Below are 57,671 nucleotides of genomic sequence, written 5' to 3'. Positions count from 1 at the left end.
CCTGATCAGCGCATCCGCCGTCGGTTTTGCAGCGCCTGCGCTTTTCAGGGCGGCCGTGTTGCCGGCGCTGGCGCAGGCGCAGGCGCCTGCCGGAACAGCCATCGTGCGCGCGGCGATTTTCCCGACGATCGGCTTTTCGCGCGTCGGCAATGGCGATGAATGGTTCCTCGCGCCTGAAGTGCCGGGCCTGATGAACGAGCCTGCGGGCGGATTCAAGCAGGGACCGAGCCGCATCAAGAAGCAGGTCCAGCGCTTTCGCGTGTACGGCTATGACGATCAGGGACGCGTCGTGCGCGAGCTCGGCGAGGCTGACGGCCTGCGATGGACCGTGCATGTGGCGAACAGCAAGGCGGCCTGGTACGGCTATTCGAACGCAATGGACGGCGGCGACAATGCGCCGGGCATTCCCGGCGCGTTGCGCAATGCCGCCATCGAGCCGGCCCACCGCGAAGAAATGCTGGTGATCGACGCCGGTCCCGTCCGGATCGACGGTGCTTCGAAGAACGCCGACGGCCGTGACGCGGCCTATCGCATGGCGGGTAAGTTCTGGAAGACGATGCCGGTGACGCTCGGTCATCTGCGCACCGACGAGGCCGGGCGGCTCTTGGTTTTTCCTGCCGACGGCATCTCCAATTCTGCCCTGCCGCAGAATCCGGTGCGCGACTTCACCAACAATGACGGGTGGCATGACGACTGGTGTGACGGCTGGGTGAAGGCCAGCGTCCGCCTCGGCGGCACGGACATGGCCTGCGAGCCGGCCTGGGTGGTCTGCTGCGGTCCGAAATTCGCGCCGCAGATCGAGCCGATCGTCAGCCTCTACGACGCGGCACGGGAAGCGATGATCGCGTCCGGACACATGAAGCCACTGTCCGCTGCGGTGTCGTTCCGCCGGGACGTGCTTCCGATCCTGCGGCGCGCCGGCATGATGCAATGGATCGTACAGGCATCCTATCTCAGCAACGCCTGGACCGATCTCGACGACCTGTCCGATCCCGCCGTCTTCCAGACGCTTGCGGACCCCGCGGAGAAAGCGCGTCCCGCGCGCGAAAAGGTTCTGGCCGCCTTCCGCAAGCCCGGCGGCGAAGACCGGCGCTCCGACGCGCTGCCTCCGATGCTCGGGGATGGCGTCAACTTCCCGGGAAGCCCGACCGGCTGGCTCACGCTGACGCCGACCCAGTACCAGATCCTGATCCGCTGGGCCAAAGGCGAGTTCACCGACGACCTCAACGACCCGGCCGCCAACGCGGTCGAGAAGCTCGACGACATGCCATTGTCGCTCCGGCCGGAGGCGCTCACGCGTGCGGCATTGGATGCCTGCTCGGGTGGTGCATTCCATCCGGGCGTCGAGATCACATGGCCGATCCGCCATGCCGCGCTGTATCGGTCCACGACGGAAACACCGCTCCCCTTCCGCATCGCGATCTCGACGCGGAAGAGCCTCGTGCAGGATGTCGGATTGCAGCTCAACCCGCAGAATGTCTTCGCCGGTCATCCCGATCGGAAGAACGATGGCGCACCGGTCGGGCCGCAGGCGCCGGGCGATCTCACGCGATGGATGGGCGTTCCCTGGCAGGGCGATGCATTCAGCTGCCAGTCCGTGCTGACGGCCGACGGTTTCCCGACACCGGTGTGGTGGCCTGCGCTGCTTCCGGTCGACGTCCTGCCGGAAGGTTTCTACAAGCAGATGATGCGCGCGGACCTCTCGGCGGAAGAGCGGCTGCGCTTCTATCACGCGCGGGTTGCCTGGTCGCGCGGTGCGGCCGGCATCGGCCTGCATGTCGAGGCCAGCTACACCGACGGATTGCGGCGAATGATCGCGCTATGGACGCAAATGGGCGTCGTCGTGCGCCGCGTCGGACCGAAGGACGTCCCGGGCATTCCCAAGGACGTCTTCGTCGAAGTGCAGCGCGGCACACTGGATCTTTCCGCGATCAAAGACCGCACCTAGGCGCGCATGCACCAGGTCGCGATCCTGGGCGCGAGAATGGCAGGGATGGCCTGTGCCCGCACCCTGCTCAGGCGGGGATGCCGTCCGCTTCTCATTGCGCCCGGTCATGACGTCGCCAATCGCGGCGAAACGCTTTCATTTCGCGCCTCTCCCCATCTCGAGAGTCTCGGCTGGCTTGGCTTGCTCGACGCGGAGACTGCGATCGCCTGTCAGGGGCGCTATTCGGTGTGGGGTAGCGCCATATTGCGGCGGAATGCGTTTCACCAGGAGGGAGCGTCGGGCTGGCATATCGACCGGCAGCGGTTAGAGACCCGCATGGCCCGGACGCTCGACGCCGACGGCCTCGCGCGGCAATGCGCCGAGGCCCGACGGCTCTCGCGGGCACCGGACCACGTCGTTGTCGATCTTGCCGATGGCTCCTCGATCGAAGCCGAGTTCGTGATCGATTGCTCCGGCCGCGCCTCGGTCACATCCGGGGGCGAAGCGCCGCTTCGCCGTCTGGACAAGCTCGTGGCCTGCTATGGCATTTTCGAGCTCGAGCAAGATGTCGAAGCCGTGCCGGCGACGCTTGTCGAGGCTGTGGCGGCGGGATGGTGGTACATGTCCATGCTGCCAGGTGGCCGCATCCTGCTCTGCTTCTTTACGGATTCGGACTTGCTCCCGGCGGGCCTGCGCAAGGACATGACCTTGTGGGCCGACATGGTTTCGCACACTCATGCGATCTCGGCACGCGTGACGAGCCTGGGGATCGACGTGGCTGCGTGCGCGCAGCTCAAGTTCGCGCCGGCGAGCACCACCACCATGTCAGGGATGATCGACCATCGCATTGTCCGGGCGGGCGATGCCGCGACTGCGCTCGATCCGCTGGGAGCGAATGGCCTTGCTATCGCGCTGTGGAGCGGCATTCAGGCTGCCGAGAGTGTGGCCGGTGCGCTGGCGGGGGACACAACGGCATCCCGGCGCTACGAGCGACAGTTTCTGGAGGGGATCGCATCCTACCTGGCCACGCAGCGCGCAATGTATGCATCCGAACGTCGCTTTCCCGACGCGCCCTTCTGGCAGCGACGCAACGACATTTCGCTTGAGACCATCTCGTCTGACCTCGAGGCGTAACCAACGGCACGCTCCAAGCCGCCTGTCGGTCAAAACAAAAATGGCCCGCTTGGAAAGCGGGCCATTTTCACATCGGAACCGGCAAAGTCCGAACTTGGTTGCGGGGAGGCGCAACCACCGATACCGACATTCGGTTCGAGTTGCGATTTGATCCCTGCGTCACGAACGCAGTGAGCATCTTCTAAGTTATTGATCTTTCTTGATGTAGTAGCCGTATCCGTCCCGTTTTGTTCACGGTCGTTTCACCCAATTCGTTGCGAGTTCGTTGCGGCTCTCTTCAGGAGAACAGGACCGGGGACCGATGGTTCGAAACCGTCGTCACCTGCCTCAACGACCTTCCGTGCTGCTCGTCCACGGCCGTGTCGATCCTCGGATCCGCATCCAGATCTACGTCAGGCGGTATTTTTGCCTGTAGACGTCGAGGAAGTCGCGATCGCAGCAGATGCAGCGGCCGCTCGTATCCTTGGCGCGCGGGTCGCCCAGGAACGGCGCAAGCGGTCGCAGCAGATTAATCCGTGTCGTCGTGGTCGAGGCAGGCGGCATGCCGGCCGCGTGCTTGACCAGATCGGCCGCAAGCATGATCCCCGCGAGCGCCGACTGAAACACCATGGGTACGACGGCCGTGCCCGCGTGGCTGCCGCCGGTCAGGCCGACCATCAGGCCGCCGCAGATGGCGTTCCGGTAGAAGGTCTGTACCGGCTGGCCGACGAACATCTGGAGCGCTTCGAAGGGGACGTCGAACGCGTTGGCGACGCGCCGGACGAAGGGCTCGGTCACCGGCTGATGCGTCTGCAACAGTGTCCGGATTTCCTGGTGGGCATCGGGAATCCTTAGTTCCTCCGCCACCCGTTCGTGCTCGTTCTTCACCGCGCCGGTCGGCAAGTAGAGGCAGGCGAGGCATGCGTCATCGTCCACGAACGAATGCCGGGAGACGCCCAGATCGACGTCCTGGGTCCATGCGTTCACGATCCATTTGGGCAGCGAGGCTTGGAGCGCAATGCGATCCTCGGCCGTGTCGAGCGCCACCGCGACCCGCTCGAAAGCGCGCTTGCGGCGACCGTCGACATAGTCGCTCCATCGCTGCGGGTGCGATCTCACCTTGAGCGCTTCCTGCCCGAACAGCGCGCGGGCGAGCCGGACCTTCCGGCGACCGACATCGTGCTGCGTGGCCATGACGTAGCGCTGAAGGTTCGGAAGGTCGGCGTTCTCGTGATCGACGAGATGAAGGACGCCGGCGAGACCTGGAAGGCGCGACAATGCCCAGACGGCGCCGTTGCCGATTGCGCCCAGGCCCACGAGATAGGCGTCTCCCACGTCGCAGATATCCGGCAGCGCCGATGCGGCCGTGGATCCCTGAAGGTAGGTCGATAACGACAGGTCGATCTCGTCGTCGAGATCGCCGCGGGGAAGCTGATCGGCGAAGATCCTTCTGAAGACGTTGGCGGCGCCGAAACATGCGGCTGCGCCGGCGCCGAATGGATTCTTCGTCGATCCGGACCGCACTGGCCCCTTCCGCGACAGCAGCGCGCGCCACCCATCGGAGCCGATGTAGATGGCGTCGAGTCCGGCGGCCACTTCTGTGTTGCCGACGGCGACGACGATGTCGGCGTCGGCAAGTTCGTCTTGCAGCTCGATGCGGTCGTTGATGCTGAGGGCCAACCCCCGGAGCCGGGTCGCGTGTTCGGCGGCGGCGGACCCGACCGGATGGATGACCAGCACCGGATAGAGCCGGGCAAGGAGCCGGACCGACAAGTCGAGAGTGGCGCGGTTTTCTGGCGACTTGACGGCGGCCTCGTCGAAGGACAGCGCTACGAGGTGCGCCGACAGTCGGTCCTTGAAATCTTCCAGCCGGAAGTTCGCGAGGACCAACGAGGCGGCCGTGGCGCTCCGGTCGAAGAAGTTGGCAAAGGCCATGGCTACTCCACGATCGTGATCATGCGGGCAGCCTGCGACGCGGAAATACCGCGCCAGGCGCCGGTAGCATCCAGCCGGTACGAGGCTAGGCGGTCGATCGCGAACGGGCCCGTCGCGAAGTCGGGCATCACCAGCGAGAAGCAGCCCACCGTCGTCGCGACGGCGTATCGGTCGTCGGTGCCGGAGTGGTAGGCCCGGCCCGGATGGCTGTGGATCTGTGCGATCAGCGAGAGCTTCTTGCGGTAGAGCCAGACGTTCAGCCGATGCAGCTCCTGGGCCTCGGTGATGACGCAGACACCGTCCTCGGTGCGGATGTGTTTCTGGGCCGGGATGACTGCCTCCTCCACGATGAACATATCGCCGGTCTGCCGGCCGGCCCACAGGCCTAGACCTTCGAAGCCGTCGCGTCCGACCTTGCGCATGTGGGCGTGGACGGCGTTGGCGCAGTTCCGCGGCACCCGGACCGAACGGACGTCGGAGAGCCGCGTCATTCCCGGAACGCCTGCGGATTCGCTCCCAGGGCGAGCGTGGTCGCCTGCACCTGGATTTGAAACATCGAGAGCGGCTCCACGCCGTAGGTCCAGATCTTGTCGAGGATGAAGGCCAAGGAGCCTTCGCCAGAAGCTCGGTGCAAAAGCCATGAATCACCGGTGTGGGCGGGGTTCTCGTGATATTCGCGGATGCCCGGCAGACAGATGAAGGGATGATCGTCGAGACCGTTGGCCTGCACGATGTTGGCGACCGGAACGGTTCCTTGCTGGAGCATTGCCGCGAACATTTCGGGCGGCATGCTCTGACGCCGCAGCATGGAGAAGTTGAGGTTGCGCGCGACCAACGGCTCGCGGGTGAAGGGGTCCACGAAGCGGACCGACAAGGGCCGCAGGTCGTAGTCGGTGAAGTCGATCACGACGGCCGCGACGATCGGGAAGGGGCGCAGTTTCGGAACCGCGAAGGCGACGCAGATGTCGGGAAAGTCGGCATCGAGAAGGAGCCAGCCCCGCTTGCGGTAGGCGGTCTCCATCTCCCGGTATGAAGCGATCTCGCGGTCGAACTTGGCGCGCGAGACCGCCGGATCAACGACCTGCGGCGCCACCAGCAGCTCCCGCCTTCAGGCTGAGGAAGAGTGTGACCTCCTTGCCGAAGTGATAGTGAGCGACGCGCTTGTCGGGGTCGAGAACCGTGCCGGCCTCGTTCTTGATTTCCCAATTCTCGGGCGGCTGGGCCAGGTTCTGGGTCTCGGTCAGGGCGCGCTGACGGACGTCGGAGAGCTGTTCCTGCTGGGTAGCCTCGATCGTGACCGGCTGGCCGTTGACCACCATCGTGATCTTCACAACCTCGCCGTGTTGATCGTGGTCGCCGCCATGGTCGTGACCATCGTCGTGCCCGTGGTCGCCGTTACCGAGTTCCCGCTCGAGTGCCTTCGCCTCACGTTCCAGCCGCTGGGCATCCTTATTTCCGTGATCGTGCATGGTCGACTCCGTTTCCGCGGGCGCTCCGGAATCGGCACCCGAACTAGGCCAAAAGCCTAGCGTGATTCCGGCTAAAGATTTACATAAGAAACTTTAAATTTCGTTAATGTTTGTATTGGACACAAATTTGTTTGTGCAATTGACGTGCCAATCGAATTGCGTTTCTATCACGCCATGACTGATTTGGAGATTTACAGGATCGTTGGCGCCGGCTTGGCGGCGAGGCGGAAGAAACTCCGGCTCAAGCAGTCGGAGGTCGCCGATCAGATCGGTCTCACCCGAGCTTCGCTGGCGAACATCGAGCGAGGACGCCAGAAGATCATGCTTCACCAGGTTTATCGGTTGGCCACGGCCTTAAAGGCGGAGTCGATTACCGACCTGGTCCCTGGCGCTTTTTCGTTCGAGCAGGCCAGTGGTCCGCTCATGATCGAGGGCAGCGACGTTAGTGAGGCGCAGCGGGCGCAGATCGAGCAATACGTAAGACGGACGGGCGGGGGCCGCAGATGAACGAACTGGAAGAGGCGAGAGAGCAGGCACGTGCTCTGGTCAACAAGCTCGGATTGCGGACGCCGCCAGTCCCGGTGGAGAAGCTCGCGAAGGGTTTGGGAGCGCGCGTGGAATACACGCCATTCGACGACGAATTGTCGGGAATGGCGTTCATCCGGGACGGCAAGCCGGTCATCGGGGTCAATTCCAACCATCACCCTAACCGACAGCGCTTCACGATCGCGCACGAATTGGCGCACGTGGTACTGCATCGATCGAAGCTCGAGGCAACGGTGCTGATCGATAAGGGCAGAAATTTCCTCCCGCGCGATTCCGTCTCCGCAGAAGGCTGCGATCCCCTCGAAATGCAGGCCAACGCGTTCGCTTCCGAACTTCTCATGCCTGAGCGGCTCGTCCGACAGGTGCTGACGGAATCGTCCCGCGACATCCAGGATGACGACTACCTGATTAGCATAGCAAATCGGTTCCGCGTCAGTCTCGCCGCTCTACAGTTCAGGCTCGGAAGGCTGTAGGCGACGTCCATCGTGGCTTTCATCCTGTACGATGTCGAAACGTCGGGGTTGAACAAGCGCTTCGACCAGATACTCCAGTTCGCCGCCGTCAGAACCGACGCTGATCTCAATGAGACCCATCGGTTCGAGACGAAGTCGCGTTTGATGCCCCACGTCATTCCGTCGCCGCAAGCGTTGCTCGTCACCGGTCATACGCTCGCCGACGCCGAGAGCCGTTCAAGGCAGTCGCACTACTCGATGGTGTGCGAGGTCGCCAATGCGCTCGCATCGTGGTGCCCCGCGACGTTCCTCGGATACAATTCCATTCGCTTCGACGAGGAATTCCTGCGGCAGGCGTTCTATCATTGCCTGCATCCAATCTTCCTGACCAATACGAACGGCAATGCCCGTGCGGATGTCCTCAACCTAATGAGGGCTGCAACGACGTTGTATCCTTCCGTGGTGAATGCCGGCCTTGACTCCGATGGGCGTCCTACTCATCGTCTCGGTGCGGTCGCTGCGGCGAACGGCATCGTGTCGCACAAAGTCCACGACGCTGCGGCCGATGTCGATGCCATGCTCGGGCTATGCAAACTGGTACGCGCCGGCGCGCCCGATCTCTGGTCGACGTTCCTGCGCTTCTCGTCGAAGGCGGCAGTCGTAGACTTCGTCAGGAACGAGGACGTATTCGCATATTTCGACTACTTCGGGCGCCCGCAGGTAATCCATTTCCTGACGAGGGTCGGCATTAGCCCGCGCGACGCCAATGCGCATTATTGCCTCGACCTCGCCAGCGACATCGACGCCTTGCGCAAGCTCGACGACGGCGAACTCGCCGCTCGCATGACAGTGGAACCTCGGCCCATCCGGCGGCTGAAGGTCAACGCCTCGCCACTACTATACCCGTTGTGGGACATCGATGCCGGCCGCTTTCACGATCTGACGGAAGACGAGTGTGCGCGACGAGCATCTTCGGTTCGTGCCGATCCCGAATTCATGGACGCGCTCACCCGTGCGGCCGCGTCCCTCGAGCCGACCTATGCACCCTCGGATCATGTCGAGGAGCAGATCTACGGCGGTGCCTTCTTTTCCGACGCCGATGCCGAGTTGTGCCGGCAATTCCACGGCCTCCCTTGGGAGGCGAGGTCGGACCTGGTCCATCGTCTTGAGGATGTGCGTCTGAAGCGCCTGGGGCGCCGGCTGATCTACTTCGAGAGCCCGCATCTGCTCGACGAGGCGCAGCGACGCGTGATTGAGGACGATATCGCCGCACGGCGACGCGGAGACGGGAAGTACGCCTCTCCGCCCTGGATGACCATTGCCGCTGCTCTGTCCGAGCTCGAGTCGATCGAAGCAGAGGTGACCGACGCGTTCAAGAAGCCGTTTTACGACCTTCGATAGACCGAGGCTCGCCGGAGGCCTGCTCCCGTGCCGGGGCGAGCGCCCGCTCCGTCCGCGGCGCGATCTGAAGGTCGCGCAGCCCGGTTACAGCGATTCTCTAAAGGTCCGAATCGGGCCGATTTAGCAAATCGCTAAAGTGTTCCACTGGAAAGCGAAAATTTACTGGTTGACTATGGGGCACCGGAATCTATTTTAAGGGCAGGTTTAGCCTACGAGGTCACCGCGTGTGGTCGCCCTTCCGCCCGAGCAGAAATGCTTGGGCGTTTGTGTTTTAGGGCCTGCGTTTGACGCTCTCGAAACAGTAGTACTTTGTTGCGAGCATCGGCCACTCTTCTGACTCCATTCCGCACTCGATCAGTTTCCCGTCTTCCATCAATCGCTGGAACGGTCGATTGCTCGCGTGATACCCGCCGATGGAGATCGGCCAAAGGAACAGATCGGCGAATTGCGCCATCGGAGATGACTTTTTCTTCGGCTTCAGTTCGTAAAGCGTTTCCCTGAACTGCTCAGCCGTCAGGGGCGCATATTTGTCCGACGTATCGACCGCGAACGGAGGCCCCTTCGTTCGCAAGTCGTCATAGTATCCTCTTATCAACGCGTCTTCCGGCTTGTTGCACCGTTCGGGCGACACGCGAAGGCGATACCCAATCGAGCGGGCGTATTTTGCCGCGCGCTCGACGGCGATGTTGAAGGCGCTCTTGCAGAGCATCCATCGTTGACCCGCATACTTCTCGGCGTATCGTGCGTTGTAGCCTGGGCGGTCTATCACGCACGCGAGGCCCGTGACGGGCGCGCCTCTCATCAGTTGATAGAGATCCTCGAAGAACTTGTCCTGGCTCGGTTTGCTCAACTCCATGAGCCACAAGAAATTGCCCGTGCGGCCACGAATTTCCACCGAATGAATTGCATCGGCAATATTCCACTTGTCGCAAAAAGCCTTGTGTAAGGCGCGCGCCGCTTCCTCATCTTCCTGTTTCACCAGCACGCCGCCCAGGGCAAACCAATCGTACCCGTGCGCAGCCCGCTTCCCGGGATCGTGGTCGGGATGCCTAGTGCCAGAGTCATCGAGATAGAAATTTACGACATTGGGCATGTGCGACTTGCAGATGAGTGAATGGGGAGCGTGGACAGCGGTATTACTCGTTTCTGTTTTCGCATCAAGCACGGCGGTGGTGTCGCCTCAATGCCCCGACACGCTGCATCGTCATGGCGCGGTTCGGGCACAAGCGTGTGAATACTCCCGGGTCGGAGAGCGCATCATCGCCAAGCTTGACCACGTGACCGGATAGACGCACGCGCATTCTACTACCGACGGCGCGCCGTCTCGCGTCGAAAGCCGAACGAGCGCCCTCGGTATTCATCGCTCAACGGAATAAGACCAAGGACGCTAGGCTTCGGCATCGGCTGCGTTGGCGGGTGGTGGTTCATATCATCAGACTTCGGGGCGCGTTTTGATTACCGGTGGGGACACGTTCACCGCCTCGCTTCATGACGACGCCTTCTCCGGTCGTCTTGTCGGCGTACACGAAGCGGATCCCGTAGTCCCTCTCGAGCTTGTCCCTGATCGCCGCGATGACGTCGATCCGCCGCGGATTCGTCGGAATCGTCTCCTCCGTCTTGAGCCGGATGATCGTACGTCGCATGACCCGACGAGCGTTGCGAGTTCTGCTTGGTCGAGGTTGAGAAGATCGCGCGGGGCCCGTATCCTCCGCGCTGTCGGTTCATGTGACGGGTCGGGCGGGCCGTAAGGCAAGCTGACACGACTTACGATGCCGCGGCGGCGGGTAAGGTGAACATCGTGACGATCGCAGCACCTTGCGGTGGTGAAAGCGATCGGTGGCGCGCTAGAAAACACGCATCGATCTGGCATCAGTTCTTTGGCACGCCTCGTCGTTGAGATCCAGAAGTTCGACCAAGCACCTCTACGGTTGCGCTCTCGCTCTTTCGGGCGTTCTTATCTTCCTGATCTCGCCCCTTGGACATTTCCTCTGTGCCCTTACAAATCGTACCCGCCCCGTCTGCGCATAGACAGTAAGCGCGTACGGTCATCGTATTGACCTTATCCATCCTTTCGATGAGCTGGTTGCCAATCGCTCGGCATGCTTCGGGGCTACGCGTTTCTATCTGACTCGTACTTTGGAGGGTCCAGTTCATTTTTGTTTCCAACTCAGCCTTGGGGATGCCTTTGGGATCCATCGGCGGCTGCCCAACGAAGTACAGAATCAAAAGGGTAGTCTGTAGTGAATCCGCGACGTCCATAGTGAGCCCCTTATTGACCAACCGCCCTGATATTCTGCAATTGTTGCCGAATTTGCTGGAGAGAGACCTGTTGGTCTTCTAAAATTGAAATCGCTGACGTTACCTGACGCGCCTGATTTCGTTTGAACCCGTCCCCTCCTGCTGGCAGGGTCACGAGATCATACTTTGCCACAACGGCCGGCTTTTTCGTAAAGACGATGCTCAATGTCTCATCGAGTTGGTAATATCCTCCAAGAGTGAGGAAGTCGGTCCCTGGCGGAAATGTGTAGGTGTAACTGGCGGCGCCATTGAATTTAACGACGACTTGGGCCGTGAACTTTGGATTGTCGATGGCTGAGCCAGCCAGCGCGGTGGCTTGGACAGAACGATAAAGCCATTCTTTGATCGCAAGATTCTTCGTCAGTGCATGATAGGAGATGGTTTCTCGCTCGCAGGGTAGCGCACTATCTAGAATGAGCTTTTCAGAATCGAAATTGAAATCAACGCTTCCTGTATGGTTTCCCCTCATATCCAGGGTGACGCCGTTTCCGGTCCCAAAGACCCAGTTCGAAAAGCGTGTGGTCGCGGTTGCTGGTACCTTCCGAGTTAAACCGGCTCCAGGAACGATATCCGCTTCCGACTTTGGATTCAGCGTGACCGCAATCTTCCAGTTTCGTGCATTGAACAATTCATGGGGCACCTCTCGGTCAAGTGTCCCGAGCGCATCCTGAAGTTCGCAGGCCGAATGAAGCATGATCTCCCGCATTGGAAGTGCCCAATCCGGTGCAATGTCGGGCATGATGGCGCATCCGCCAAGCCCGCATGTAAGCGTAAGCGCAATCCGCTGAACTATTGACACTTTCAGTCCCCCACCTTTAGTACCCAGCGCGACACCCCTCGAAGATTGCTTCCTAAGTGCGACCTCGAATTCGATGCGGCATCTAATTTCTACTGCAGGCCATCCGTCGCCATACGTTCCTGCCGCAACGTGACGTATCCGGCCCACCAACCTCGCCAGCGATCCATAGCGGGTCCGCTCTCCAGACGGTACGCAAAGACAGCAGAACGACCGCCGCTATCAATGTTGCACGAAATGTCATGGGCATTGTTCGCGCTCTCGGCCTTAGGCGTACAAGCGACGATTTTGTAGCTAGGCTCCGCCTGAAAGCGGGACTGATAGTTGCGAGAATGCGATGCAAACGTTACTGGATGATCGTCTTTGGTCTCCGACACCGTAAAGCTTCGATCAAGTTTCGGAGGTCCCAAAGGCGCTTTCGGAGATCCTCCATCATTGATCGTTATTTGAGTGCTCGCATCGACAACCAGATCCTCCGGAGACACGCGCCAGCACCGCTTGTCCTCCGGAATTTTATCTATCTGCTGAAACAATGGGCTCGCGATCAGCTCCGAAGCAGGGATGAAGAAGTTCACGCCGTTCACTTTGCGAGTCTCTCCTCCGAACGTCCACTCGACGATGCCGCCGGCAGCGATGCCCAATAGGAAGCCGTGATCTTCGAACACAGGCCCCCCGCTGTTGCCAGGGTTCATCACCGTGTCAGTCTGCCAGCGGATTTCCTTGGGAGGGGCGCCGTGGTTGCTGATCAGACCACCAGATAGGCTGAGATCCTGGTTGAGCGGAAAGCCAAGCACGAGCACCGTTGTACCCATCGGAGCTTGCGATGGCTTCACCAGAATGGGCATCGGACAACGGGTCCCACCAGCGTCCGAGACAGGCGCGGTCAGTTGCAGCAGCGCAAGATCTCGCTGGGAATCTCGTGCCAAGAGAGTGGCCGATTTCGGATTGTTCAAGCGCGACTTAAGACGAACGAAGATATCCAATCGCTTGTAATTGTTGGCGTCTGGTATGACATGATTGTTCGTAATGATCAGCGTTTCGCCAATCAAAAGACCGGACCCTGCTCCAACATCTTGAGTGTCGTTGTAGAGAGTCCCGATCGTCTCCACATGGGCGACGCGAGCATCGTATTTCCCGGCAACCTTGACCGCAGCCTCGTCAGCGTGAGGGCTAACGGGAAGGCCTAGCGCAATCAGAAGCGCTAACTCGGTGGCCCATAGAAGGTTTGAACCGCCTCGATATCGAGAGCGCTTAGCTTTCCGTCGCCATTCCATATTGGGTTACAATAATTCATGATTGATTGTGGATCGTACTTCGTAACATTGTAATCGCCCGTCGTTCCTTGAGCGTCTTTTCGACATTCGCTCGGGGCATCGGCACGATTTTGCTCATGCGCAAAGCCCAAGGCATGTCCAAATTCATGGGCCGCGACGGCGTATACACAGAACTCACGGGTCTTCTGACAACTTTTGCTCCAAGTCTCAAAAGTAAAATTGAGGACCATGCCGTCGGGGCGTTTGTCGAGAAATCGGCCCAACGCTTTAGTGTGAGGCCCTTCGTCCGAAATACGGATATGGATGCCGGGCGTGTCTTGCGCGCATTTTCCCCAACCTTCAAATTTTATTTTGGAGTACCGTTGCCACGTGTCCTCCACAGCAGATCTTACAATCGACCGGTAAGGTGCGTCGTCACTTTCTAGATTTTCCCAGCAAACCTGAATATTCAGTTGCTCCCACTTCGACGCTTTAAGAACATTGCCGAATGCCTCCTCCTTGCTCATGCCTGTCGGAAGAGCGACTTGAGCAAAAGTAGTGGACGGTCGGATCAGCACTGTTCCGCCCGTCACAAGGACGAGCAGTGCGAAGATAAAAACTCGACTCATCGAACAGATCCCACGGCTCAAATACATCGCCGCACCAGCTACAATAGATCAACTATAAGTTGGCATAGAACGCAAACGCCGGCAAGCGCGCTCTTACCGCTTGGCAACCGCTTCCTAGGCGTGCCCCTGTCGTCCGATGAACTCGGCGACGCGATGATCCGGCCGTCGCTATTCGAGCGCCAGCGTGCTGTCGACCATCATGATGGCGACGGGACCAGTTTCGTGGCGCAATTCTTTAGTTTCGTCATCGCCGTCGCGACCATTTTAGTCTGCGGGAAGCGACCGGCGCCGCATCACGTGAGTGCCAGAGTACCAAAGTCGCGAAGTCTCTGGGGGACCATCTGACCTTGCCCCGAAGTTTTATCCAGTCCTGAGTTCGCTCCGGCTGGTGGATTTGCCCGATTGGGCGGTGGTCAAGACGGGAGCTGGTGCGGAGCCATCGGCATAGCGCAGCGCCAGATCCCGTCGCGGGTTGCAGGTGAAGGCGAACTCCGATGGTGTTTTCCATCCGAGTTGCGAGTGAGGTCGCGTATCGTTGTAGTCGGCCCGCCAATGTCGAGTTCGACCCGGGCCTGGGCCAGCGAAGTGAAGAGCGTCTCGTTCAGCAATTCGTCTCGGAGACGGCCATTGAAGCTTTCGATGACGGCATTCTGCGTCGGCTTGCCGGGCGGGATGTAATGCCAGGCGACGCGGCTCTGGTCGGCCCATGTCAGGATGGCGTTGCTGGTCAGTTCGGTCCCGTTGTCGCTGACCACCATTTTGGGCTTGCCGCGCTCGATGATCAGCCGGTCCAGTTCCCGAGCCACCCGGGAGCCAGACAGCGAGGTGTCGGCCACCAACGCCAGGCACTCGCGCGTGCACTCGTCAACCACGGTCAGGATGCGGAAGCGGCGGCCATCGGTAAGCTGATCCGAGACGAAGTCGAGCGACCAGCGGTCATTCGGCACTATCGGCACCACCATCGGCGCCCTGGTCCCGAGCGCCCGCTTGCGGCCACCACGGCGACGGTCTCTTCCCGATAGAGCCGGAACAGCTTCTTGTGGTTGACCAGATAGCCCTCCCGCTTGAGCAGAACATGCAGGCGCCGATAGCCGAAGCGACGGCGCACCTCGGCGATCGCTCTTATGCGTTGGCGTAGAGCAGCGTCATCCGCCCGGGTTGTCCGATATCTGTTGACAGCCGATGGCTTTACACCCCCGTCGTTCGCTCATCCCGTAGGCGTCCACGAGATGGGCGACAGCTTTCCGCTTCCCCGCGGGCGTCACCACTTCTTTCCCAGGAGGTCCTTCAACGCCGCATTGTCCAGCATGGCGTCGGCCAAAAGCCGTTTCAGCTGCGTGTTCTCGTCCTCCAGCGTCCTCAGCCGCTTGGCCTCCGAGACCTCCATCCCGCCAAACTTGGCTTTCCATTTGTAGATGCTGGCATCACTGACGCCGTGCTTCCGGCACAGATCGGCAACCGACACGCCAGCCTCGTGCTCCTTCAAAATCCCGATGATCTGCTTCTGTATTCGGTCTGCTTCTGTCAATCCCTTAAAAGCGCGTGCCGCGGGTACCTTGCTTCTGTTCGTGGTCGGCAAAGCCGCCACACGATGGGATTCGGTTGAATGGTCGGTTCAAGCTCTTCGGCGTAGTCACCCGGCCTGGAGGGCGGAAGCCACGACAGATCATACGAACTCGACCATCCCCACGCCCCGCGACGGCCGTCTCTTGGGATGGCGATGGCGTCCTTACGCCGCCGCCGTCCATCGGAATTCGGTTCCATCAACCCACATTCGGTGAAGGACGACAGCCATCTTTCTGGCCAGCGCGACCTTCGCACGCTTGCTTCCTTGCCGGTGGGCAACACGCACCGCCCAAGCCTTCATCGGAGACCATCGGGTTGATGGCCTGAGAACGACGTTGGCAGCTTCGAACAGGGCCGTGCGCGTCTCTCCATCTCCGACTTTTGTGATCCGTCCTACCCGATCAACCTCGCCAGATTGGTACCGCCGGGGCGTCAACCCGAGATAGGCGCCCACGGATTGGGAATGCAGGAATCGCCTGGGATCGTCTACAGTGGAGCGGAAGGTCAACGCAGAGACCGGGCCGATCCCCGGCATCGTCATCAAGAGCCGACAAGCCGGGTCACTGCGCACGACCTTCAGAACCAGACGATGCAGTCGGGCGTACTCCCGCATCAGCGCATCGCGTCCGGCAAGCAGCGGATTCATGATCGCCTCCAGCATGGCGTCGTTGCCGACCAACTCACGAACTCGCGTCGCGAACAGAGTCCGCGAGACGATTCCGACTTTGAGACCGAGCGGACGCAGAAGTCCGCGGATGACTTGCTCCGCGGCAGCGATGGAGCGAATGATATGCTTGCGAGCGGCCGCCAGCGTCCGCGCCCTTTGGCTGCCGATGCTCTTGACGTGAACGGGCTTAAACCAACCCGTTCTCACCACCTGCGCGATCCCACGGGCGTCGTTCCGATCGGTCTTCACTGGCATGGCCGAAAGTGCCGCCTTGACCTGGCGGGCTTCCAAACTGACGGCCGGCAGCCCCAGTTCGATTAGATTTGCGGTCAGCCATTCTGACGTCGGTCCTGCCTCCAGGCCCACCCATTCAACTTGACCAGCCCCTGGTTCGAGATACTGCACAATCGATGGCGCGTCCGCGAACGTCGTTCCCTCCCGGATGAGCTTTCCGGTCTCGTCCACCGCACATACCGCAACGGAATTCAGCGAAACATCGAGGCCGACGTAGATCATGACTTTTCTCCTTCGGATGGAGTTGGTCCATGATCGTCAGTCAAAACGTGCCGCGCGGCAAATAGGTCAGGCGATCGGGACCGAATACCCCATCTCTTCCGTAAAGCGGCTGCGCTTCATGCTCTGGTCCTCATATGGGCCAGAGCGAACTTCAATCTGGATTAAGTCCAGGGGGCAAGGTCAGCGGGTATTCCCCGCTCCCTGGAGAAGGTGGCGACCGAGGAGGACATTCGCTGGCGGATTGCGCAAAGCGAATTCGGGCCAAACGTGTGTCGATGGATTTAGCAAGCCTTATACACACACGAGTGGCGCTCGCCCAGAACGGCTCGATGAGCGCCAGTCAATGTTGTCGCAAGCTTGCCGCCACATCTCCGTAGCGAGCGGTAAGTAGCGCTTCACCGGGCTTGCCGACAATGGATCTTATACTGACCTCGACCGTCGATCGCTGGCGACGCTTAGCGGGATCCGGTTCATACAAGGAGGATTGCAGGAACAGAAGCCGCTTATCGCCAGATAACATCTGATCGCGGACGTGCTGGTCGCGCAGGTAGACGGTGGTAACGCGTGTAAAGAGCGTCAGAGGCGCCCCGAAATCTGGACTGAAGTAAAACGCCACAGACCGCTTTGGGACGTTGAGTGTCACCAAGCTGGCGTCTTCGGCATCGCCCATGAGCACACTTGCGCAGCCGACAAGCGTCCTCAATGCTCCGGGGAGTTCCTCGGTCTGTCGAGCGTCCAGGTGGTAGCGCCCGTCACCCCAGCTATGGATCAGACCTGCCTCGATCGCCGAATTGCATGCCTCTTCTACGGTCCCGTCCGCTCCCAGCGAGAACAGAAACCGTCGGGCCTCAGATTGTGCAGCGCCAAAGCTTCCGAAGAAGTGTCGGACGTCCCGCCGTAGCGTAAGGGGCAATGTGTTGAAGGCGCGAGAGCCCGAAAACGCACCTAGCGCAAGATGAACGAGCAGATCATCTCTTCGCCGGCGCGCGCCGCTCTCAAGTTGGGCTTCGTCGAAGAAGGAGCGGCACAACACCATTGCCCGTGCAATTGAGACGTTTGAGCGAGCGAGATTGTCGGCGACCTCCGCAAGTTCATCCGTTTCCGGGGCTCGCCCAAGTTCGACTGCTTTCACCCAGAGCTGTTCGAGAACCGGCTTGAGACGTTCGGATAGCGGTTCGTGCGGCCGAACTGCTGGGCGCACCACTGTAGAGGTTGCGGTCAACAAATTGTTCGGGACCGGACGGCTGCGCCGTCGGAATAGAAACTCCTGTTCGGCGTCCGGATCGCGAAAAACGAGGACGATTCCGGGGGCGACCGCAACGGGCTCGGTGTCTATCGTGTGCCTCACGAAACTCCGCAGCTCGTGAGAGCTGAAGTATTTCTGGAACGTGCCGCGTGACGTTAGGTACCCATCGGCAAACGGCTTTAGCCCCTCAACAGAGTAGTGTCCCTCGACCATGACGGCGACGGCCATAACCCTTTGGCAGAGCGACCACGCATCCTGGAGAACCCGCACGCGCTCATCGACATTTTCGATGACATTGAGGACAAATCCCAAATTGACCAGGTCAGCGGGGCGCTTTGCTCCCTCGGGACGAAAATGCGGATCCCACCCAACAGCCGATATGCCGACCTCGCTCAACACCCGTATGTCGTCTCCCTGACCGCATCCGTAGTCGAACACGTTGGGGTATTGATCGATGAATCCGTGCCGCGCCAGCAACTGCATTGGTGAAGAAAGACGGTTTCGCGGTATGGCAGTCTTGTGGCGGTTCACTCGAACGGCGGGCCTAGGTTCCGGATCAACCGTCTGCTTCGGGACAATTTGATGATTACGGATAACAATTCCGGCACCCTCAAGACGCTGCTGCCAGGCCTTTCGGAGCCCGATTTTGTGGCTGTCGGCGAACATGTCAAGCGCGTCCAGCGCAGCAGTTAGAGCAGCGAATTTAGCTCTTCGCGGATCTTCCGTCGGAAGCAGGAGCTCCTTCCGATGCAAGATCGGGGGATTTGGTGATGCCGAGAAGTCCCGCACCTTACTGTCGCGGCTCTCAAGATCGACCAACAGGGAGCGCCTCAACGCCGGAAAATGCTCGTTGTCGAAATCGTCATATTCGAGCAGCGCTATCTTGCCAGGCTCGATCCGGACGACGTTCCAGGGGAGGTCACGAGCGATCGCAGTGGCCTTTGTCACAGCCCTTCGATCGGCCGCGGAGAGCTCAGAGAGGGCTTCTCGATGGACATAGAGCGCGTCCCGTACACGTTTCCCAACTCGCGATCCGCGCTCGACCATTGCCTTCTTCCGAGCTACTCCGCCGCGAAGGCCCTTATGGGCGCGACGTATCCGCGGTTGCGCCACCCGTCCCTGATCGCGGCCGCGAACTCCTCCGTACCGGATTGCGACAAGAACGGCACCTGAACGTACATGTTCTCGTTCAGGCCTTGCAGCTTCGCAATCATGTGGCCATGGCCGAGCAGCCGTTCAGCGCCTTTCTCGTTCATGGCGATCTCGGAAGTTTTTTGGTCGTCTAAGCGGAGGATCAGTCGGTTCCCGAGAGCGTTTCTGAGTTGCATGCTCATAACGGTGACGTCCGGGCGCTGAGCCATGAGGACCAGATGAATCCCTGCAGCGCGCCCCATGTTGCCGAGACGGGCGGCGGTTGTCGTTACATTGTTTCGGTAATTGTCATCCATCATCCAATCGGAAATCTCGTCGTGGAAGACGAAAAGGCGTGGCATCCGTTCGGACGGCTCTGCCACTCTGTTGTATTCGACGACGTTGCGGCACTTCTTGGCCGTGATCCGCCGGTAACGATCTTCCATTTCGGAAACGAGTGAGTCGAAAACGCGCGAGGCTGCGTCCATGTCGACGATGATCTGTTCCTGAAGGTGAGGGAGGGTCTCGGCCCACATGTAGTCCGCCCCCTGCTTGGGATCGATCAAGTAGAACTTGCATGATGTGGGTGAATCGAAGGCGCAGAGATCAAGGATCAGGTTTGCGGCTAGAATCCCCTTTCCGCTCCCGGTCGAACCGGCAATCAAGGTGTGCGGAGCCACCTGAGGCTGACCGTTGAACGGGCCGGTTACCGGCATGTATAGCATCTCGCCGTCGTCCTCCTTCTCGCCGAGCAGAAAGGCGAGATTGGACTCCGGCGCTGTGGACGACAGCGTCCGGCGGAGCCACGCATCAGCCAGATGCAGGATGGTGCGGCTCGGGCGGCGGAAGGCGATCAGGATCGAACCGAGCTCGGCCGTGATCCGGATGATGTCGAGTCCGTGGATCGTCTTCAGGTTGGTTCGTTGCTTCTCTAGCTTGTCAATCGTGAGCGATTTGCTCCCCTTGATCCGCAGCAAACCGGCGTTCGGAGTCAGCCACTGCTTCTGGACTTCAACTGTGGCACCTTCTGCCTGAAGCGACTGGCGAAAGCTGATCACCTGCTGGTCGAGCCACTCCTTGGCCCGGGCGTCCTGGCCGGATGAGTGCGTGGCGAGTCGCAGGGCGAGAGTCTCCACTTCCGGCAACCAACCTGTCCGACCGGATGAAACGGTCTCCGGCGTCGCGCCGTAGGCGGGCTCGGCCGGGATATCGGCCGGCACGGCCTCGAGCAAAGTAGGTGTGCGATCTGCCGCTGCCTCCGCCCGCTCGGCCGGCTGAGCTGGACTTTGGAGGATGGCTCCGTCCCGCTCGTCGGCGCGGCGCTGCAGGGCTGGCCCCCCCGGAGCAGCATCGGTTTCGGGAGTGCGCATCTCCTCGGTCATGGGTGACGCCAATGTCGCCTGCGACGATGTTGGGTGGCCGATCGCCGGCGATGCGGCGGTATTGTCGAGGTTGAGTAGCATGCCCGTGATCTGAGGCTTTCCGAAAAGCCATTGGAGCAAGGGACGTCGCTCTGCGGCAGGTTTGTCTTCGTCGATATCGATGCGGACCTCGGGGGTGATCAGCCCTTCATCGTGCTGGAAGACCATCGAATGGCCGCACAGCTCGATCCTGAGCCCAGAAGGATTGCGCACCTCCTCGATCCAGCGCTCGTACGGAAAGCCGGCGACGTGTTCGAAAGGCGTGAAGTGCTCCACGAGCATGTCGGCCAGGCGATGCCGCCAGATTTCGGGGCTCATGACCTCGTCGATGTCGACGAACTTGGTTCGCAAGCTGTCGTAAGTGCTCGCGAGCTGCCGTTTCGATTTCAACATCGCGCCGCCGAATGCGGGCGATCCGACGTACTTGGACTCGATAACCACCATTCTCACGAAACGCTGGCCTGCCTTCGACGTGAAGCTGACTGCGAGAATGTCGGACCGCTCGTTATTCAAGTCGAGCCAACGGGCTACCTCGTCGATGAAGAACCAGCAGATCTTGCACTCGTCCTGGTTAAGCAGAAGCTCGACCTGTCGTCGCGCCAGGACCAAGCCGATTAATTCGAGGGCCGAGTTCGGAATCTGGACTGCGCGCATGACGATTTCGCCGGACAGATCGGCGGATTCCCGCTGGATCAAGCGTCCAATCGCCATCCGGTCGGCTTCGTCCTTTCCCGGGAGAACGGGTTGGAGATGATCCTGAAGGAGCTTCGCGATCTCGTCGACGCCCACTGTTGTCGAAACGATCACGTTGTGGTCCGATCCCGGCGAGGTGAAGTAGCGGATGATACGCCGTTCCTGGGTTTCGCTTTGCTGCAGGAGTCGTCGGTCGGCGATCCGGTCGAAGGTAACCACCCAATCCGCCACCTGGTGGGCCTTGTTGAGCAAGCCCTTCACGTCCGGAGAGGCAATGTTGATCTCCTGAAGGGGCAGCCAATGACCGCGGGCGTCGTCGCTCTTGAGTAGATCGTGCACACGATCGACATAGGCCTGTGCGGCAGGAGGAACGCTGGGCGACGTCAAATAGACGCACGAAGAGACGTCTCCCAGGAGGAATGGCTTCCGTCGGCCCACATCCGTTGGGATATGCTCGTTCCAGGCGGGCGGATTGGCGTGCTCCTGTTCTGGACTGTGCCTCCAAGCGACACGTGCGAGCCGGGAAATCGTGTCCTGCAGGAGCACCAAGTCGTGTGGCTTGACGTCGATAACCCGTCCACCGCCCGCAAGCGGGCTCGAGGAAAGGAATCCGACACGGAGTCGGGACAGATAGGTCCGTGTCGCCTCGGTCGTGAGAGCCCCTGCGAGCTCCCTGCCGATACGTTCATTTTGCTCCCGGTAGATCCGACGGAGTCTATCGGGATCGTCATGCATGATCGTCAATTCGCAGCGGAAATCATGCTCGGTCGCGACTTTCTGTCCCAGAGCATCGGCGAGCAGGGACGGAAGCTCCGCAGAATCCGCGTTGTAGATCGCCGTGCTGAAGTGGTCCTTCTCGTGGGGGCGGAGTTCGAGGTAGCGCTCGCTCACCTCCTCGAAAGCCTTCACGGCGTCTTCAGCAGTATCGTCGAGCAGTGCTGGGGCGGCGCCGGCGACCGGAGATTGAAGCAGCCCGTAGTCCCCGACCTTCTCGACTTCGATGCCAAGCGATGGCTCGCTTCCGCTCTCGTCGTCGATGAAGCAGATGTCGGGATAGTAGGTTTGGGCGAATCCCGACACCCGGCGCTCAACGAAATCGGACATGCCGTTTCGGACTCGATCTGAGATAATGGTGCCGATCGCATTGCCGCATTGGCTGGCTTTCGCCGCCATCTCCGCCAACCGGAGAGGATGCCATGGAGTGATGATTACGGACGGCATGTCGGCAGTGATCCGGGCCGTCGCGATCCGGAGGATCGGCTTCCAGAGTTCAGTGCGACACTTGGGGGCGCGTGCCTTCGCTGCCAGGATCTCGAGCAATTCGCCGTAAACATCGGCCTGGTGCAGGAGTGAGGGAGATGACAGCCCGCTGCCGTAGGCGAAGTTCTTCAAGGCCGATCTGTAGGTATCGGCGAATTGGGCCCACGCACCCGCGATTTCGTCGGCATCGGCCGGCGAAAGGATGGTGACATCCTTGAGCTTCGAGATTGCGGCCTCCACGCTCTTGTCGATCCTCGTGTCTTCTCGATCCGGGTCAAACAGAGTGCCGTCTCCGCTCCGAAAGGAGCCGACGATGGTGCTACGGTTTCGCAGGTCGGCCACTTTCCGCCCGGTCTTGCCGCGCGCAGCCGATGCACGCGCCTCCATGATGAACACTTCGCCGTCGCGGGACGGAACGTGCGCAGCCAAATCGGCGGCGAAGGCGGTCACGATCGACTGGACCGGTGGCATCCAAATCAGCTTTCCGGCCGGAGCCCTGCTCAAGACCGATTTGGCGACCGCCCCGTCTCCTGCAATCTGATTGCGTTCGACCAGAAAGCCCTCGAATTGAAATTCGATATGAACTTTGGAAGTGGACGTCACCTCCTCGAGGTCCTTGTCGTCCCACTGAAGACGAGGATCCCAACATCGCCCGAAGTCGAGCGCCACGCGATGGCCGAGCGCATCTTGCAGCCCCCGATATCGGTCTCTGAGGTAGCGGCATAAGCTGGTGTTTTGCGTCTCGGTCCAAAAGCTCTTCTTCTCTCCGTGCGTCAGTCTCACGTGCAGGACGGGATCAGCGAACTCATGGTCCGCACCTTCGATCGCGACCCGTTCGGCCAGCCTAAGGAGCCCCGAGAGTAGATCTTCGTCTTCGATCTCCTTTCGGAAGATGAGGCGCTGCCATCGCTTGAGCAGCGAGGCCTTATCTTTTATACGGTCCCGGTGCCGGGCAAAAAAGTCGCGCACCTCGTCGGTGATCGCGGCCTTGGATGTTTCGGATTTGAGCGGGGCGATCAGCTCCTTCTCGGCGTCTGTAAGTTCGCCTGGGTACTCGTCGTCGAAAAAGGCGAGTGTCTCTTCGCCGAGCTTGGAGGGTGTTGGCTTTGACCTCCGCTCCGCGAAGAACGGTTCCAGCTGCTCCCAAGGGAAGCTTGCTACGGCCTCCTTGGCTTGGGACCATGCGTCCGCCCTGATGGTGCGGTCCTCAACCAGCCGGCGCACCGCTTCTCGAACGCGCTGCGCTTCGGCATCGTCAGGCCTTGCGGCAGCATCCTCTTCGATGCGCTTGAGGACATTATCGCGGCCGACGTTCTTTCCGTCGGGCGTCTGCAGGTCCAGGTACGGCCGAAACTCCGTCCGCGCGCGAGTGAAATACCTGCGTGCATCCAGGGGGCTGGCCGCGATGCTCTTGGACTTTCCGTCCAAAGGCGGGGCCACGAGCTGCAGAACGTGCATGCACTGGCGGACCGCGTCGGCGATCGGGAGTCCGGCCTTGCCAGCGTGGAGGTTGACCACATCGCTAACGAAGGTGCCCACCATGGTGGCCGAATTCGCGACTTCGGATTCCAATAAGCCTTTGATGACGTGACAGAGTTGAGAGAGGATCTCGGCACTCGGGTTCGCGGTGTAGGAGTGCAGGGCGACAGAGGCCCAGTTGCTCGCTTCCGACGCAGCGAGCAAGACGGGTTCGCCAACTACGGTTACGTGCCCAAGGCTCTGCTCAACGCTGGTCAATTCGTCCAGCGGGATGGAAATAATCGTTGCGTCGAAGCCAGGTGGCCGTCTGTTGCGGTGGGCGACGGCGTTCGCACGCGCGGCGCCGTTCACTGCGATTTCGTAAGTCGGATGTCTCTCCTTCAGGAGAGATCCTATCGCTGCCGTTTGCTCGTCCGGGAAGCCCACTAAAGCCAGGAGGGATCGCACCCCCTGGCCGCTACCGGAGACGATGTCTACCACTCTCTGGGCCGCGACTTGGGCGACCAGCGAGCATGCGTCAAGCTGCGACATTGGCGTGCTCCGTCGTGTAAGGGTTTACAACGAAGGCGATGGCGTCGGACTTTCGCTCGAGTAGACCGAGCATGCGGAGTCGCTCTTCAAGTCGCGTTTGGTTTCGCTCGAGATCCTGGACGGGGGCCGGAACGCTGCCGTACGCGAGTGGGTCCAACGCCTCGTGGCGGCCGATTACGATACGATAGCGATCGAATAGGAGCCGCATAAATCTGTGAAATTCCATTGGCGACGTCACGTTCGCGAGCACGAGAGCTTCCAGGAATTGGTCGTTCGGGCCGTACCAAGTACCGACACCGCGGCGGGCCGTTAGAAGCCCGATGCGGCTCCCGTAGGCTGGAAGGATCGCCCCAATTGACGAGAGGGCGGAGTTGACCGCGCTCTGGCGGGCTGCAGACAATTGGACGTGGATTTCGTCGAGTCCGCCCTTGTATCCGAGCTTCTCTAGTATCAGTTCCTGCGCTGCGCCCATTGGGAGCTTCTTCGTGCTAAGGGACTGCCATTCGTCTAACGCCTCGAAATCCGCAAAGAATTGCTCAACGGCTCGGTCCGGCAGCTGCCGGTGGGCGAGAAAGTGCTCTTTCGAGCGGCGCACGATGTGCGGACTGCTGGTTCCAACGATATCCAGAAGAAACGGTGAATGTGCCGCCTCCCCCGCTACATCCACCGCCCGTTGGAGCATGTATCTGATCAGATGAAAGCCAAGGAGGCGCATCGCGGCCTCGAGGCAGATTGAGAGATGAAGACTGTTCATCCCGAGAACCTGCGTCAGGTCGCGGGCGAGATCTTCGTAGACCTGCATCCTCGCCATAGGCAGGTAGCCGATGCAGCGGCAGGTCGCACGGCCGCCGTCCTGCACGGTGCCGTCTTCGGTAGCGAGGTGGGAGGCGGTCCGATTCAGGACATCGTTGCTGCGGAAGAATCGACGCTCGATGATTGCTCCAAGGGTGTCCCGCATTGCCGACCGGTTCACCATCAGCCAAACGAGTTCGCCGGTCCGGCGCATGAAGCGACGGTCGTATTGGAGCTGCCCGTCCTTGCCCAATTCACCATCGGCGAACAGCATCGCCGGACCCAACGGAAGGAGATGACGTGACGTCATGCGACCGCGGCGGCCGGAATCCACTTCGGCGCCGCGCAAAAGCTCGACCGCCGTAGCGAATTTCTCAAATTCGGGACCAATGGCGTGCCGCACCCGATCAACGTAGCCGTCCGGGATGTAATGGGCGATGTCCCCCTTGGTCTTCTGCAGCCAAGAGGCCCACATGGCGCTATCGTCGGCCATGGGGCCGCGGTCCTTTCGAATTCGATCGATCTCCTCGTCGCGAAAGACCAGATGCCGCAGCAGCATATTCGCGCGGATTTCGTAGGGGAATTCCTCGTGGATCGGGTCGACCGCGCGCGTGGCCGGGCATGCGTCGAAGATTGGGTTTGGGAGCGCGGAGGAGAACCTCCTGTGCTTGTCCGCGCAAATCTGGATGAATTCGACCAACGTGAACCAGGGGAGCTGCTCCTGGTGAAGCGCCAGTCCCCAAATAGCGTATTCGGGCCAATTCTTAACGCTTTTCAGGTCGAGCCCCTGTGGGAGCTTGAGCGCTTCGCGGCTGAGCAGGACTTTGTCCTTGTCGCGTACTGGCATCGATTTATTTCCCGATCTCTAGAATGTGCTCGTGGAGGCGACCAGAGTTGTCTAGGTCGACCATTCGGATCACGGTCGTCTCCTGGTCTTCCTCATCATACAAGGCGGACGCCAGCCTCACGGCGAAGTGGCGGATTTCTTGGTGGCATTGCCTGGAGAAGCTGGAGGGCAATGAACCGCTCGAGACGCGCTTCAGGTACTCGAACAGCAGGGGGGTGATGATCAACCGCGGTAGCTCACTCGAGCTCCCCTTCTCGAGCACGGCGAGCGCTGGACAGTATCGGTTTGCATCGTGCTGGAGTTGGACGCGCGCCCAGCTACTTGGCACAACGCCCAGCGGTTCGCCCATCGCGAGTCGTCCGCCGTTTCCTTCTGCGCGTCCGACCACGCCTGTGACCCAGAGTTTTTCGCCATCACTAGCCATCAGTCCGGTGAGCGTCCTGTTTATGCCTAAGACGATCTGCCTCAACGCGTCGCCGGACGCTTGCCCAGCCTTCAATGCGGCACACAGTTGCTCGTACTCGCCGGCATGGCGGAAGACGGTAAGTCTCCAGGGCGATAGGCCGCTGCCGGGCGAACCTTGGTCGCCGAGCTTGAAGAACAACCTGCGCCGCTGGGCCTGAAGCGCGGCCCGAAGTTCGTCTGCCTCGCGCCCGTTGTTTCGGTCCGAGCCACGCTTCGCATAGTGATCGAGAGGGCCATCGAAGATCCGATCGCCGTAGATTCTGTCATTCTCGAATAGCGAAATCCTCACCGGATTGCTCTCGTCCCGAGCCAGGAGAAGCGCGTCGATTTCGTTGTCGGTTTCCGCCCCGATCCCGAGCGAGGAGACCAACGCGAAGAATGGATTCTTCCGCCGTTTCTCGGGGTCGTGAATGTTGGCGCCGCACGCGTTGTCGTAGGGATTGGTGTACTTGTAGAGCGGCGTCTTGGCCTTCAGGATCACGGCGCAGCTAAGCAGGGGCCGCGATGGCTTCTGAGAGAAGCCGAGCAGCATGTTAACGATGAGCATCAGCAAGTAGCGGATCGGTATGTGCTGATCGTTAGCGGCGGCAAGTCGAACGAGCGTCTTGATGCGCGCACGAAACGCCGTGCTTCCGTTGGCTCCAACCAGGAGAGATCGGTTGTACCTGATTGGGCAGGGGTTGGTCGTGTCCACGGCGCGCGGGCAACTGGCACAGCCGTTCTCCCAATCGGGATGGTCGAGTACTGCATCGAGCAACGCGTCCAGGGCCTCTTCTCCCAGGGTACGGCTCAGGTTGAACATCGAAAACGCGAAGGTCGGCCCAGGGTGTTCCCTCCCAGATCGCATCATCTCGATCATCTCGCGATAGATCTCGAGGCACAGTGCTGCGGTTTCGGTCCCGTCGGATGCGGCCGCCGCGAAGGAATCGAGAAGTTGCCCGTCGTTGGCGGCCATGAGAAACACGGTCTCGGGCTGTGCAGATCGGATTGCTGCTGCTGCAGCGCGCACCTGCGCCAACTTCATCTCGGCCGGCAATGCGCTAACGTCGCGGATTATCCTGAGCCTGCGGCCGGATGGCAGATCCCATTCAATGATGCCCTCACGGTCCGCAGCCTCGCCCCATGCGGCTGTAGCAGCCGCGCTGTTCTCCACCAGGTCGACGAAGAACTTGCGCAGATGGAACGTCTTCCCGTCTCCGGCGGTGCCAGTGAGTATGACGGTACGCGGGTCGGCGCCTAGGAGGGCATCCCTGATGTCTTGCAGACGCGGAGGTGCGATTTCGATCGGTCGACTGACGCCGAACTCTTCGATCAGCACGGGAGCGTGCTCGTCGACAAGTGCGTCCGTTGCCGCGCTCGGGCCGTATTGTGAGAGGAAGTCGACGAAACGGGACATGGCGGCCTCAGAGGTGACAAATCGCGCAGCCGGCGTCGTCGGCTTTGGGCTTCACCGCACGCCGGGGCAGTGCTTCGAGCTCTACCAGAGAGCGGCCGTCGACCCAGGTGTAACCGCGGCTGCTGCTCGTTTTCTCGTACCCCTTCGCCCTTTCGAAAAGCTCGGGATGTCGTTCCTTGAGGCCCTGCCACTCGCCAATCTGTTGATAGAAACAGAAATAGCAGCCCGATCGGCTGCGCCATTCGTAGTAGCCCGGGGCGCCGAGCCCGCTGTCGTCTAGCAGACGTTGGACATCCGCGAGGCGCAGCCCATGATCCTTGAATGGGTACACAGGCACGATGTTGGGCTGTTCTGAAAGAAGCACCGGCCTTCCATTGCCCGTGTACCCCGCACGGTCCTCGTCCGACCGTATCGCGATGTATGAGTACGCTGGATCCGAGCCGATGAATTGCTCATAGGGATGGATTTTCAACATGCGGGTGCACCAGCGCGATCGGGCGCTGGGCAGGAAGCCGGCGAAATGTTCGTACAGCATCACGTCGAACGCGGTCCGTCCTGGCTTCGTCTTTAGCTGAAGCAGTTCAAGAGCCGAGATCCGCCGAATCTCTCTACCAAGGACGTGCTCAAGGCGAGCCAGGTATTCGTAGGTCTCCGGCAATTCGGCGCCCGTGTCGCAAAAGGCAAATTCGAAGTTCGCCTGCGGGTATTTCTGCGACAGATAGACTGCCAACGCGGTAGAGTCCTTGCCGCCCGATAGCGGCACGATGTGTCGGCGGGAGCTGTCCGAGATCGCATCGTCAAAACGTGCTGGCGAAATGTTCACGTGCGTGCTCCGAAGTTTGCGACCTGACGCGCTTCTCGATGAATCATCCGTGCGAGCATTCTTTCCAGTTCGACGATCCGATTCTTCACAATCGGTGCCAGGCGCCCGTCGGGGAGCTCGGATGCCAAGGCGGCATCTTCGATCCTGGCACGGCATTCTCTAACCAGCATGGCGAACTGCCCGGCCGTCGAGTCTTGCCATTGTTCGACTCCTCTTTGCAGGAGGATAGAGCTAACCGCCCGCGCAAGGCTTTGGGGGGTGTAGCGCCCATTCGTGGTATCGCGGGCGGTCCGCAGGATGGCTCGGTCGGTCATCCGGAGATCATCACGCCGGACCAAGGCATCGACGTCAAAACACGAGACCCAGTTCTGGAGAGACGATACTGCGTCCTCTGCGGCGCCGACTCGGAACGTTGAACCGATGATCCGCACTGCCTCACCCACATATCCTTCCAGAACGGCATCAAGCTCGTTCCGGATGCGCTCTACTGCCTGCGCCACTCCGTCTAGCCCGCCGTTCTGACTGTACAGGGCGGGCAAAGTGCTCAGAAAGAGACAGCCAGGGTCCTGTTCTTGGAGAATTTCGCGCAGAAATCGCTGCGTATCTGGTGAAAGTCGCGTGGACTGACGAGCGCCGTCCGGAAGTGTGGCCTGCCACTGAATGAAGGAATCGTAGGCGAACCGTAGCGCCTCGTCATCGTCCGAAGGGCGTTGGTGCGCGAGAACGTACGCAAGCTCGGACAGGTAGAGCACAGTCTCTCGAGAGGAATCGTGAACCTCGATTGTATGTCGGTCGGGCTCGACGAACATCTTGCTCGACTCGAACCCCAATATGTCGCGGACATAGACACCCTCCGTCCTTAGAGATACGACCTTGGCAAAAGCGCGGTAGCCGGCCATGACGAGGATGGGAATGACGCCCAACGGCAGACCGATCGGCGGGGACGCCAGCTGAGACACGATATCGGAGAGCGGTCGCGGGCCAGCGCTCGGCGTCGTGAAGAAGCGTTCGACGAGAGACCATGCACCGCGGAGACCACGATCTTTGATTTCATTCGGCGCCGCGAACCCCCAGCGGCCATCGGAAAGCCGGTGCAGTCCAGTGCGTTCCAGCACCGTGCGATATACCGATGCTTCGACCGACCCGTCCTGCTCCAGGTAGCCGAAGCGAGGCTGAGAAAGGCGCTCCATGGATCGCATGAGAATTCGTACGCGCGCCGTGCTCATCTGCCGAGATATCCGCTGCCTCATCAGCTGATCGTTGTTGATGCGGGGGCTATCTGGGTACCAGACGTCCAGCAGGTCTGAAGCGGCTACAGAAGCAGGACAGTCGGCCGTGACGTCGAGCCGGCGGCCGCCGTGGTGCCAGTTGGCATCTCCTCCCCGTTCGCTTGTAAGCCGATGAAGAATCGAGGCAAGCTGCCGACGCGCAAGGGCCAGCAATTCGTCCAACTCCTGGCGAACGAGCGGATCTTGGAAGACGAACGCCTCGTCCTGCCGGAGGGCCTCAAGCGAGGCCAGCTCAAGTGCCGCCTCGAACACTGCAAGCGGCTTGCGCGGATAAACTATGACCTGGCGATGCGCGAACGGCGATGTTTTTGCCAATCGCTCGGATTCTGCGATCCCTTCGGGGTTGTCGGCAATCACGAACAGGACCGATCCCCAGCTCTGCCAGTCCGGCTCCTTTATAGCTTCGGCAAGCCTCGCAGGCAGGACGTAGGACCCGGAGAGGTAGCGGGCCATGCCGAATTTGGTGTTGTGCCGCGGGGCCCGAAGTACCGGAGCCGGATGGCGGGCGTTCAGGAAGTCCAACAGATTGAATTGGTCCGCGCGCCGGGCACATTCGTCGGCCACGCGTGCTGGGATATCGACATCGATGCCGTGCCAAATCGATACATCGTCGTTGGTCTGTCTGTAGATCAGCAGCTTACGACCGAGGAGCGCCTTCATGGCCGACCTCACTGCGTCCACTGGGACGCCGCGCGATGCTACTGCGGTGATCAAGGCTTCCTTGGTCAGCTTGCGCCGCTCGCCACTCGCCCCGAGTTGAAAAAGGCACGTCGCCGCGAGCAGTTCGCGTTCGAGTTCGTTTTCGGCTTTTGCTCGCGCGCTTTCTGTTTCTAGCCAGCGCCGCTGCGCCCCGCCGGGTCCGACGTCCGCCCGCATCGACTCCGAGAAGTAGCGATAGACTTCTTCGACCCCTACAGGGGCCGACATATCCGCCGCATGCAGGAAAGAGAAGATGCTACGCTCGTTTTGTCCAATTCTGGCCACGACTTGCGGCAGCACCTGTAACGCACCGGCGCTCAATGGATGTGCCAGCTTGAGGAGGTCCGCGAGCTCGGGGCCGGGGCGCAGCCCGTCGAACCAGCCCGTCTGCGAGGCGACCATGGACACGGCCTTCGCGATCGATCCGGAAGCAGCGGTATTCCGCGGGCGCCGCTGCGCTGCGGCGGAAGCAACCAGGGAGTACAGTTCCTTGCTGTCTTCGACGAACCTGAGCTGGCGAAAACGCCCTTCGACCTTCCGCCATTCGTTGCGTGACGTTTGGTTCAGCCTGCCGGCGTAGGCCAGTAGATTCTGATGCAGCAGGACCGTGAGGCTGGCAGCAGGATTCTGCGCGCGGGAGATCCATTCGGCAAGGCGCTGAACCTGATTAAGGTCGCGCGTGCGCCCCTCGGCCGCGAGCCCTTCCAGATGACGTCCGAATTCGTCCCAGATAATCGCAACGTGATCTACCCGCAGTTCATCGGCGATCCAGCTGAGGAGTTTGTCGAGGTCCTTGATGCGCCTCGGAGCGCCGCTGGAGCTTGCGATTGCGTCGACTAGATCCGGCACATAGCCGGCCAGATTTACGACCAATCCCTTGGCGCGGGAGTTCAGACGCGCCCGCGCTTTAGTATGGAGCGCGGGCGCGACGGCTTTGAGCCTGGATAGAACAGGCTGCACCGCTTCTCGGGCGCGCGCATCGTTGCGCACGATCAACGCGCCAATTCCGGCCGCAAGCGACTTGCCGCTTCCGTAGGCGGCAATGACGATCGAGGCGTCGTTCCCCAACACGGCATCGACAACGGTCACGGATCGCTTGGTGGGATGATAGTGGCTGAGCCGCTGCGGATGATCGAGGTCCGCCCTCAGATTAACGGCGCGGTACAGATTTGGCGAGCTCATGCGGAGACTCCAATCCGGTCGTAGTGACGAGCAAGCCAATACTCAGGCGGTTTATGGGCTGCGCGTAGCCGTCTTTCGGCTCCGAGTCGTTCGAAGGTCACTCCATTTCGGGCGTAGGCTCGCGCGGCTTCTATCGACGCTGCATCAAGGGGCTCGGCGTGCATGTTCAGGATGCGCCCCGGACCGTATCGCCAGGTCGCGAGTTCGTTGACGCTGACGGCCTCCAGTCCTGCGGCTTGCCCCAGCTTGGAAGCGAACGCCAACAAGACCTCGATAGGAATTCCGTCTTGCGGCGACAGCTTTTCGAAGCGGCCCGTGTCATGATGATGCACGACCAACCCGAGGCTCAATAAGGGGCACAGCGTGCCGTCTTCCGGGTCCTGCAGCTTTCCGTACTCGTCAGCGTAGCTTGCGAGAGCGCATGAGACGTCGCGGTGAGCCATTTCAGTGCTGGGTGGCTTAGTGGCTCGGTCACGTAGGTGCCGCTGGTAGGCGTCTACGCACTCCGTCCGATCGAAACTCCGCTGCTGAAAGTTGTTGAAGAACCACCCGAAGACGGAACCAGGTCTCGTGGCGAGCGCCATGTGGACAAACCACCATGAGGCGGGGAATTCGAAGTAAGGGTCTCGCTCGGCGATCACGGCGCCAATCGGCGAGACCGACAACTGACGCGATCGGCCCTGAGGAGTGACCGATGCGACTCCAGACGCCTCCAGCCAGTAAGACAGTGACTTCACCATCTTGCTTCCGAGTCCAAGCGCATCGGCCGTTTCGAGGTCGGCTTGAAACCCGCCGCCGTTTTGCTGAATGCGCGCCAGCCCTTTGCTCAGCCAGCCATGACGGATCGCGAACGTCTCGTGACGTCCGTACTCAAAACGCTGCAGCGAAGAAGCATTCGCCGACTTCATTGACCTATCCTTCTGACGACGGAAATCACGATGTCGGCCGCCTCTCGCGCGTCCTCGTCGGTGTTCAAGACAGAGAACGAGAAGCGCAGGCTGGAAAAGGCGTCGCGTTCACTCAGGCCCATTGCCCGAAGGACGCGAGATGGCACAGGGCGTCCGCTCGAGCACGCGGATCCTTGTGATGCCATCACACCGGCGGCATCCAGATGCGCCAGAAGTTGCATGCCGTCCATTGAGTTGAACTGTAAATAGGAAGTGTTGGAAACGCGGGCGGCCTCACCACCGATTACGCGGACCCTTACACTGCTGCCGTCGCTGACGATGGCCTCGAAGCTGTCCCGGAGCCGGCGCATGTGATCCTGGGCTTCGTCGAACGTTTCTGTTCGGATGCGGGCCGCCACGCCCAGGCCGACCAGACCGGGCACGTTAACCGTCCCCGAACGCAAACCACGCTCCTGACCCCCGCCGAGTATCAGGGGTCGCAGATCTATCCGGTCGTCAACCACCAGTGCTCCCGTGCCGAGGGGGCCGTGGATTTTGTGTCCGGAGAAGCTGAGCGAATTGACCAAAGCCGCCCATCGATCCAGTCGGATTCGGCCGACCCCTTGAGCAGCATCCAAGTGTACGAACGCCTCAGGGCGAACCGCACGTACAGCCTGGACGACTTCGTCAACAGGCTGAATCACGCCGGTCTCGCTGTTAACCGCCTGCAGCAGGAGGATGATCGGCCCCCTGGCTTCGAGAGCCTTTTCTCGGGCACTGTCCGGATCGACGCGTCCGCAGGAGTCAACCTTCAGCCATGAAACCCTGTCCGAGCACCAATTGAGGAGCGGCTCAATCACCGAGGCATGTTCGACTGGCGCAACCAGAAAGGTGAAAGTTTGCTGCGGAAGAAATGAGCCGATTACGGTATTATTTGCTTCAGTGCCGCCGGAGAGAAATATGATGCTCTCCGGATCCATGCCGCCGATCAGTTGTGAAACGTTGTCGCGGGCGGCTTCAACCAATCTTCGGGCTGCGGCTCCGCTTCCATGTGCGCTTGCAGGGTTTCCGACATTGGACCGCATCACGTCCGATACAGCTTCGATCACTGATCTCAGCGGCGCCGCTGTTGCGTTCGCGTCCAAATAGATGGCATGCCTCTCCGAGCCTAGTCCGTCCAGGCTTCCTCGTAGTCCTGCCCGGGCGGATTGGACCGGCGTTTTGTCCCGAAAGGATTCGATAGGGCTAAGCACCTAGTAGACCTCCAAGGGATGGAGATCATCGGTGCGGCAAGCCGCCAGACCGCGCCAAAGGCGTCCTTCGCGGGCGCCTCTGAGACGCGCGACCGCCCTGTCTTTAGGCATGAACCTACCCCACCCCTTCGGACCCAGCGTCGTGGCGCTCGGCTTCGGTGCTTTTCAGCCAGTGTGGAGGCGGTGATGCTGTCCTCCAAAACCGGCTGCTTCATCGATTTCGTTACACCAATTGAATTTGTCGCAAAGGAACTATTGCCTATCTTCCTAAATCGCCTCTGATTTCCGCCGGAAAGCGCCAAAACATAACGACGGTCTAGAATCTTGTTGTTCTGCGGCTCCCGCATCGCGAAGATTACCGGGCCCCGAAGTTGAATTTCTCTGATTTATACCCACCTATGGCCGAAATTCTGCGCCCAAGGGGAGAATCCATCAAGCGTCGCGGGGCGCGAGACGTGATTTGAGAAAGCGCCAGGCGCGCTCTTGGCGCAGGCCGCGCCCCCCAGCGACCATGCCTTCGTGCACGCAGGAACGTGGGCTGATGACAGCAGGCCATGGCGTCACTCACCAGACATGAATGCCTGTCGGCCGTCCGATGGGTTCAGCTCGATAGAGAATGCTGTACGAAACGGCAGCGCGCCTGATGCTCGAACGGCTTTCGACGCGCCACCGAGGTATCGTGTTAGCTCTTCATCGCCATGGCGGGCAGAGCTGAGAGCAAATCCTTGACCGCTTTGACAATGGCAGTGGTTGCTGCCTCGTCATAGGCGACCGTTATTCCTTTTCCAGGCACGGATCGTTCAAGGTGAACGGCGCGCCGGACTTGCTGTTTAAGATCTGTCCGCCTTCTCCTTCGGCGAGGAGACAATTTCGTGCAGTTTGCGCTGCGGGCACTTTTTGTGGCTGCTTTAACACGAAGGAGGCATAAGTTGCGCCGGGATAGTCCGTTAGCACCACGTCAGCTCCCGCCTTCTTGAGTCGCTCGACGTAATCGCGACAGGTTTGGATCGGCACCCAATCATCGGCTTGGAACAGGCGGATGGGCGTGCTGGAAACCTTATCGTCACCGCGGTAGGTTGCGTAGCAGGTATGAGACCGAAGGTCCGAATGAAAGCCGCTCCGGGCCGCGCCCCGGGCCAACCGAACCGGTGTCGTACCAGAAACGACCTCACGCCGATTCACAGTTGCTCATCAACGTCTCGGCAAAGGGGCACGATTCGTCCTATTTGTACGCCACAGCTACCCAGCAGCCATACCTGCGCTTTAGATTTCTTTTCTTGCCGGGGAAGCCTACGATCTTATTGCCTCAGACCGATCGTGGTTCGGGGCGGAGGTATGGGCGGCGAGGACGAAAAGACTCGGATCGAGGCATTGGGGGCGGCAGGTAGTAGGGAAATGCCCTGTGCCGCGAAGCGTCGTCGCAAGAACCGTGGTGTGCCGCCGCCCGCGACGTTCGATATCGATACGTTGCCGCGCAGCTCTAATTTGACAGCACTAGAGGCGGCCGCGGTTATCAGGCGCACGCCCGGCGCGCTGGAGCAATGGCGGCGCGATCCGAACCACCCGCTGAAATGGCGCTACGTCGACGGCCGCCCGCTCTATCGTGTCGATGCGGTGCGCGACTATCTGGCCAAGTGCGGTAAGACGACTAAGACGCCTCAGCCGCATAATGCTCACGTAGACGGCCGAGCAGTTCGGCCTTGATGGGGTCGAGCGGATTCGTTCGCTGCAGGCGCACGACCTTGCCGACCCGTTTCGCGCCGACCAACTCCGCGATGTAGTCATGAGCTGCTTCGAACGCCATCTTGCGGATGATCCACTGTTCGTCGTGATTGTAGACCTGATCGATTCCGCGCGGCTTTTGCCCGACACACAGCCGCTGGATCTCATTGTCGTAGCCGCAGCGTGACATGATGGTGCGTAAGCTGCGCCTCAAGTCATGCATGGTGAACTTGGCGACACCCGCTTCCTTGACCAAACGATTGACCATCTTGGTGAAGCCCGACATTTGACCACCTGTCTTTGGTGACGGAAAGACATAGTCGGATGTCGCTCGCTGGAAATGTTTCGCGGCCGCGAGCACATCGTCAACGAGGTGGGTACGCGGTACGTCGTGGTGCAGGCCCATCTTGGTCCATGCCGCATCGAAGGTGATGCGGTCATCCATGATGTGCTTTCGCCACTTGATCATGGTTGGTTCGCTGCGGCGCGGGCCACCGAGTAGACACATGCGTGTCAACAGCCCAAAAGCTCCCAGCTTGCCAGATGCATGCCAGACCTTGATGATCTCCTCATCGGTCAGCGCGCGCCCCTTCGTTCGGCGCCCGACCCTCTGTGCACGGGTTTCCTTGGGTGCACGATAGCCGGCGAGCACGTTGTGTTCGACGTAACCTTCGCCGACGCACCATTCGAGGAAAGTGTGCGCTTGCTTGCGCAAGTCCTTGGCTGCGCCGCGCTTGCCGGTCTTGGCGATCTTGTCGACTGCCGCCATGATTTGCCGTCGCGTCAGCTCGGCGATGGCGAGATCAAAGTGATCTTTGAGACCTCGTCGCAGCGCCGACATTGCCGGTTTATAGTTGACGACCTGGCGTCCGGTCAGGGACGATTCGTAGGGCCCCTCTTCAATGATCAGGGTCGCCAGCGTTGTGCACTGCTTCTCGGCCAGCTGTTGACGCTTGACCTCGCGCTTGGCCTCGTTCGGATCGCCCCCCTTGATCACCTCGCCGGCAGCGATGATGGCGGCCTGGCGCGCGGCCTTCTCATTGAACTTTGGCCAAGCGCCCAACGTCTTGCGTTGGGTACCCCTCATCCCAGGCTTGGTAAACATGTAGACCCAGGTCCGGCCGCCGGTCGCGCGCATCCTGATTGCAAGCCCTGGCCGCTCTGTGTCGTGCAGGTAGTGCTGCGACTTGCCCGACGGCAGCGTGGCTGCACGGATCGCCGCGTCAGTGAGCTTCAAGCGGTTCGTCGTCTCTTCGGCTCTGAGATCTTTTTCGCTCGTTTCCATCGTTCCTACCCCTTCTTCCTTGTGCCCCGGGCACATCGAGGGGAGACCAAAAAACGGATCACAAACCGTTCCCTTCGCGTTCCCAGCTCTGGTGTGCCCCAGGGAAAAATTCGCCGCGGGCACAGCCAGGGCCTACAAAATGTAGGAAGGCCTGCTATGGCTCGTTGTGGCCGCGTATGGCAATAAACCCCTGCGGTACAAGGGTTTTTATATCTCTACTATGGCTGAATTTGGTCGGCTGCGGTCTACGGATTGTGGTTCACACGGGAGAGGTCCAAGGTTCGATCCCTTGTGCGCCCACCATTTATCCTAGATGTCGAGGATCGCTGAGGGCTCCCTCCTGCTGAGGGATGCAAACGTCCGATTTGCCCTCGCAAGCGGAAACCAGGCAGCCGACCGACACAGTCTGCGAGGGCCGAAAAGCCACCGAACGAACCGCACACAACGCGAGCACACCGATGAAGCTTGAGGTCGGTCTGTCGAGGTAGAAGGTAAGGATTTCTCAGAGTGGATAACGTTTGAAGCTGGCCGAATTATCCGCATGGGACTTGCCGCCCCCGAGGAACACCGAGCGGATTACATGCGGATTCAAATTGAGTGCGCCTTGCGCAAGGCGTTCGCTCACGGGAGAGATGGACTTACTGAGGCTGATCCACCTCGCGCGCTCTGGTAGTGCCCACTCCAGGTCAAAAGCGCTTTTAAGGCGCATGAGATCGGGATGAATCGTCATCGCGCTTTGGGTTATTGTTTGAGCTGATCTCCGCGCAATCGCCAGCTTGTCGCACGAACCGTGAACCAGTTCACAGGGTGCTCTGTATGGCTTGCGCTACCTTGGAGCGTGTCGAATTGAAGCGGCAGTCGGCGAGAGGTTCTTTCCGGCGGGGTGATCCACGTCATGCGGTAAACGGAGGTTTATGTCATGTCGGATTCCAATGCGCTTTCAACCGTCGCGATTTCAAGTGTGGTCGCCCTCATTGTTTCCGGGCTCACAAGTTTTACGACTATTCACGTGACGAACAGTGAGATAGCCCAAAAGAAAGAGGAACTTCAGCTGAAACGGCGCGGCGAACGGCTGGAGAATTATCAAACGGCCATTGACCTGCTGACGGATTACGGCTGGCGAAGCGACGACCCCAAATATCGTGATGCGATCGTGCGTGAGTTTACGATCCCACTTGTACGGGCTGCCAATCGGCTGCGGGTTTATGGCAGTCCAGCCACTATTGCTGCGATGGACGAAATCCAAGGTGCATTCGGGATGTTGAATAGGGCAAAGCGGGACAGTGAACGCGCTGATGCCGAAAAAGCGATCAGCCTCGGTCTCGACCACCTCGTCATCGCTGCTCGCGAAGATGTTGGACCGAAGAAAGAGGATGACTTGAAGGATGTCCCATTCCGTCAGGGCGCCGGACCTCGAGCAAACTGAGGCAACAAAATCATACACCGACGTTTGATCTGGATAACTCGCCGCGTTCAGACTGGGAACGGATGCTTCAGGCGGATGGCTGAACCGGTAGAGTGAGCTTTCTCGAACTTGTGACCAAATCTTCCAAAGCGCGATGAGATTGGGATGAATCGTCATCGCGCTTTAGACTGTTGTTCGAGCATGATCTCCACGCAAACGCGATCCGCTGATGTCGCGAGGGAAAACCGCTGCACGGTTTGCGTAACGCGGCCCTTCGGGGCCGGATCATGCTCTCGATGCCGCCATCAAAGATTCTTGTTGAGGTAGTCGCGAACAAGCAGCTTGTTTTGATTCGGCGTGAGACTGAAGTTGAACTTCACTGTTCCTTCGCCGTCCAGGGTCACCGATGGGGTGGCCGCGCCACCGCAGGTCAGCGTCTTCACTTTTGCGCTCAATGCTTCCTTGCCGAGAGAATCCGAGCAGATATCCTCCATCGCAGCCAGGGCCGCGGTACACCACGAGACGACGTTCTGGCTGGCGATCTGCGCGGAGTCGAAGCCGCTCCAGTCGAAGCCGGTCTTCAAATGCGTGCCACAGGCGCGGTCCGTGAGTTCAGCGGCATGCCCCAGCTCAGCTTCGCGTGAAGCGTGCATCCGCCGATCTTCCAACGATTCCGCCGCCGCGATACGTACCCCAGGGCAGCTAAGCGCGAGCGTGAGTGCAAGCGCCGACCACTTCAGGCCACGGATCCTTAGTCTACGCATTGAATTTCTCCCTTGTATTCGTGCAATTGGCCTTGCGATACACCGATTGCCTGTCGGCAAGAGCCATATCACCCAAGCTTGGTCGCAAGTCGCCCTTCTCGGGTTCGAACAGCAGCAAGGCTGCCAGCGAGAACGTTTTCGGGCGAGCGATGGATTCGAACCCACGAGCCCAACCCTGGCAACACAACGAGACGGCGCGCTGTGGCCGGCGATGATGAGAACTACGCCTACGCCGCAGCCCGCTAGCGGCGACGGCAAGACACTGCTATCGACGACAGCGGCGAAGCGGCATGCGCTTGAAGGTGCAAACCGAGACTTCTAAGATATCGGCATGGTCGCGAGCCAAGAATATGCCGACTTTTTGCGTGAGCAACTGGCCCCGCTGGGCCGGATCACAACGCGACGCATGTTCGGCAAGACCGGCGTATTCTGTGATGACGCGATGCTCGGTATGGTCACGGAGAATACGCTGTATCTCCGGATAGATTAAGAGAACCGTGCGACGTTCGCCGAAGCCAAATCCTATCCGCCGTTGAACTACAGCAAGAAGGGGACTCTCATAGACCTCGCATTCTGGCGTGCGCCGGATCGGCTGTTCGACGACCCTGACGAACTTGTCCAATGGGCGCGGTCAGCGTTGGCGGCTGCGCGTCGGGCTGCGGCAAAGAGGAAGGTCTCGAGCGCAAAGAGACCAGCAACCGAACGCGCGTCTACCCGCGTCAGGCGCACCAAATAGCAGCCACTGGACCGCGGCGGTTCAGAACCCGGCCCGGCCGGTCTCTTTCTCTCCTTGCCCGGAGAGGGGGGCGGCCAGCGGCGCATAGAAGGTGATGCGAGAAACCGAATATTGCTTATATGAGATAACAATGTTTGCTCTGACCTAATCAAGCGATTACGGTCCTCATCCCTTTTTTAGTAATGAGTTCGGGGCCTGCCAATGACTGGTTTCCAAGCCAAGCTGGAACGCTTTGAAAGCCTTGCTGACGAATGCGAGTTGATTGCCAAACGTGCGCATGGAGGCAACCGCGAGTTATACCTGCGGATGCGCGAGCACTATCGCGGCCTCGCAAATGATATGCGCGCCCTCATTGCGTCGTTCGACGTCGCCGCCTGATCGCTCGCACCTCTGCCCCCCGGCGCGCCGTCACCCAATCCGCAGACTTTCCGCAGACATTTTGCCCGAGCGCCCAGCCCTCAGCTCGTAGCTGATCCGCGCGCCCTCGGCCAGGCCCGTATAGCCGGCTTGCTCGACGGCACTGATGTGGACGAAGACGTCTGAGCCGCCGTCATCAGGCTGAATGAAACCATAGCCTTTGGTCGCGTTGAACCACTTTACTTTGCCCATTGCCAAGGTCGTATTCTCCGAATCACGAAAGTATCTCCTAAGGCTAACCTAACCACGGACGCCTGACTGTTCGATTCCCGACGCTGGAACGGCACCGACCGTCGGCCGGGAGCGGCCAACCAATCACACTGACCGTAGGAACGTTCTGGTCCGCCGCGCGTCACTACAGGCGCAATCGATCCTGTGTGCCTTGGGGGTCGACCAATGGACAGAGCGGCCGCTTACGCCATCTCGGCCCTCCTCTTGGGAGGCGGTATCTGGATCTTTGTCGCGGGCCTGTCCTCCACCTCGCCCACCCTGTGGACTGTCGTCGCGCTAGACCATATCTTAATCGGTCTCATAAGCGCCGTCGGCCCCAGCTAACAATTTCAGTGAGGCCTCAGGATGCTCGACAAAGCGCTGCAGCTTCAGCTTCCTCATTGGCTGATGATCGCCGGCATGTTTCTGGTGATCATCGGGACTCTCGGTATGCTCTTTCCGCGTCGAAGGGAGCCGTCTTCGGAGCGGTCAGTCAATACCGATAACTAGCCTTACCGGCGCCCGGTTGCGCTCGCCCTCGTGACTGCTGGGGAAAATCTGTACTGGGTCAGCCTGTCTGCATTTTCCGAATCGGTGACCCGTGCTCGCTCTCTCCTCGCAGTTTCAAATAGCGGGGTGCGTACGCGTGGGCCATTTCGTCTCGATGCTTCTGCTTGCCATCGCACTCACCCTGACTTTGTGCTTCGGGGTGGCAGCTTGGCGCCTTTCGGCCAGCAGGGATGCCGACATAACTGCAACGATTCCACATCAGGAATACGGCTGGAGGTTGAGGCCCGAACACAACTGAACGCCCTTGCGCATGCTCGCGCTTTCGCAAACATGCGCGCCGAGCCTGAGCCTGTGGAACGCTTCCACGCGCACCTACGCGATCGACAGAATCTCGATCTCCTGATTGCCCGCCCCGACGACGTCTCCCACCGCCTTCCCGATCAGCGATTTCGCGACCGGAGCCACGAACGAGATCGACCCGGCCTTCGGATCCGCTTCATCCTCCCCGACGATGCGATAGGTCTGCACGCGGCCGTCGGCTCGGCTGAACGTCACCGTGCTGCCAAAGGCGACGGTCTCGCTCGACGCCGGATTGGGGACCAGTTGGGCCGTGCGGAGCCTTTCGGCGAGGTAGCGGACGTCGCGCAAGGGGACCGCCGACTGCCGGCGCTTTTCGTTGACGTCTTCGATGCGCTGCGCGGCCTCATAGGCCTCGCGCGCCTGCCGAAGCTGCAACTCCAAAGCCTGCAATCCCGATCGGGTCACCAGGTTGGGATGCGGCGAAATCGGGCGATCCGGCAACAATGTCTCGGACGCGGTTTCGGCACTCTCTTCTTTGGTAAAGGCAACGCTCAATCCAGGACCTCGTCGATGTTGAGAGGCGACGCAACGCCGTCGCGTCGCGCCGCCCGCGAACATGCGCTACTTCTTATCAAACGGAATGTATTGCTGATACTCCTTCGGCACCGAGCTGCGGTAGCGCGAGGGAACCGTGCCGGTGTTGATCGAATGATCTATCTCCTGCTGCCGCGTCATCTGCTTCTTCTTGGCCGGCTTCTTCTCGGTGGTCTTCTTCGAATCCGTTGACGGCGTCGTGGCGGTCGCGGCAGCCGGGGGCGTCGTTGTCGCCGGCGCGGTGGTCTCGGTCGTCGCGGCCGGCGCTGTCGTGGTTCCGGCAGGCGCAGCGGTCGTGGCTTGAGGCGGCGGTGCGGTTGCCGCAGGCGGCATGGTGGTGCCGTCGGTACTCTGAGCCAGCGCGATCGGCATCTGCAACATGAGCGCGAATGCGGCACTCGCGGCGAGCAAATATGACTTTTGCATCGAACCTCCAAAGTTCCTGATCCGAATGATGAAGGCTAATCCCGCGCGATGGGCGTGCGCAAGTCGCCGAGCATAGGCCGAAAGGGCCGCGCACTGTGGCCAGCCTCACACAGCAGGCATTGCCGTACCGCCTAAAGCGCGATGAGATTAGGATGAAGCGTCATCGCGCTTTAGGTTGTTGTTCTCGAGCATGATCTCCGCGCAAACGCGTTCCGCTGATGTCGCGAGGGAAAACCGCTCCACACTTTTCCGGATCATGCTCTATTGCGACATACCGGGCCCGGTCTCCTTCAACCGTTCCGTGAACCAGGCGGTCTGCATCTTGTCGAGCACGCCACCGACATAGATTTCCACGGTCGTTACGTTCGTCCTCGCAAGCACGAGCAGCACGCCGATCTGGTAGGCGAACCAGATATCGGGATCGGTGAGCGCCTTCAGCTTCTGCTGGTCGTGCTCGATCGCGGTGTGATTGCTCGCGTTGCGGATTTCAACGGCGATCAAATTGTTCGGGATCTCGCGCTGATGCACGACGACATCAGGATAGATCGATTTTCCCAAATGATCGTCGGTCGAGATGATCGAGCCGCGCGGCAGGTGCAGCGTGCGCTCGCCGAGGCGATCGTAGTTGCAATCGACCGACCAGCCGGAGAACTGCTTCTCCAGATAGACGGCGAAGCGGTGGGTGATCGCGCGCTCGCCGACATCCTTCGCGAACAGGAAGTCTTCGTGCGTGTAGAGATCCCGCAGCGCCGCGATCATCTTGTTCAGCTCGGTCTGCATCGTGCTCCCCGCCCCCAGGCGCTCTAGTCCTGCCGCGTTACAAGACCCTCATGGTGAGGGGCGCGGAACGCGCGTCTCCGGTCGATGCTGCGCATCGCCGGGAGAACCATGAAGGCCCGGATCTCGCCCGCGGCCATCCTTCGAGACGCCCGCTCATCGCGGGCTCCTCAAAATGAGGGGAGAGTACGTATGGCACAGTCGAAGCAATCGGAGCTTACCTCACATCACGACTTCGATCAGCCGCGGCCCCGGCTCGGCGACGGCTTCCGCAAGCGCCTTGTTGAACTCGTCGGCGTTGGTGACGGCGCGGCCCGGCACGCCCATGCCCTTCGCCAGCGCCACGAAATCGAGGGTCGGGCGATCGAGCCTGAGCATGTCGTTCGCGCGCTGGCCAGGCTCGCCGGCGCCGACGCCGTCGAACTCACCACGCAGGATCTGGTAGATGCGATTGGCGAACACGATGGTGACGATGTTCAGTCCTTCGCGCGCCTGCGTCCACAGCGACTGGATCGTGTACATCGCGCTGCCGTCGCCGACCATGCACATGACCTTGCGATCAGGACAGGCGATCGCAGCACCGATCGAGAGCGGCGTCGAGAAGCCGATCGAGCCGCCCATGTTCTGGATCCAGTCGTGTGGTGCCGCCGCCGCCGTCGGCGGGAAGAAGCCGCGCCCGGTGGTCAGGGATTCGTCGACCAGGATCGCATTCTCCGGGATCGCGTACGCAATTGCCTGCGCGATGGTGGTGAAATTGAGCGCGCCGGTCGGCTTGACCAGCTCCTGGAGCTGCTGCGGCTTGACGTCGTGAGAGGTGGCATGCAACGCGCCGGCGAGTGCCTCGAGCGCAGCGACTGAGTTCTCGCCCCACTCGGTCATGCGATGAACCTCGCAGCCCTCGGGCTTCAAGAGGCTCGGCTTGTTCGGATAGGCGAAGAAGGCGACGGGATCGTTGGCCTCGACCAGGATGATGTGGCGGAAATCCTTCAGCAGGGGCAGCGCCTGGTCGATCACATAGGGAATGCGGTCGATCGAGAAGCGGCCGCGGCCGCGCGCCATGCGCGGGCGGAAGGTCGGGCCCATCACCTGGCATCCGGTCTTCCCGGCGATGCGCTGCGCCAGCGCCAGCCCCTGCTCGGACAGCGCGCTGCCGACCATCAGCATCAGCGTGCGGCTGCCGTCATTGCGGAGGATCTTGGCGGCGGTGTCGACCGCCTGCGGCGAATAGGACGGGCGCTGCTTCTCGGCCGGCACCTCGGCGATGCCATCGGCCTCGTTCCAGGCGGTATCGGCGGGCAAGATCAGGGTTGCGATCTGCCCTGGCGCGCTCTTGGCGGAAGCGATCGCCGCGGCGCCGTCGGCGGCGACCGACTTGGCATCCGGCGAGGTCCGCACCCAGGACGACATCGGCCGCGCCAGGCCCTCGATGTCGGAGGTGAGCGGCGCGTTGTAGCCGATGTGGTAGCCGGCATGCTGGCCGACGATATTGACGATGCCGGAATGCGCCTTCTTGGCGTTGTGCAAGTTGGCAAGGCCGTTGGCGAGGCCGGGGCCGAGGTGCAGCAGCGTCGAGGCAGGCAGGCCCTTCATGCGGTAGTAGCCGTCGGCCGCGCCCGTCACCACGCCCTCGAACAGGCCGAGCACGCAGCGCATGCCGGGAACGCGGTCGAGCGCCGCGACGAAATGCATCTCCGACGTCCCGGGATTGGTGAAGCAGATGTCGACCCCGCCCTTGACCAGCGTCCGTACCAGGCTTTCCGCACCGTTCATCGTTTTCGCTCCCGCGGCCTCTTTTCGGATCCGTTATCGATCAACCATTGTTCGCCGTCTTCGTCAAAGCAATAGCAGACATTGCTGCCCTGCCGCGCGACGACGAGGCATCTTGGCTAATGCGTCTTTGCCGTCCTGCGAGGTTTCCGCGTTTGGCAATCGTTAAGGATTGCGCTTGCTCACGCCAGCGTGGCTTGCGAAACGCCGGCAAATATGGCCTGTGGTCGTCCATTGAATCGATTTTTTGCTGGGGGAACGAATGAACCGGTTTTTTGCCGCACCGATCGCCGCCATCGCGGTCCTGACCATCGGCGCTAGCAGCGCGTCTGCGGCGGGGATGTTCGACTTCACCGGCACCAGCTCCACCGGCTATCTCGGTGGCGGGGCGAGCCCGATCCCCCGCAGCACCGTCATGTATCCCACCAACTACGCCCCCGGTACGATCGTGATAAACACCGGCGAGCGGCGGCTCTACCTCGTGTTGTCGAACGGCCAGGCACTGCGCTACGGTATCGGCGTCGGCCGCGACGGCTTCCGCTGGGGCGGCGTGCATCGCATCTCCGCCAAGAAGGAGTGGCCGGAGTGGACGCCGCCGGCGCAGATGATCGCTCGCCGGCCGGACCTGCCGCGCCATATGCGTGGCGGTATCGAGAACCCGCTCGGCGCCCGCGCGATGTATCTGGGATCGACGCTCTACCGCATCCACGGCTCCAACGAGCCGGAGACGATCGGACAGGCGGTCTCCTCCGGCTGCTTCCGCATGACCAACGACGACGTGACTGACCTCTATAGCCGCGTCTCGGTCGGCACCACCGTCGTCGTCCTGAACAACTAGGGTCAGCACGGCCGAGGGAACCCGATGGGCTCCCTCGAAGGTGGTCTTGTGCGCGCGGCCGTATTCCGGCAGCGTCGGCTGACAATGATCGCATCGCGCCCGCTTTCACATCTCTCGCGCGCCTGCCTGCTGGCTCTCGCCATGCTCGGCTGCGCCGACGTCGGCGCGAACGCAGGCGCGGGGGGCGAGTTGCCGGCGGTCGCATCGCGCCAGCGCAGCGAGAAGAAGAGCTTCACCGACGGGGAGATCGTCGACGGCTTCTTGAAGACGGCGTTCGGCGCCGAATATCACCTCGCCGGCCGCGTCGACCGCATCCGCAAATTCGACGCGCCGGTGCGCGTGTTCGCCGAGAGCGACGGCCGCGCCGACCGCAAGGCGCAGCTCGCCAAGGTCATCGCCGATATCGCGAGGCGTGTGCAGCATCTCGACATCGCCATGACCGACGATGCTGAAGCCGCCAATGTCCGCGTCAAGCTGGTGCGCGACCGCGACCTCTATCGCACCATCTCGACGTTCTATGGTGCGGAGAAGGCGCGCGAGATCCGTTCCTCGCTCGATCCGCAATGTCTCTCCGGCTTCCGCAAGAACGAGAAGTTCGAGATCGAGCATTCCGACGTCATCCTGACGGTCGACAATGGCGACTTCGTCTTCCTCGACTGCGCCTATGAGGAGGTGCTGCAATCGCTCGGGCCGATCAACGACACCGCGAGCGTGCCCTGGACCATGTTCAACGACAATGTGTCGATGGGCTATTTCGACGTCTATGATCAGTATATCCTCAATCTGCTCTATGACCCCCGCATCAAGGCAGGCATGACGGTGCTGGAGGTCCGCAGCGTTCTACCCGAGGTGCTCGCCGACGTGCGGGCCTGGGTGAAGCAGGTGAATAATCTGGCGGAATGAGCGCGATTGCGCTCCAAAGCGCGCCCCCTTCTCCCGCAAGGGGAGAAGGGGGCGCACCTTGCGATTGTGGCTGCAATTAGCTGATAGCCGAGATTTCAAGCCTTCTGCGCCTTCGTCATCAAGAACTGCTGCCGCATGACGTTGTTCGCTGGATCAAAATACTCCCCGATCAATCCTTCGAACTCGCTGCGGAAGCCGCGCAGCTTGTCGGGCGCGTCCTTGTATTGCTGGAGCAGCTTGATCAGAGGCCCGATCGTTGCCTCCATCGTGCGACGGACATGCTGCGGGCTGAGCGCGGCCGGCATCATCATGTCCATCTCGAAGGCGAGACCCTTGACCTTGCCGGCGAGGCGCTCCGCGACGACCTTGGGATCGCCCCACAATACCGGCGAGGCAGCGCCCTCGGGCGGCGGCACGTGGCGCGCGACCAGCGCGAACATCCGCCCGACGTAGAGATGCGGCGGCCAGGTCGAGAAGGCGATCGTTCCGCCGGGCTTCAGGACTCGCAGCATCTCGCCGATCGCAATTTCGGGACGCGGCGCGAACATGTGGCCGAACTGGCTCAGCACCACGTCGAACTCGCCGTCGCCATAGGGCAGGTTTTCGGCATCGCCCTCGGTGAAATCGATGTCGAGCTGAATGAGCCCGGCATGCTCGCGGGCTCGCTCGAGCAGGACGGGAGAGAGGTCAAGCCCCCGCACCTTCGCGCCTCTGCGCGCCGCGGTAATTGCGACCACACCGGTTCCGCAGCCGACATCGAGCAGCCTCTGGCCGGCCTCGACGCCGGCAAAGCCCACGAGCTTCGCGGCGGTCGGCGTGGTGAACGTCTCCATTGGCGTGAACAGCGACCAGGCTTCCTTCTGGATCGCCTTGAAACCTGCAAACGGGTCTTGAGCGGCCATGGAACTCTCCCTTCGTGGCATCATCTCCATGAGGCTGGCGATCGAGGCCAGAGGTTCAACGCTGGTCTTGCGACGGATCGCCCGCGAACGCACGGCTGCGTCGTTTCACGCGATCTCACCGCGGTGTCGCCCAAGCGTCACATGCGCTTCAGCCAATCCCGATACTCGGTGCATCCTCCCGAATAAACCCGCGCAATCTTCATTTCCGCCAACCCGCAGATCCGCAACGAGACGTCTTCGCCTGAGTGCACCGATGTACGACATCTGCTACAATGCCCGATGTCGGACTTGATGATGGGTTTCGCTTCGCTCTAACCATCCTACGTCTGAAAGAAACCACGCCATGCGCATGCTTCAATTGCCGATCCTGGCGGGCGCGACGATGCTGGCGGTCGCACCAGTGGCGGCGCAACGCTACGACCCGCGCTACCCGATCTGCCTGCAGTCATGGCATCAGCGTGGCCTGACCATCATCGACTGCAGCTATATCTCGATGGATCAATGCCGGGCGACGGCCTCAGGACTTGCGGCCATGTGCCTGGAGAATCCGTATTGGCAGGGACTGCCGATACGTGGTTCGCGGCTGCAAGACCGCGGCTATTAGGCCGCGATGATCGGCCCATACGAAGAGTAGCACGAAGCGAAACTCGTCCTGAGCGCTACCGCGCTTCGCCCTCGCCGACGAGATGCTCGCGGAAAAACCGCGCGACGCTGGAGTTGAACTCGCGGTGAAAGCCAGTCCTGTCGAAATCCACCGGATTGTCGGTGCAGATGCGCGGGACCGCGGCTGCGAGCTCCGCCGAGCAGGGAGTGAGGAAGGCGTAGTGGCCGGCCGGCACGACGTGGATTTCGGGCGAGCCGGGAAGCTGGCTGGCGATGAGCGCGGTGAACTTCGCCACGACGCCGTAGCCGCCGAGTTCCGAGCGCCAAATCTGTAGCGGAATCTGGATGCCGCTCAGAGCTGCACGGTCGAAAGCCCATGTCGATGCGATATCGGCGAGCACGGCAGCCTTGATGCGCGGATCGTGGGGCGGGCTCGGCGGCACATCGCCGCTGCGCGCGCGCTCGCAATTCTCGGTCCTGTCATCCTCCTTGCAGACGATGGTCATCCTGCGGAGGTCCGCGTTGCCGCCGACCAGCACGAGGCCGGTGTAGGCGCCGAGCGAAAAGCCGAAAAGGCCGACCCGCGCGGGATCGATGACCGCCCTGTCTTTCCAGTCGTGCAGCATGAAATCGACGAGGTGGATCATATCGACCGGACGCGACGCCCAGACGGACATCTTGTCGCGTCGCGAGGAGTCGTTGGCATTGTCGCCGGGATGATTGATGGCGGCGACGATGAAGCCCGCATCGGCCAGCGCCTCCGCCGTGTCATGATGTGCGCCGAACCACGCGCCGCGCCCGTGGGAGAAGATGACCAGCGGCAGCCTGGTCCCCGCGACAGGGCAATCCTTCGCGCCCATCAGGCCGAATTCACCCGGCACCGTGAGATTGCCGAGCGCCACGACCTTCGGCTCGCGCGCGCAAGGGTACCAGATGGCGCCCTGGAGGGCCGGATCTGAATCGAGAAGCTGGATGCCCGCGGCGCCCGCGGGAGAGGCCAGACCACTGAGCATCAAGGCACAAGCGATAGACGTCTTGAGTCCCACGGCAGCCCCCTTCATTTGCGCGGCGGAGCTGATCAGCGAACGACGACGGAATTGTGTCGGGAGTTTCTTGCACGCAGGGCGGTAGCGACGTCGGCGCTCAGACCTTCCCGGCCCCGCCACAAATCCCCTTCAGCGCCACCCACTCTTCCGTCGTCAGCAGCGGCTGGCCGCTGGCGGGGCGGTCCTCCTTCGTCATGCGAGCGAGGCGGTCTTCGGTCAGAGGGTGGCTGGCGAGAATCGTAAAGCCGCTTCCACCTTCCTTGCCGGTGATGCGGAACATCAATTCGGCCGCGGGTTTTGGCGAGCGGCCGAGCGCGTGCATCAGGTCGATTGCAAACGTGTCGGCGGCTGTCTCGGCCTCGCGCGAATAGGAGGCTTCGACCACGCTGCGCGAGGCGAAAATCACGGCGCTTGAGCCGGTGACGTCACCGAACAAGAGCCCGATCAGGAACGAGGTGCCGCCGTTGTAGATAATACCGCGCATGTTGTCGTGGTGCCTGAGATGGCCGAGCTCGTGCGCGAGCACGCCGGCGATCTCGTCGACATTCTCGGCCTTGTTGAGCAGCCCGTTCAGCAGATAGACCTTGCCGCCGGGCAGCGCGAAGGCGTTGGGCAACGTGGTCGGCAGCACCGCCGACTTCACGGTGTCATCGAGGCCGGCTGCGTCACGCAGCCGCTTCATGAGCTTTGTGAACGCCGCCTGCCCCGCCGGGTTGTCGCACATGCGGCCACCGAAAGCGGCCTTGACCTGCACCTCGGCGGCATCGCCGATCCGCCGCTCCAGCGGCTCCGGCACGAGCGGCGCAAGCCGGTCGGCCGCGAGCGGCACGCCGAAGTGGATGACCGCGAGAATCGAGACCGCCGCGGCCACCGACCAGCCGACGATCTTTGCGACGCCGCTGCGGCCCGCCTGGTGCTCGTCGAGCCGCGGGCAGCGCGCGGCGATCTCGCGCGCAAGCGGCGTCTCGCGCAGCTCGAGCCGTGCCAGAGGCGGCGCGGAGATGCAGGACAGGCGCAAGACGCCGGGCGGACTGTCGGCGCGGCGGATCTCGGCATAGGCCCAGCGCGTCGGCGTTTCGCCGTCTTCGCGGATCTCGAGCTGGTCTTCGAAGCCGAGCGTGACCTTGCGGCGCCGGCTCGAGACGCCGTCGAAATAAACGGCCGGCGTGCCGGCGTCCTGCGCAATTTCGACCTGTTCGGACAATTCGCTCACGACCTAGAAGCCCGCAACGTCGAGCCCGTCGGCAAAGCCCTCGCCCAGCGCGCTGGCGAGTTCGCCACTGGCCTTGACGTTCGCAGCCGCCTCGATGCCGTGCACATGCGTCGTCTCAAGCACTTTCACCCAGAGGTCCCGCTGGAGATAGACGCGGATCACGACGTTGAATGCAAGGGCCGCGGCAAGATAGCCGACCGCCATCGGCGCCAGCAGTGGAACGCTCGTGCCTGCGGTCGGTCCGAGCAGCTGATCGATCTCCAGGCCGGTGACCCTCATGACCAGCGCGGTGCATCCGGCGGCCCAGGATCCGAACAGCGCGATCAACAGCAGAGACCAGCCGACCACCTTCCAATACAGGCCGTAGAACGCGTCGTGCGGCAGTTTCGAGGAGAGGCTCACGCCACCGATGCGGATGCCCGCCAGCCACCAGCGCCATTCACGCGCCTTGAACTCGGCATAGACGAAAGGCGCAAGCAGCGGGATGGCAATCGCGAACGGGGTCAACAGCCACAGCCACCAGCCGCGCTTGAAAAACTCCCAGCCGGTCCCTTCGAAATCGCCGGAGAGGTCACCATAGTGGGAATGCCGCATCTTGTAGCGCTCGAGCGAGGCCTCGCGCCACGGCAAGGCAAGCCCGAGCGTCAAGTACACGAGCAGGCCCCAGAGCATGGCGCGGAGCGAATAGGCCCAGCCCGAGCCGTCCATCCAGAAACGCACGCCGCGCCACACCGTGCGGGTCAGGCGATAACGCCGCGCGCGGAAAATCGCGAACTGGCCGAATGCGTAAAAAGTGATGAACAGCGGCGTCGAGGCAAAACCCTGCCAGCGCTCGAACTCGATGCCGACGAGAAAATAGGCGAGATAGATCGGCACCAGGATCGCGAGCGCAAACAGGAAGCCGATCAGGAGCTCCTTAGCCCGCCCGGTATATTCGGCGGCATCGCCGTCGACCGAGGTGTTCGACCAGAGATGCCGGCGGATGTCGGTGACGAGCCAGAAGCGGTAGAAGCCGAAGGTGACGAGCTCGAGCCCCGCACCCCTGGTGACCATCCGACGAAACTCGCCGCGGTGACCGGTGAAGTCGATCTGCGCCGGCGGCAACGGCGGCGGCACGGGCGGCGGAAAGGCGGTCATCTGATTCACGGCGATCAATCCTGGGTGTGCGGACCCGACACGATATAGGGCAGAGATTAGTCGGTCCCCAAGAAGGGGCGGTTCGATTTTCGCGCGGTTTCGGTTGGTTTCTCCGATACTTCCCGATCCGTTAACGTGCTCCAGATCACGCTCACGCGCAGGCAGTCTGCGCGCTCACAAATCCGGATGTGGCAAAACTCGCCCTTGCCCCGACGCACGCAACGGGTTGTAATTGCGGGACAAATGCCGCAGCGCAGAATTCAACAAAAACGCGCGCGGCTGCAAGGAGAGCAGGCATGCATGGGACCATCGAGAGCACGCGCGAGGACTTGCATGAGCGCGCCGCATCGCTGCCGCTCGAGCAGTTCGACCCCGGCCATCCCGAACTGTTCAGGACCGATGCGTTCTGGCCCTATTTCGATCGCCTGCGCCGCGAAGACCCCGTACATTATTGCAAGGACTCGATGTTCGGCCCGTACTGGTCGGTGACGAGGTACAACGACATCATGGAGATCGAGACCAACCATTCGGTGTTCTCCTCGGCTTCGTCCCTCGGCGGCATCACCATCCGCGACATCGATCCCGATTTGCGCCGCGAGAGCTTCATCGCCATGGACCCGCCGCGCCACGCCGCCCAGCGCAAGACGGTGGCGCCGATGTTCACGCCGACGCATCTGGACGAGCTCGCACTCAACATCCGCAATCGCTCGGCCGAGTGCCTGGACAACCTGCCTAAAGGTGAGGAATTCGACTGGGTCGACCGCGTCTCGATCGAGCTCACCACGCAGATGCTCGCGGTGCTGTTCGATTTCCCCTGGGAAGACCGCCGCAAGCTGACGCGCTGGTCGGATGTCGCGACCACCATTCCCGGCTCCGGCGGCCTCGTCACCACCGAGGACCAGCGGCAGGCCGAGCTGATGGAATGCGCGACCTACTTTTCGCGGCTGTGGAAGGAGCGCATCGCGCAGCCGCCGAGGAGCGATCTGCTCTCAATGCTGGCGCATGGCGCGGCAACGCGTGACATGGACGCCAAGAACTTCCTGGGCAACCTGATCCTGCTGATCGTCGGCGGCAACGACACCACCCGCAACACCATGTCCGGCTCGATCTACGCGCTCAGCCAGCATCCTGAGCAGTACCGGAAGCTGCGCGAAAACCCCGCGCTGCTCGACAGCTTCGTGCCTGAGGTGATCCGCTGGCAGACGCCGCTCGCCCATATGCGCCGCACGGCGCTCGCCGATTTCGAGTTTCGCGGCAAGCAAATCAAGAAGGGTGACAAGGTCGTGATGTGGTACGTCTCTGGTAACCGCGACGAGGAGGTGATCGAACGGCCCTACGAATTCATCATTGACCGCGCCCGGCCGCGCACGCATCTCTCCTTCGGCTTCGGCATCCACCGCTGCGTGGGCCTCAGGCTTGCCGAGCTGCAATTGAAGATCATTTGGGAAGAGATTTTGAAGCGCTTCGATCATATCGACGTGCTCGGTGAACCCAAGCGGGTGTATTCGAGTTTCGTGAAGGGTTACGAGACGCTCCCGGTCAGGATTGCGGCGTGATTCGCGAAAACTGGAGCCACCAACCATGAACATCCAAACTCCGGTCAGGACCGATAAGGCCGAACGCATGCGCAGGGCACACGAGGAGGCCTATGCGACCCCATTGAAGGATTACCATCCGGGCGCGCCGCGGCTGTTCCAGGACGATACGCTGTGGCCGTGGTTCGAGCGGCTGCGCAAGGAAGAGCCGGTGCACTACTGCACTAACGCGCCGATTGAGCCGTACTGGTCGGTGGTCAAATACAACGACATCATGCATGTCGACACCAATCACGGCATCTTCTCCTCCGACTCGACGCTCGGCGGCATCTCGATCCGAGACGTGCCGGCCGGTTACGACTGGCCGAGCTTCATCGCGATGGACCAGCCGCAGCACTCGGCGCAGCGCAAGACGGTGTCGCCGATGTTCACGCCGACGCATCTGGACGAGCTGGCGAAGTTGATCCGCCAGCGCTCGCAGACCGTGCTGGACAATTTGCCGCGCAACGAGACCTTCAATTTCGTCGAGCGCGTGTCGATCGAGCTGACGACGCAGATGCTGGCCACCCTGTTCGACTTCCCCTGGGAGGAGCGGCGCAAGCTGACGCGCTGGTCGGACGTCTCCACGGCACTGCCCAAGAGCGGCATCGTCGGATCCGCCGAAGAGCGGCGGAAGGAGATGGACGAGTGCTACGCCTACATGTCCAAGCTGTGGAACGAGCGCGTCAATTCCGCGCCGCGCAACGACCTGTTGTCGCTGATGGCCCATAACGACGCCACGCGCTACATGGACCCCGACAACCTCATGGGCAACATCATCCTGCTCATCGTCGGCGGCAACGACACCACGCGCAACACCATGACCGGCTCGGTGCTGGCGCTGAACGAGAACCCCGAGCAGTACGACAAGCTCCGCGCCAATCCGGCGCTGATCGATTCCATGGTGCCGGAGGTGATCCGCTGGCAGACTCCGCTTGCGCATATGCGGCGCACGGCGCTGCAGGACACCGAGATCGACGGCAAGGAAATCAGGAAGGGTGACCGCGTCGTGATGTGGTACGTCTCCGGCAATCGCGACGAGGAGATGTTCGAGAGGCCGAACGACTTCATCATCGACCGGCCGCGGCCGCGCACACATCTGTCCTTCGGCTTCGGCATCCACCGCTGCGTCGGCATGCGGCTTGCGGAGCTTCAGCTCAGGATCGTCTGGGAGGAGATGCTCAAACGCTTCGACCGCATCGAGGTGGTCGGCGAGCCCCGGCGGATCTATTCGAGCTTCATCAAGGGGTATGAGACGCTGCCGGTAAGGATTCCGGGGTGAGAGAGGGTTCCCGCTGTAACCACAGCGTCATTGCGAGCAAAGCGAAGCAATCCAGAATGCATCCGCGGAAACAGTCTGGATTGCTTCGTCGCTTCGCTCCTCGCAATGACGGAGAAGATGCCCCGGCGCCTCGTCCAACTTGCATTGCGAGACCAGTGGCGGCAGCCCGGCTATAAAATTCCGGCATGACAGGTCGCACAAGATGCGAAGTGAGGACCGGGCGCTTCCGTTCTAAATCCCCATGAGGTTTCGGACGGAGCGATCGGTGCGCTCCCCGCCTGCGGAGAGCGAGGACGGTCAGCTCAATTTGATGTCCCAGACGCCGTCCTTACGGCAGGCGGCCACTTCCTCGCGCAGGAGCGCGGTGACGGCAACAGTCGCCGTCGAGACGGGGCGGTCGATCGGAGAGGCAACAATGAGCTCGCGCGTCATCGGCTTCGAGACGACGGCGGTTTCTAGCCGCCCGTCCGCGACCTCGCCGTGCACCGACGAAGGCGGCAGCAGGGCGAAGCCGAGGCCCTCCTCCACGAGGCTCGTGAGCACGCGAAACGAATCCGCCTCGAGCTGGACGTTGAGCTTGATCTTGCGCTGGGCGGCCGCGTGCTCGATCAGCGCCCGGAGCCCGTGCGAATGACTGGGCAGGACCAACCGCTGCCTGAGCAGCCAGCCGATCTCGACGCTCTTCTTGCGGGCGAGTCCGCAGCCGCGCGGGCCGACCGCGACGATGTTGTCACGGCCGAGGCTCTGCACGGTGAGGTGCAGATCGGCCGAGCGGCCGTAGAGGATCGCAAGATCCATCTCGCCGCGATGCAGCCATTCGACGAGATGGCCGCTGTAGCTTTCGACGATGCGCAGCGTGATGCCCGGATAGGTCTCGACGCAGCGGCGGGCGAAGCGCGCCGACAGCACGCAGCTCACGGTAGGAACCAGGCCGAGCACGACGTGGCCCGAGAGCGGGCCCTGCGCCGACTGGATGTCGTCGCGGATCTGGTCGATCTGGCGGACGATGCCGGAGGTGCGCGCGAGCAGCAGGCGGCCGGCCTCGGTCAGCACCATGCCGCGGCCGTTGCGCGTGAACAGTTCAGTGCGCAGCTCGTGTTCCAGAAGCTTGATCTGCCGGCTCAGCGCCGGCTGCGCGACCCGCAGCGTATCGCTCGCCTTGGAGAGGCTACCGAGCTCGGCGACGCAACTGAAGGTCCTGAGCTGACGGAAATCCATGCTTGCCAATCTTTGAATGCTACTCCATACGCTATAGCAAATGAGCATAGGGGGTTGGCGTTGTCCAGACAACGCCGGAGGATCGTCCTGCGTTATCCTCTCGAACGCACCCAACGGGAAACGCCATGACCCAACAAGAACAACAGAACGACGATCACGCCGATATCCGCGAAGCCGTCGCAAAACTCTGCGCGCAGTTTCCCGGCGAATACTGGCGCAAGCTCGACCGCGAGATGGGTTATCCAAAAGCCTTCGTCGATGCGCTCACCGAGGCCGGCTACCTCTCGGTGCTGATCCCCGAGGAATATGGCGGCGCAGGGCTGAAGCTGTCGGCGGCGGCCGCGATCCTCGAGGAGATCCAGCGCGCCGGCTGCAACGGCGGCGGCTGCCACGCCCAGATGTACACCATGGGCACCGTGCTCCGGCACGGCAGCGACGCGCAGAAAGCGAAGTATCTGCCCAAGGTCGCGACCGGCGAATTGCGCCTACAGGCCTTCGGCGTCACCGAACCGACCAGCGGCACCGATACCTCCTCGCTCAAGACCTTCGCGCGTCGCGAGGGCGACCACTACGTCGTCAACGGCCAGAAGATCTGGACCAGCCGCGCCGAGCATTCCGACCTGATGATCCTGCTCGCGCGCACCACGCCGAAGGAGAAGGCCAAGAAGCGCACTGACGGCCTCTCGGTCTTCATCGTCGACATGCGCGAGGCCAGGGGCAAGGGCCTCGAGATCCGCCCGATCCGCACCATGATGAACCACGCCACCACCGAAGTGTTCTTTACGGACATGAAGGTGCCGGCGGAAAACCTGATCGGCGAGGAAGGCAAAGGCTTTCGCTATATCCTCTCCGGCATGAATGCCGAGCGCATCCTGATTGCCGCCGAATGCGTCGGTGACGCCAAGTGGTTCATTGCGAAGGCGTCGAACTACGCCAAGGAGCGCGCGGTGTTCGGTCGGCCGATCGGCCAGAACCAGGGCATCCAGTTCCCGATCGCAAAAGCCTACGCCTCGATGCGCGCGGCTGAATTGATGGTGAAGGAGGCGACGCGCAAATACGAGGCCGGGCTCGACTGCGGCGCGGAGGCCAACATGGCGAAAATGCTGGCGGCGGATGCGTCCTGGGAAGCGGCGAACGCCTGCATCCAGACCCATGGCGGCTTCGGCTTCGCCGAGGAGTACGACGTCGAGCGAAAATTCCGCGAGACGCGGCTCTATCAGGTCGCGCCGATCTCGACCAACCTCGTGCTGTCCTTCATCGCCGAGCATGTGCTCGGCATGCCCCGCTCTTACTGAGGTCTTGCCATGGGAGCACTTGACGGGATCAGGGTGATTGCGGTCGAGCAGGCCGTCGCAGCGCCGTTCTGCTCGTCGCGGCTTGCAGACGCCGGCGCCGAGGTGATCAAGATCGAGCGTCCCGAGGGCGATTTCGCCCGCGGCTATGACGCGGCGGCCAAAGGGCAGAGCAGCTACTTCGTCTGGCTCAACCGCGGCAAGCAATCGGCGGTGGTCGATCTTGCAACCAAGGAAGGCCGCACCGAGCTCGAAAAGCTGATCGCGAGCGCCGACGTGCTGATCCAGAACCTCAAGCCCGGCTCGATGGACAAGCTCGGCTTTTCGCGCGAGCGATTGCTGCGCGACTATCCGAAGCTGATCTCCTGCACCATCACCGGCTACGGCGACGAGGGCCCCTACGCGCATCGCAAGGCCTACGACCTGCTGATCCAGGCCGAGAGTGGCCTTGCCTCGATCACCGGAAATCCCGACGGCGCCTCGCGCGTCGGCATGTCGATCGTCGACGTCGCGACCGGCGCCACCGCCCATGCGGCGATCCTGGAGGCGCTGATCGCGCGCGGGCGCACCGGCAAGGGCGCCGACATCCGCATCTCCATGTTCGACGTGATGGCGGACTGGTGCACCGTCCCGCTGCTCAATGCGGAAGCCGGCAATCCGCCCAAGCGCATGGGCCTGCGCCATCCCTCGATCGCACCCTACGGCGTGTTCACCTCAAAAGACGGCAAGGACATTTTGATCTCGATCCAGAGCGAGCGTGAGTGGAAGACGCCTGTCTCTTATACACA

The 57,671-nt window shown here is 61.4% G+C and carries 50 protein-coding genes and 1 pseudogene (1 of these 51 running past the window's edge); 17 read left to right on the top strand and 34 right to left on the bottom strand.

The window, feature by feature from the left end:
• Positions 1–1,948, top strand: the 3' portion of a protein-coding gene (goxA, locus tag Q2941_RS22125) for a CTQ-dependent glycine oxidase GoxA (protein ID WP_458193719.1). Its footprint begins 17 nt before the window's first position; only the last 1,948 of its 1,965 coding nucleotides appear in the window; the start codon falls outside the window, past its left edge; it ends in the stop codon at positions 1,946–1,948.
• 6 nt (positions 1,949–1,954) lie between these two features.
• Complete coding sequence (locus tag Q2941_RS22120; protein WP_458193718.1) at positions 1,955–3,061, top strand: NAD(P)/FAD-dependent oxidoreductase; 1,107 nt, start codon at positions 1,955–1,957, stop codon at positions 3,059–3,061.
• Between the two features lie 387 nt (positions 3,062–3,448).
• Here the strand turns inward: Q2941_RS22120 and Q2941_RS22115 are convergent, their stop codons facing one another.
• The 4 genes from Q2941_RS22115 to Q2941_RS22100 are packed head-to-tail and all read right to left on the bottom strand — an operon-like array spanning position 3,449 to position 6,444.
• Positions 3,449–4,975: an E2 ligase fold family C protein gene (locus tag Q2941_RS22115; RefSeq protein WP_458193717.1), complete on the bottom strand. Its 1,527-nt coding sequence runs from the start codon at positions 4,973–4,975 to the stop codon at positions 3,449–3,451.
• Positions 4,976–4,977: 2 nt separating this feature from the next.
• Positions 4,978–5,466: a Mov34/MPN/PAD-1 family protein gene (locus Q2941_RS22110; protein WP_458193716.1), complete on the bottom strand. Its 489-nt coding sequence runs from the start codon at positions 5,464–5,466 to the stop codon at positions 4,978–4,980.
• Entirely contained in the window at positions 5,463–6,068 is a 606-nt protein-coding gene (locus Q2941_RS22105) for a putative metal-binding protein (protein WP_458193715.1), read from the bottom strand. Before Q2941_RS22105 ends, Q2941_RS22110 begins: the two co-directional genes overlap by 4 nt.
• Positions 6,049–6,444 (bottom strand): DUF2604 domain-containing protein, encoded by a 396-nt coding sequence (locus Q2941_RS22100; RefSeq protein WP_458193714.1) that lies wholly within the window; start codon positions 6,442–6,444, stop codon positions 6,049–6,051. The genes Q2941_RS22105 and Q2941_RS22100 overlap by 20 nt, the downstream gene beginning before the upstream one ends.
• A gap of 144 nt (positions 6,445–6,588) precedes the next feature.
• On the opposite strand from Q2941_RS22100, the gene Q2941_RS22095 reads away from it, so the two are divergent.
• The 3 genes from Q2941_RS22095 to Q2941_RS22085 are packed head-to-tail and all read left to right on the top strand — an operon-like array spanning position 6,589 to position 8,843.
• Positions 6,589–6,951: a helix-turn-helix domain-containing protein gene (locus tag Q2941_RS22095; RefSeq protein ID WP_458193713.1), complete on the top strand. Its 363-nt coding sequence runs from the start codon at positions 6,589–6,591 to the stop codon at positions 6,949–6,951.
• On the top strand, positions 6,948–7,463 hold the full coding sequence (locus tag Q2941_RS22090) for an ImmA/IrrE family metallo-endopeptidase (RefSeq protein ID WP_458193712.1): 516 nt from the start codon (positions 6,948–6,950) through the stop codon (positions 7,461–7,463). Before Q2941_RS22095 ends, Q2941_RS22090 begins: the two co-directional genes overlap by 4 nt.
• A gap of 12 nt (positions 7,464–7,475) precedes the next feature.
• Positions 7,476–8,843: an exonuclease domain-containing protein gene (locus tag Q2941_RS22085; protein WP_458193711.1), complete on the top strand. Its 1,368-nt coding sequence runs from the start codon at positions 7,476–7,478 to the stop codon at positions 8,841–8,843.
• 271 nt (positions 8,844–9,114) lie between these two features.
• On the opposite strand, the gene Q2941_RS22080 is transcribed toward Q2941_RS22085, so the two are convergent.
• From Q2941_RS22080 to Q2941_RS22005, 16 genes and pseudogenes are all read right to left on the bottom strand, one after another.
• Positions 9,115–9,936 carry a DUF3800 domain-containing protein gene (locus tag Q2941_RS22080; RefSeq protein WP_458193710.1) on the bottom strand — a complete coding sequence of 274 codons (822 nt, stop codon included), beginning with the start codon at positions 9,934–9,936 and terminating at the stop codon, positions 9,115–9,117.
• A 331-nt stretch (positions 9,937–10,267) separates the two neighbouring features.
• Positions 10,268–10,486, bottom strand: a complete 219-nt coding sequence (locus tag Q2941_RS22075; RefSeq protein ID WP_458193709.1) for a hypothetical protein — start codon at positions 10,484–10,486, stop codon at positions 10,268–10,270.
• Between the two features lie 626 nt (positions 10,487–11,112).
• On the bottom strand, positions 11,113–11,880 hold the full coding sequence (locus Q2941_RS22070) for a hypothetical protein (RefSeq protein WP_458193708.1): 768 nt from the start codon (positions 11,878–11,880) through the stop codon (positions 11,113–11,115).
• A 149-nt stretch (positions 11,881–12,029) separates the two neighbouring features.
• Positions 12,030–13,046 (bottom strand): S1 family peptidase, encoded by a 1,017-nt coding sequence (locus tag Q2941_RS22065; RefSeq protein WP_458193707.1) that lies wholly within the window; start codon positions 13,044–13,046, stop codon positions 12,030–12,032.
• A gap of 92 nt (positions 13,047–13,138) precedes the next feature.
• A complete protein-coding gene (locus tag Q2941_RS22060) occupies positions 13,139–13,819 on the bottom strand; it encodes a matrixin family metalloprotease (protein WP_458193706.1) in 681 nt (226 codons plus the stop codon).
• 360 nt (positions 13,820–14,179) lie between these two features.
• Positions 14,180–15,347: pseudogene (locus tag Q2941_RS22055) on the bottom strand (IS3 family transposase).
• 201 nt (positions 15,348–15,548) lie between these two features.
• Entirely contained in the window at positions 15,549–16,568 is a 1,020-nt protein-coding gene (locus Q2941_RS22050; RefSeq protein WP_458193705.1) for an IS110 family RNA-guided transposase, read from the bottom strand.
• 340 nt (positions 16,569–16,908) lie between these two features.
• Positions 16,909–18,861 (bottom strand): DNA phosphorothioation-associated putative methyltransferase, encoded by a 1,953-nt coding sequence (locus tag Q2941_RS22045; RefSeq protein WP_458193704.1) that lies wholly within the window; start codon positions 18,859–18,861, stop codon positions 16,909–16,911.
• A gap of 14 nt (positions 18,862–18,875) precedes the next feature.
• Positions 18,876–24,329, bottom strand: a complete 5,454-nt coding sequence (locus Q2941_RS22040) for an FtsK/SpoIIIE domain-containing protein (RefSeq protein WP_458193702.1) — start codon at positions 24,327–24,329, stop codon at positions 18,876–18,878.
• Positions 24,316–25,968 carry a hypothetical protein gene (locus Q2941_RS22035; protein ID WP_458193701.1) on the bottom strand — a complete coding sequence of 551 codons (1,653 nt, stop codon included), beginning with the start codon at positions 25,966–25,968 and terminating at the stop codon, positions 24,316–24,318. The genes Q2941_RS22040 and Q2941_RS22035 overlap by 14 nt, the downstream gene beginning before the upstream one ends.
• A 4-nt stretch (positions 25,969–25,972) precedes the next feature.
• Positions 25,973–27,829: a hypothetical protein gene (locus Q2941_RS22030; protein WP_458193700.1), complete on the bottom strand. Its 1,857-nt coding sequence runs from the start codon at positions 27,827–27,829 to the stop codon at positions 25,973–25,975.
• A gap of 7 nt (positions 27,830–27,836) precedes the next feature.
• Positions 27,837–28,652: a phosphoadenosine phosphosulfate reductase domain-containing protein gene (locus tag Q2941_RS22025; protein ID WP_458193699.1), complete on the bottom strand. Its 816-nt coding sequence runs from the start codon at positions 28,650–28,652 to the stop codon at positions 27,837–27,839.
• A complete protein-coding gene (locus Q2941_RS22020) occupies positions 28,649–31,822 on the bottom strand; it encodes a hypothetical protein (RefSeq protein WP_458193698.1) in 3,174 nt (1,057 codons plus the stop codon). The genes Q2941_RS22025 and Q2941_RS22020 overlap by 4 nt, the downstream gene beginning before the upstream one ends.
• Complete coding sequence (locus tag Q2941_RS22015; protein ID WP_458193697.1) at positions 31,819–32,730, bottom strand: DUF4007 family protein; 912 nt, start codon at positions 32,728–32,730, stop codon at positions 31,819–31,821. Before Q2941_RS22015 ends, Q2941_RS22020 begins: the two co-directional genes overlap by 4 nt.
• Positions 32,727–33,962 carry a cysteine desulfurase family protein gene (locus Q2941_RS22010; RefSeq protein ID WP_458193696.1) on the bottom strand — a complete coding sequence of 412 codons (1,236 nt, stop codon included), beginning with the start codon at positions 33,960–33,962 and terminating at the stop codon, positions 32,727–32,729. The genes Q2941_RS22015 and Q2941_RS22010 overlap by 4 nt, the downstream gene beginning before the upstream one ends.
• Positions 33,963–34,736: 774 nt before the next feature.
• The gene (locus Q2941_RS22005; RefSeq protein WP_458193695.1) at positions 34,737–34,976 is read right to left on the bottom strand and encodes a hypothetical protein; all 240 of its coding nucleotides are present in this window, start codon (positions 34,974–34,976) and stop codon (positions 34,737–34,739) included.
• Positions 34,977–35,297: 321 nt separating this feature from the next.
• On the opposite strand from Q2941_RS22005, the gene Q2941_RS22000 reads away from it, so the two are divergent.
• A complete protein-coding gene (locus Q2941_RS22000; protein ID WP_458193694.1) occupies positions 35,298–35,666 on the top strand; it encodes a hypothetical protein in 369 nt (122 codons plus the stop codon).
• Here Q2941_RS22000 and Q2941_RS21995 read toward each other — a convergent pair.
• Together Q2941_RS21995 and Q2941_RS21990 are read right to left on the bottom strand one after the other, a co-directional pair.
• Positions 35,611–36,969 (bottom strand): tyrosine-type recombinase/integrase, encoded by a 1,359-nt coding sequence (locus Q2941_RS21995; protein WP_458193734.1) that lies wholly within the window; start codon positions 36,967–36,969, stop codon positions 35,611–35,613. The genes Q2941_RS22000 and Q2941_RS21995 overlap by 56 nt on opposite strands.
• Positions 36,970–37,471: 502 nt before the next feature.
• Positions 37,472–37,699: a hypothetical protein gene (locus tag Q2941_RS21990; RefSeq protein ID WP_458193693.1), complete on the bottom strand. Its 228-nt coding sequence runs from the start codon at positions 37,697–37,699 to the stop codon at positions 37,472–37,474.
• 189 nt (positions 37,700–37,888) lie between these two features.
• On the opposite strand from Q2941_RS21990, the gene Q2941_RS21985 reads away from it, so the two are divergent.
• Entirely contained in the window at positions 37,889–38,395 is a 507-nt protein-coding gene (locus Q2941_RS21985; RefSeq protein ID WP_458193692.1) for a hypothetical protein, read from the top strand.
• A 284-nt stretch (positions 38,396–38,679) separates the two neighbouring features.
• Here the strand turns inward: Q2941_RS21985 and Q2941_RS21980 are convergent, their stop codons facing one another.
• Both Q2941_RS21980 and Q2941_RS21975 read right to left on the bottom strand, forming a co-directional pair.
• Complete coding sequence (locus Q2941_RS21980; RefSeq protein WP_027528717.1) at positions 38,680–39,027, bottom strand: hypothetical protein; 348 nt, start codon at positions 39,025–39,027, stop codon at positions 38,680–38,682.
• A 376-nt stretch (positions 39,028–39,403) separates the two neighbouring features.
• A complete protein-coding gene (locus Q2941_RS21975; protein WP_458193735.1) occupies positions 39,404–39,760 on the bottom strand; it encodes a hypothetical protein in 357 nt (118 codons plus the stop codon).
• Here Q2941_RS21975 and Q2941_RS21970 point away from each other — a divergent pair.
• The gene (locus tag Q2941_RS21970; RefSeq protein WP_458193691.1) at positions 39,671–39,874 is read left to right on the top strand and encodes a hypothetical protein; all 204 of its coding nucleotides are present in this window, start codon (positions 39,671–39,673) and stop codon (positions 39,872–39,874) included. The genes Q2941_RS21975 and Q2941_RS21970 overlap by 90 nt on opposite strands.
• 201 nt (positions 39,875–40,075) lie before the next feature.
• Positions 40,076–40,252, top strand: coding sequence for a hypothetical protein (locus Q2941_RS21965; RefSeq protein WP_198032000.1), 177 nt, complete (start codon positions 40,076–40,078; stop codon positions 40,250–40,252).
• A gap of 30 nt (positions 40,253–40,282) precedes the next feature.
• On the opposite strand, the gene Q2941_RS21960 is transcribed toward Q2941_RS21965, so the two are convergent.
• Positions 40,283–40,489: a cold-shock protein gene (locus Q2941_RS21960; RefSeq protein ID WP_254110559.1), complete on the bottom strand. Its 207-nt coding sequence runs from the start codon at positions 40,487–40,489 to the stop codon at positions 40,283–40,285.
• A gap of 378 nt (positions 40,490–40,867) precedes the next feature.
• On the opposite strand from Q2941_RS21960, the gene Q2941_RS21955 reads away from it, so the two are divergent.
• Complete coding sequence (locus tag Q2941_RS21955; protein WP_156945008.1) at positions 40,868–41,011, top strand: hypothetical protein; 144 nt, start codon at positions 40,868–40,870, stop codon at positions 41,009–41,011.
• A 372-nt stretch (positions 41,012–41,383) separates the two neighbouring features.
• Here the strand turns inward: Q2941_RS21955 and greA are convergent, their stop codons facing one another.
• The 4 genes from greA to Q2941_RS21935 all read right to left on the bottom strand — a co-directional run bounded on the left by greA (position 41,384) and on the right by Q2941_RS21935 (position 44,878).
• Positions 41,384–41,866: a transcription elongation factor GreA gene (greA, locus tag Q2941_RS21950; protein WP_027528719.1), complete on the bottom strand. Its 483-nt coding sequence runs from the start codon at positions 41,864–41,866 to the stop codon at positions 41,384–41,386.
• A 66-nt stretch (positions 41,867–41,932) separates the two neighbouring features.
• A complete protein-coding gene (locus Q2941_RS21945) occupies positions 41,933–42,331 on the bottom strand; it encodes a hypothetical protein (RefSeq protein WP_027528720.1) in 399 nt (132 codons plus the stop codon).
• Between the two features lie 261 nt (positions 42,332–42,592).
• Entirely contained in the window at positions 42,593–43,111 is a 519-nt protein-coding gene (locus Q2941_RS21940) for a hypothetical protein (RefSeq protein ID WP_458193690.1), read from the bottom strand.
• A 219-nt stretch (positions 43,112–43,330) separates the two neighbouring features.
• Positions 43,331–44,878, bottom strand: a complete 1,548-nt coding sequence (locus Q2941_RS21935) for an acetolactate synthase large subunit (protein WP_458193689.1) — start codon at positions 44,876–44,878, stop codon at positions 43,331–43,333.
• A 337-nt stretch (positions 44,879–45,215) separates the two neighbouring features.
• On the opposite strand from Q2941_RS21935, the gene Q2941_RS21930 reads away from it, so the two are divergent.
• Both Q2941_RS21930 and Q2941_RS21925 read left to right on the top strand, forming a co-directional pair.
• On the top strand, positions 45,216–45,713 hold the full coding sequence (locus tag Q2941_RS21930) for a L,D-transpeptidase (RefSeq protein WP_371260622.1): 498 nt from the start codon (positions 45,216–45,218) through the stop codon (positions 45,711–45,713).
• Positions 45,714–45,797: 84 nt separating this feature from the next.
• On the top strand, positions 45,798–46,616 hold the full coding sequence (locus Q2941_RS21925; protein ID WP_458193733.1) for a DUF2927 domain-containing protein: 819 nt from the start codon (positions 45,798–45,800) through the stop codon (positions 46,614–46,616).
• Between the two features lie 95 nt (positions 46,617–46,711).
• On the opposite strand, the gene Q2941_RS21920 is transcribed toward Q2941_RS21925, so the two are convergent.
• Positions 46,712–47,518 carry a class I SAM-dependent methyltransferase gene (locus tag Q2941_RS21920; RefSeq protein ID WP_458193688.1) on the bottom strand — a complete coding sequence of 269 codons (807 nt, stop codon included), beginning with the start codon at positions 47,516–47,518 and terminating at the stop codon, positions 46,712–46,714.
• 343 nt (positions 47,519–47,861) lie between these two features.
• Between Q2941_RS21920 and Q2941_RS21915 the strand changes: the two genes are divergently transcribed.
• Positions 47,862–48,122, top strand: a complete 261-nt coding sequence (locus Q2941_RS21915) for a DUF3551 domain-containing protein (protein ID WP_458193687.1) — start codon at positions 47,862–47,864, stop codon at positions 48,120–48,122.
• Positions 48,123–48,177: 55 nt separating this feature from the next.
• On the opposite strand, the gene Q2941_RS21910 is transcribed toward Q2941_RS21915, so the two are convergent.
• From Q2941_RS21910 to Q2941_RS21900, 3 genes are all read right to left on the bottom strand, one after another.
• Positions 48,178–49,167: an alpha/beta hydrolase family protein gene (locus Q2941_RS21910; RefSeq protein WP_458193686.1), complete on the bottom strand. Its 990-nt coding sequence runs from the start codon at positions 49,165–49,167 to the stop codon at positions 48,178–48,180.
• 97 nt (positions 49,168–49,264) lie between these two features.
• Positions 49,265–50,380, bottom strand: a complete 1,116-nt coding sequence (locus Q2941_RS21905; RefSeq protein WP_035665528.1) for a M48 family metallopeptidase — start codon at positions 50,378–50,380, stop codon at positions 49,265–49,267.
• Positions 50,381–50,383: 3 nt separating this feature from the next.
• Complete coding sequence (locus Q2941_RS21900; protein ID WP_458193732.1) at positions 50,384–51,517, bottom strand: YjgN family protein; 1,134 nt, start codon at positions 51,515–51,517, stop codon at positions 50,384–50,386.
• A gap of 296 nt (positions 51,518–51,813) precedes the next feature.
• Here Q2941_RS21900 and Q2941_RS21895 point away from each other — a divergent pair, with 296 nt between their 5' ends.
• Both Q2941_RS21895 and Q2941_RS21890 read left to right on the top strand, forming a co-directional pair.
• Positions 51,814–53,073, top strand: coding sequence for a cytochrome P450 (locus tag Q2941_RS21895; protein ID WP_458193685.1), 1,260 nt, complete (start codon positions 51,814–51,816; stop codon positions 53,071–53,073).
• Between the two features lie 25 nt (positions 53,074–53,098).
• On the top strand, positions 53,099–54,373 hold the full coding sequence (locus Q2941_RS21890) for a cytochrome P450 (RefSeq protein ID WP_458193684.1): 1,275 nt from the start codon (positions 53,099–53,101) through the stop codon (positions 54,371–54,373).
• 297 nt (positions 54,374–54,670) lie between these two features.
• On the opposite strand, the gene Q2941_RS21885 is transcribed toward Q2941_RS21890, so the two are convergent.
• Positions 54,671–55,591 (bottom strand): LysR substrate-binding domain-containing protein, encoded by a 921-nt coding sequence (locus tag Q2941_RS21885; RefSeq protein ID WP_027528733.1) that lies wholly within the window; start codon positions 55,589–55,591, stop codon positions 54,671–54,673.
• 125 nt (positions 55,592–55,716) lie between these two features.
• On the opposite strand from Q2941_RS21885, the gene Q2941_RS21880 reads away from it, so the two are divergent.
• Positions 55,717–56,886: an acyl-CoA dehydrogenase family protein gene (locus Q2941_RS21880; RefSeq protein WP_458193683.1), complete on the top strand. Its 1,170-nt coding sequence runs from the start codon at positions 55,717–55,719 to the stop codon at positions 56,884–56,886.
• Between the two features lie 9 nt (positions 56,887–56,895).
• Positions 56,896–57,671: CaiB/BaiF CoA transferase family protein (locus tag Q2941_RS21875; protein WP_458193682.1), on the top strand; the 776-nt coding region annotated here is incomplete at its 3' end.

The organism is Bradyrhizobium sp. UFLA05-153 (assembly GCF_054185185.1).
This window is presented reverse-complemented; position numbering and strand designations above follow the sequence as displayed.

Excerpts from the sequence above, each read along its gene's own strand:
- Q2941_RS22015 (WP_458193697.1), bottom strand. The coding sequence starts at position 32,730 with ATGAAGTCGGCGAATGCTTCTTCGCTGCAGCGTTTTGAGTACGGACGT.
- Q2941_RS21935 (WP_458193689.1), bottom strand. The coding sequence starts at position 44,878 with ATGAACGGTGCGGAAAGCCTGGTACGGACGCTGGTCAAGGGCGGGGTC.
- Q2941_RS22045 (WP_458193704.1), bottom strand. The coding sequence starts at position 18,861 with ATGGTCGAGCGCGGATCGCGAGTTGGGAAACGTGTACGGGACGCGCTC.
- Q2941_RS21885 (WP_027528733.1), bottom strand. The coding sequence starts at position 55,591 with ATGGATTTCCGTCAGCTCAGGACCTTCAGTTGCGTCGCCGAGCTCGGT.
- Q2941_RS21965 (WP_198032000.1), top strand. The coding sequence starts at position 40,076 with ATGACTGGTTTCCAAGCCAAGCTGGAACGCTTTGAAAGCCTTGCTGAC.
- Q2941_RS22050 (WP_458193705.1), bottom strand. The coding sequence starts at position 16,568 with ATGATCTACGTCGGCCTCGATGTTTCGCTGAATTCCGTTGCGGTATGT.
- Q2941_RS21895 (WP_458193685.1), top strand. The coding sequence starts at position 51,814 with ATGCATGGGACCATCGAGAGCACGCGCGAGGACTTGCATGAGCGCGCC.
- Q2941_RS21980 (WP_027528717.1), bottom strand. The coding sequence starts at position 39,027 with ATGCACGCTTCACGCGAAGCTGAGCTGGGGCATGCCGCTGAACTCACG.
- Q2941_RS21930 (WP_371260622.1), top strand. The coding sequence starts at position 45,216 with ATGTTCGACTTCACCGGCACCAGCTCCACCGGCTATCTCGGTGGCGGG.
- Q2941_RS22030 (WP_458193700.1), bottom strand. The coding sequence starts at position 27,829 with ATGTCCCGTTTCGTCGACTTCCTCTCACAATACGGCCCGAGCGCGGCA.
- Q2941_RS21915 (WP_458193687.1), top strand. The coding sequence starts at position 47,862 with ATGCGCATGCTTCAATTGCCGATCCTGGCGGGCGCGACGATGCTGGCG.
- Q2941_RS22120 (WP_458193718.1), top strand. The coding sequence starts at position 1,955 with ATGCACCAGGTCGCGATCCTGGGCGCGAGAATGGCAGGGATGGCCTGT.
- Q2941_RS22090 (WP_458193712.1), top strand. The coding sequence starts at position 6,948 with ATGAACGAACTGGAAGAGGCGAGAGAGCAGGCACGTGCTCTGGTCAAC.
- Q2941_RS21945 (WP_027528720.1), bottom strand. The coding sequence starts at position 42,331 with ATGCAAAAGTCATATTTGCTCGCCGCGAGTGCCGCATTCGCGCTCATG.
- Q2941_RS21995 (WP_458193734.1), bottom strand. The coding sequence starts at position 36,969 with ATGGAAACGAGCGAAAAAGATCTCAGAGCCGAAGAGACGACGAACCGC.
- Q2941_RS22075 (WP_458193709.1), bottom strand. The coding sequence starts at position 10,486 with ATGCGACGTACGATCATCCGGCTCAAGACGGAGGAGACGATTCCGACG.
- Q2941_RS22020 (WP_458193698.1), bottom strand. The coding sequence starts at position 31,822 with ATGAGCTCGCCAAATCTGTACCGCGCCGTTAATCTGAGGGCGGACCTC.
- Q2941_RS21880 (WP_458193683.1), top strand. The coding sequence starts at position 55,717 with ATGACCCAACAAGAACAACAGAACGACGATCACGCCGATATCCGCGAA.
- Q2941_RS21955 (WP_156945008.1), top strand. The coding sequence starts at position 40,868 with ATGCTCGACAAAGCGCTGCAGCTTCAGCTTCCTCATTGGCTGATGATC.
- Q2941_RS22035 (WP_458193701.1), bottom strand. The coding sequence starts at position 25,968 with ATGCCAGTACGCGACAAGGACAAAGTCCTGCTCAGCCGCGAAGCGCTC.
- Q2941_RS22000 (WP_458193694.1), top strand. The coding sequence starts at position 35,298 with ATGGGCGGCGAGGACGAAAAGACTCGGATCGAGGCATTGGGGGCGGCA.
- Q2941_RS21940 (WP_458193690.1), bottom strand. The coding sequence starts at position 43,111 with ATGCAGACCGAGCTGAACAAGATGATCGCGGCGCTGCGGGATCTCTAC.
- Q2941_RS22080 (WP_458193710.1), bottom strand. The coding sequence starts at position 9,936 with ATGCCCAATGTCGTAAATTTCTATCTCGATGACTCTGGCACTAGGCAT.
- Q2941_RS22115 (WP_458193717.1), bottom strand. The coding sequence starts at position 4,975 with ATGGCCTTTGCCAACTTCTTCGACCGGAGCGCCACGGCCGCCTCGTTG.
- Q2941_RS21920 (WP_458193688.1), bottom strand. The coding sequence starts at position 47,518 with ATGGCCGCTCAAGACCCGTTTGCAGGTTTCAAGGCGATCCAGAAGGAA.
- Q2941_RS22100 (WP_458193714.1), bottom strand. The coding sequence starts at position 6,444 with ATGCACGATCACGGAAATAAGGATGCCCAGCGGCTGGAACGTGAGGCG.
- Q2941_RS21900 (WP_458193732.1), bottom strand. The coding sequence starts at position 51,517 with ATGACCGCCTTTCCGCCGCCCGTGCCGCCGCCGTTGCCGCCGGCGCAG.
- Q2941_RS22040 (WP_458193702.1), bottom strand. The coding sequence starts at position 24,329 with ATGTCGCAGCTTGACGCATGCTCGCTGGTCGCCCAAGTCGCGGCCCAG.
- Q2941_RS21890 (WP_458193684.1), top strand. The coding sequence starts at position 53,099 with ATGAACATCCAAACTCCGGTCAGGACCGATAAGGCCGAACGCATGCGC.
- Q2941_RS21925 (WP_458193733.1), top strand. The coding sequence starts at position 45,798 with ATGATCGCATCGCGCCCGCTTTCACATCTCTCGCGCGCCTGCCTGCTG.
- Q2941_RS22070 (WP_458193708.1), bottom strand. The coding sequence starts at position 11,880 with ATGCCCGACATTGCACCGGATTGGGCACTTCCAATGCGGGAGATCATG.
- Q2941_RS22110 (WP_458193716.1), bottom strand. The coding sequence starts at position 5,466 with ATGACGCGGCTCTCCGACGTCCGTTCGGTCCGGGTGCCGCGGAACTGC.
- Q2941_RS21985 (WP_458193692.1), top strand. The coding sequence starts at position 37,889 with ATGTCGGATTCCAATGCGCTTTCAACCGTCGCGATTTCAAGTGTGGTC.
- Q2941_RS22060 (WP_458193706.1), bottom strand. The coding sequence starts at position 13,819 with ATGAGTCGAGTTTTTATCTTCGCACTGCTCGTCCTTGTGACGGGCGGA.
- Q2941_RS21990 (WP_458193693.1), bottom strand. The coding sequence starts at position 37,699 with ATGACGATTCATCCCGATCTCATGCGCCTTAAAAGCGCTTTTGACCTG.